We start from the raw sequence: 57,671 nt of genomic DNA on the forward strand, positions 1-57,671 counted from the left end.
GGTGTTCGCCTCGTTATGGGAATGGTTGGTCCTTATCATATGAAAACAACTTTTATCGGGGATGCCTCTCTTTCCAAACGCCCAATGGGACGTATTCTCGATCCCCTCCGTTTAATGGGTGTTGAAATTGAAGCAACTAAAGGCGATCATCTTCCTATAACGCTTTATGGACCCAAAACGGCTAACCCGATTCGCTATCCTATTCCAATGGCTTCTGCCCAAGTTAAATCAGCAATCCTTCTTGCTGGACTTAATACCGCTGGCACCACAACTGTTATTGAACAGATTCCCACACGTGATCATACGGAAAAAATGCTAAAAGCGTTTGGTGCTGAACTTGAGATAGAAACAAATGCTCAAGGGACACGCTTTATTCATCTCAATGGCCAAACACATCTTACTGGACAAGCGATTGATATTCCTGGGGATCCCTCTTCTGCCGCTTTTCCACTGATCGCTGCCCTTCTTGTAGAAAATTCTGATATCATCATTGAAAATGTTCTTATAAACCCTTCTCGAATAGGACTTATCGAAACATTATGGGAAATGGGCGCTCAAATTGAGCTTTTGAACCAACGCCAAACAGGAGGAGAAAATGTTGCTGATTTGCGAGTCATATCCTCAAGACTAAAAGGTATCACTGTACCCAAAGAACGAGTCCCTTCAATGATTGATGAATATCCAGCTTTAGCGGTAGCAGCAGCCTTTGCGGAAGGCAAAACAGTTATGCTAGGCATTGAAGAATTGCGTGTTAAAGAATCAGATCGTTTGTCCGCACTTGCTCAAGGGCTCAAAATTAATCATGTAGAATGTGAAGAAGGGAGAGATTTTCTCATTGTTCATGGAAAAGGCTCTGAAAAAGGACTGGGTGGTGGAAATGTTACCACATATCTTGATCATCGAATTGCCATGTGTTTTCTAATCTTTGGACTCGTATCAGAAAAATCTGTCACGATCGATGATAAGCGAATGATTGCTACGAGTTTTCCAGAATTTATCCCTTTTATAAAACAACTTGGGGGAAAAATCTCTTGAAACCTTTTGTTATTGCAATTGATGGACCAGCGGCCTCAGGAAAAGGGACATTAGCACGAAAAATTGCTGCTCATTATCACCTTCAACATCTCGATACTGGTCTCACTTATCGCGGTGTTGCTTTTGCACTTTTACAACGAAAACTGACTCTCGATAATGAAAAAAGTGCTCTTGCCTGTGCCATAGAACTTGATTTTAATACTTTAAATCCAACTCTCCTCTCTTCTCATGAACTTGGTGAAGCCGCTTCAAAAATAGCACTCATCCCTGCTGTACGGGAAATTCTCGTTGCCAAGCAACGTCATTTTGCTAAAATTATGCCCGGCAGTGTGCTTGATGGGCGTGATATTGGCACTGTCGTGTGTCCCGATGCTGATATTAAATTTTACGTTCTCGCTAATGTTCAAACACGTGCAAAACGCCGCTATCAGGAAATTTTAAAAAAAGGCGTGCACGCAGATTATCATGAAATCCTCGCTCAGCTTGAACAACGCGACAACCGTGATACAATGCGCAAACAAAGTCCGCTAAAACCGGCAAAAGACGCCCACTTGCTTGATACATCAGAATTGAGTATAGAAGCAACATTTGCAATTGCATGCGCTTTTATTGATCCAATCATAAAAGAGCGTATAATTGGATGAAATCGTCAAGGTGATTTTCAGCCTAGCGCTAATTTTTCTTCTTATATTTAAGAAATATTAAGAAAAAAGGCATGAAGTTACCCTATGTTAACACTAACCTAGCGCTTATACCTTTTAAATCCAAGGTATGTATCAGGAGTTCTTATGTCACAATACAATCCCACAACAGCGGATTTTGAAGCCCTTTTAACAGAATCCTTTCAAACCAATGATCTTACCGAAGGATCCGTTGTTAAAGGTCGTGTCATTGCAATCGAAAAAGACATGGCCATTATTGATGCTGGACTTAAAGTCGAAGGACGCATTCCACTCAAAGAATTTGGAGCTAAAGGAAAAGATGGTTCTTTAAAAGTTGGCGATGAAGTTGAAGTTTATATTGAACGCATTGAAAATGCGATGGGTGAAGCTGTTCTCTCACGTGAAAAAGCACGGCGCGAAGAAAGCTGGATTCGTTTAGAAGAAAAATTCAATGCTGGTACACGCGTTGATGGGATTATCTTCAGCCAAGTTAAAGGAGGGTTTACAGTCGATCTCGATGGCGCTGTTGCTTTCTTGCCTCGCAGCCAAGTCGATATTCGCCCCATTCGTGATGTTTCCCCTCTCATGCACAATTCACAGTCCTTTGAAATTTTAAAGATGGATCGTCGTCGTGGTAATATTGTCGTTTCACGTCGTACTGTCTTAGAGGAAAGCCGTGCTGAGCAACGTTCAGAAATTGTACAAAATCTTGAAGAAAACCAAATCGTTGAAGGTGTCGTTAAAAATATCACTGATTATGGTGCCTTTGTTGATCTTGGTGGAATTGATGGACTCTTACATGTTACAGATATGGCTTGGCGCCGTGTTAACCACCCCTCTGAAGTCCTCACAATTGGACAAACTATTAAAGTTCAAATTATTCGTATCAATCAAGATACACACCGTATCTCTCTTGGCATGAAACAGCTTGAAAGTGATCCTTGGGAAACTATTAGCGCTCGATATCCCGTTGGTACAAAAATTACTGGTGCTGTTACAAATATTACCGATTACGGTGGTTTTGTCGAAATAGAACCAGGAATCGAAGGGCTGATCCACGTTTCCGAGATGAGTTGGACAAAGAAAAATGTTCATCCAGGAAAACTTCTCTCTACATCACAAGAAGTAGAAGTCGTTGTTCTTGAAATCGATCCTTCTAAACGACGTATTTCTCTTGGCTTAAAGCAAACATTTGAAAATCCGTGGATCGCTTTTGCTAATAAATTTCCTGTCAATTCACAAATTGAAGGAGAGGTCAAAAACAAAACAGAATTTGGTCTCTTCATTGGACTTGAAGGCGATGTTGACGGCATGGTTCATCTTTCCGATCTTGATTGGAATCGTCCGGGTGAACAGGTCATTGATACTTACAATAAAGGTGATGTTGTTAAAGCCGTGGTTCTTGATGTTGACGTTGAAAAAGAGCGTATCTCTCTTGGAATTAAGCAACTTTCTAGCGATAAAGTTGGAGAAGCGGCTGCCGCTGGGGAACTACGCAAAGGGGCTGTCGTAACATGTGAAGTTATTGCAGTGAATGAGAACGATATTGATGTAAAATTGATTGACCATAATCTTGAAACAACTATTCGCCGTGCTGACTTGGCTCGTGATCGTGACGAGCAGCGTCCTGAACGTTTTTCAATTGGTCAAAGAATTGATGCTCGTATCACCGCATTTGATAAAAAAACACGTAAACTTTCAGTGTCTATAAAAGCTTTAGAAATTGCAGAAGAGAAAGAGGCTGTTGCACAGTATGGTTCTACAGACTCAGGCGCTTCTCTTGGTGATATTCTCGGTGCAGCTTTGAAAAAACAAGAACAAGATTAATGTTTAGTTATTAAAAAATTGTCAAAACTAAGGTCGCTTATCATTCTAGCGACCTTTTTTTTAAGAAATTGTTTGCTCACTTCTTCAATTATCTCATCAAAAATTATAAATAATCTTAGAAGAGAAATAGAAATTTTATTTTTTCTTATAAACTAATTATTATTAAGATAAAGTGCTCAAAGATTATTAAATGTAAAAAAACCACGTAATTGAATAGCAATAAAATATTATGGCACGTACAATATCTTTCATGAATTATTTCTTTTCTAAAAAAATTGAAACCGGTCATCTTATTAAAAGCAATTCTCCTCTTCGCTCAACTTATAAATCGCAAGATGAATTGTATAAATTAGGTCATGATATCGCCTCTAAAAAAGAAATATTACTTCCTGAATATAAAGGAGAAAATAATTTTTACAGAAGATTGAAAGAAAATGGCAAACTTATTTTCCATGCCTTTCAGACCAGCGATATTGCTGCTTGGAATGATGAAACCATTGCTCCATCTGCTCAATGGCTCATTGATAATCATTATACAATTGACAAAACTATACAAAAACTCCGTCGTAGCCTCTCTAAATCATTCATCAAACAACTCCCCGCTTATAAACAAAATATAAACATACCACGTATCTTTGCTTTAGCTTGGCTTTATATTGCTCATACAGATAGTGGATTTTCACAAAAAACACTCACAGCTATGATCAATGGGTTTCAAGAGATTTGTACCCTTAAAATCGGTGAATTATGGGCACTCCCTTCTGTCATACAAATGCTGTTAATTGAAAATGTTTGTCGTCTCTCACAGCGTATTGAACAAACTCGGTCGATGCGCCTTCTTGCTCATAAAGCAGCCGATAAAATTTCCCTCGCAGATAATATAACAAAATTACATGCTCTTTTAATGCAGTATGAACCATGCACTGTAGATTCAACCTTTTCAACGCATTTATTCTACCGTTTACGGAGCGCATCTGTCGATTCAACAAACGCATTAAATTGGCTTGAAAAGCAATTACAGAGTCGAAGTAGTAACTTAGAAACTGTAACAGCTGATGAACATACCCGCCAAGCAGCAGATGGTGTAACTATGGGCAATATTGTTCGTTCCCTTAAAGCCATTGATGATGTTGACTGGACAATATGGTTTGAGACTGTCAGTTCCGTGGACTCTATTTTGCGTGAAAATAGTGATTTTTCTGAAATTGATTCTCACTCACGCAATATCTATCGACAAGTCATCGAAAAAATTGCACGTCTTTCGCCTCTTAGTGAACTAGAAGTTGCACGCAAAGCTGTGGAAATGGCACACTCTTCTTCTAAAGAATCCTTTCATCATAGTCTTTCCTCTGTTGGTTGGTATCTTGTCGACGATGGACGTTATACTTTTGAAAAAGCTTGTGGTTACACGCCTCCTCTGCTCATAAAATGGGCACGAGTTTTTTCTTCTTTACAAATAAAAACTATTGCAATTCCTGTCTCTTTTTTAACCTTCACTTTTTTGTTTACAATTTATTTTCTGTTCCAGAAATCTGGCATAGCTCCATGGATGTCTATTTTCTTTACTGGATTAGCACTTTTTCCTGCTATGGATGCAGCTTTTGCCCTCTTTAACACTGTTGTTTCATGGGTTATTCCATCAAAACAACTCATTGGTTACGAATATAAAGCAGGTATTCCTGAACATGCGCGCACAATAGTCGTCGTACCTACCCTCATTACATCACGTGATGATATTGATGAACAAGTGCGTAATCTCGAAGTGCACTATCTTACTAACCCGAAAGGAGCCATTCATTTTGCCCTCGTAACGGATTGGGGTGACGCTTCCTTCGAACAAACGCAAGATGATCTTGACCTGCTGCATTATGCACAAAAAAAAATTGATAAACTCAATCGCCGTTATCATCGTGATGACATCCCCCTCTTTTTTCTTTTACACCGTCGGCGTCTTTATAATACCAGCGAAAAATGCTGGATGGGATGGGAACGAAAACGTGGCAAGCTTCATGAACTCAATCTGTTGTTAAGAGGCGATAAAAATACAAGCTTCTATCCCCCAAATCCCCTTCTTCCCATGGATTGCCGTTTTGTTATGACACTGGATTCAGACACACGTCTCACCCCTGAAAGTGTTACAAAACTCGTTGGAAAACTTAACCATCCACTCAACCAGCCAACTTTCGATCCACACAATGGAAACGTTGTGAAAGGTTATAGTGTTTTGCAACCTCGTATTACACCTTCCCTTACAACAGGAAAAGCAACATCAATTCTGCAACGTGTTTTTTCTACCAGCCGTGGACTTGACCCTTATGTCTTTGCTGTTTCTGATACTTATCAAGATCTTTTGGGAGAAGGAAGTTTCATTGGTAAAGGTCTTTATAATATTGATGCATTTCAACACGCGCTTGAAGGAAAAATTAAAGAAAATACCGTTCTTAGTCACGATCTCTTAGAGGGAGGATATGCACGAACAGCATTGATAAGTAATGTAGAAGTAATTGAAGATTATCCAACCTCCTACAATATTGATGTTATGCGTCATCACCGTTGGATTCGTGGTGATTGGCAACTCTTGCCTTATCTCATTTTCCCTCATAAAATCAGTTCTACGACACGTTGGAAAATGCAGGATAATTTGCGTCGTTCTCTCACACCACTTCTATGGATGATCGCAACCATTACAGGGTGGTCTCTTTTACCATTAAAAAGCGCAATCATCTGGCAAATATTCTTGCTCATTAGTCCCTTTATCTCACCAATTTTAAACATATTACAAACTCTTGTTCCATCCACTCTTGATCATTCTTTACGCGGATATTTTCAATTAATTTTGAAAAAAATTATCCTTACGGGTGCAAATATATTTCTTAAAATTACATTTCTTGCCCATTCAGCTTATTTTATGACTGATGCTATTCTTCGCACACTCTATCGCATAATGATTTCAAAACAACATCTGCTTGAATGGAAAACCTTCGCTGCAACAAAATCAATTCCCAACAGTCTAAGCTTTTATATCCTTACAATGTGGCCAGCATCACTTATTGGTATTCTTGCCGTTGCATTCCCTCTTTTTTTTAAGAGTTTTGCAAGCTTTATTGCTTTGCCTTTTGGACTTGCATGGTTTTTTTCGCCCTTAATTGCTTGGTTTGTCAGCCAACCTTCAACATTTCAAGATACCCTTGATATCTCTTCCGAAGATAAAAAAATACTACGCTCTATTGCACGACGTACATGGTTTTATTATGCAACCTTCGTCAATGCACAAAGCAATTATTTGCCACCTGATAATTTTCAAGAAGATCCAGAACCTCTTGTTGCTCAACGCACATCTCCTACCAATATTGGTGTTTATCTTCTTTCTGTTATTGCTGCACGTGATTTTGGTTGGATTAGCTTTGAAGAAACAATTACACGCATTGAAGCTACATTAAGCTCTCTTGCAAAAATGGAAAAATTCCGTGGACACCTCTACAATTGGTACGCAACGGATACACTCAAACCTCTCTTGCCAACTTATATATCAACCGTTGATTCAGGAAATCTCGCCGGCCATTTGGTAACACTTTCTTCAGCCTTAAGTGAATGGGCTGAAAAACCTCATGTTTTTTTTCAAGGCGATCGAGAAGGTCTATGGGATATTCATGCTCTTCTTGAAGAAACTATGAAAGAAATTCCGGATAATCAACCCAATTTATATCCCTTACGCCAACAAATCGAAGAGCACATCGCTAATCTTTATCACTCCATTAGTGCTTTCATAGAAAAATCAGAAGCAACCACTGCTCATATCACAAACCTTTCACTTAAAGCCCGTGCTCTTCAGTCCTTAATAGAAGACCTTGATCAAAAAATTCAAACTGTAGAATCTGCCCGCGCACACTGTTGGGCTAAATGCCTCCTAGAAAACTGCCAAGTTCATCATGATGATAATACTAGGGATTATGATATAGAAAAAATACGTCAAAAATTAAATACTTTAGCTATAAGTGCACGACAAATAGCCTTTAATATGGAATTTGGTTTTTTAGAACAACCTGAACGGCAACTTTTGTCCATTGGCTACAGTGTTCAGGAAAATAAACTTGATGAAGGATGTTATGATCTTTTGGCTTCAGAAGCTCGTCTCTCAAGCCTTTTCGCCATCGCAAAAGGTGATATCAAATTCAAACATTGGTTTCATCTTGGTCGATTACTCATCCCAATTGGTTGGAAAGGTGCGTTATTATCATGGTCTGGATCCATGTTCGAATATCTGATGCCATCTCTCATTATGCACGAACCCAAAGGTTCGATCCTAGATCAAACAAATAGATTAATTATTCGTCATCAAATACAATATGGTTATGAAAGAAGATTGCCATGGGGTATTTCAGAAGCCGCATTTAATGCTCGCGATCATTTAATGAATTACCAATATGCCAGTTTTGGGGACCCAACTCTTGGACTCAAACGTGGTTTATCACGCAATGCAGTTATTGCTCCTTACGCAAGCCTTTTAGCAGCACAATATATGCCAAAACATGCCATAAAAAATTTAAAGCGACTCCGTGATCTTGGAGCTTTAGGAACATATGGTTATTACGACTCCGTTGATTTTACGCCTTCACGTGTCCCGACAGGAGAAAAATACGCCATTGTACGTAATTATTATGCGCACCATCATGGCATGTCAATTCTTGCTATTAACAATGTCATTTTTGATGGGCGCATGCGCAATCGTTTTCATCATGATCCAGTCATTGAAGCAACACAATTTTTACTCCACGAAAGAGCCCCCTATCAAATTCCCGTCATTCACACAAAAGTTGCCAATCCCATCCGCAACAACTCTCAAGAATTTGATAACGCTCCTACCCGTACTATTACAAACCCACTTCTCAAACCTCGTGCAACTTTACTCTTATCCAATGGCTTTTATTCTACAATGTTGACAGCCAATGGTTCAGGTTACAGCCGTTGGCATGATTACGCGATTACGCGCTTTGTGCCTGATGCAACAGAAGATCAACAGGGACTCTTATTTTTTCTACGTGATATGCATAGTGGACGTTGGTGGTCTGTTACCGGTGAGCCAACACGCGTTGTTGAAGAAGAAGCAATCAGCATTTTTACAGACGAAAAAGCTGACTATATGAAAATGGTTGATGGCGTAAAATCAAGGCTTGAATGTCTCGTTACATCCGAGAATGATGGTGAAGGACGACGTCTCCAGCTGATAAATACGACCAACAAAGATCGTTTTATTGAAGTTACCTCCTATGGTGAACTAGCGCTCGCAACCATGGAAACAGACTGCGCTCATCCTGTTTTTTCACGTATGTTTATAGAAACAGAAATAGCTGAGGGAGGAAGAACAATTTTTGCCAAAAGGCGCAAACGCTCGCCTCATGATCCTGAAATTCATATCGCCCATTTTGTTAGCGATATCACGAAGAGTATCCAAGAAACAGAAGCTGAAACTGATCGTTCTCTGTTTATTGGTCGGGGCCGCTCCATTCATCGACCTGCTGCGTTTGATCAAAATGCTCGTTTTAGCAACAGTCAAGGCTGCGTCCTTGATCCAATCATCTCACTTCGCTGCCGTGTAAAAATTCCTGCCTATGAAAAAGTTGAACTCATTTTTTGGACTTTCGCTGCTCATACGAAAGAAAAACTGGATAATTATATTAAACATTATCAACAATCTAATGTATTTCAACGAGAGTTTTCAATGGCATGGACACACTCACAAGTCTCGCTATACCAGCGTGGCATCAGCCTTAAAGAAGCCATTACTTATCAAAAATACGCAACGCCTCTTATCTATCCAGACCACACATGGCGTCTTTCTCCTGAAATACTAGCAAAAACTCTCGGCAAACAGTCTGATCTTTGGCCAATGTCCATTTCAGGAGATATTCCCATCTGCCTTCTAAGATTAGATAATGAGACGGATATAACTGTCCTTCGCGAACTCCTTAAAGCCCATGAATATTGGCGTATACGTGGACTCATTGTTGATCTTGTTATTTTAAATGAGCAAGCCTTTTCCTATGTACAGGATACGCAACACGCTATTGAATGGGTATGCGAATCTTACCGACACAACACCATTGAAACCGATAAACGCCAACATATTTTTACCCTTCGGCGTGATCAAATGAATGAACAAAGTTTCAAAACACTTCTTGCATCAGCCCGTATTATCCTTCATGCGCAAAATGGATCTTTGTCTGAACAACTCAAACGTATAGAAAATATTGATTCTGATCTGGGTGTACGCAATAGCAATCAAGAATTCAATAATAAATTCAATGATAGCAAATGTGATAAAAGAAAGCAAATAACAACACCAACTGAACAAAATCTCTTTACTTCTCTTGGTCTTATTGGCCCCAAAAAAGTCTTGCCTCTTGCTACGAATGGCAAAGATCTAAAGTATTGGAATGGTTACGGTGGCTTTAATCATGACAATCATTATGTCATCCGTCTTCATGGGCATACAACGACACCGCATCCATGGATTAATGTCATTGCTAACCACAGCTTTGGCTTCCATGTCTCTTCTGAAGGCACACTCTTTACTTGGGCTCACAATAGTCGCGATTATCAATTAACTCCTTGGGCAAATGATCCTGTTTCTAACCGCCCAGGAGAGGCACTTTATCTTGTAGATCGCTCGTCCTTAAAACGTTTCTCACCAATTTCTGCCGTTGAATGCAATGAAGATGTTGTTTATGAAGCTTGTCATGGTTTTGGATTTTCAACATTTAAATCTACACATTCAGAGATTGCGTTAGAACTGACTCATACGCTCGATCAAGAAAAACCTGTTCGCCTTTCACGCCTCATTCTTAAAAATGAAGGAAAAAAATTGCGTAGTTTACGCCTCTATAACTATGTTGAATGGGTTTTAGGAAATGTTCGTACCAAATATGCACCTTTTATACTACCCTCTTATGATCCCAAACGTGGTGCACATTTTATTCAAAATCCCTATCACATTGAAAAATCTCAACAAACAGCATTTTTATCAGCATCAGAAATGCCAACCAGCACCACGACCGATCGCACTGAATTTATTGGTTCAACAGGAACTGTTACGCATCCTCATGCAATCCGCAAGGCTCATGCCCTTTCAAATAAAATTGAAGCAGGATGTGATCCTTGCTCAGCATTAGCCTACGATATTGATCTGTTACCAGGACAAACAAAAGAAATAATCTTTTATCTTGGCAGTGCTGAAAACAGGCAAGAGGCTGAAAAACTCCTAGATCAAGTGCGCACAAGTCATTTTGAAATTCTGCTCACACAACAAAAAAAGCAATGGAATGATTTCGTTTCTCCTCTTCAAGTAAAAACACCTGACCCATCCTTTGATATTATGGTCAATCATTGGCTCCCTTATCAGACCTATGCATGTCGCATGCTAGCGCGTACAGCTTTTTATCAAGCGAGTGGTGCATTTGGCTTTCGTGATCAATTGCAAGATAGCTTATCTTTATTATTGCTGAAACCACAACTGGCACGTGAACAATTGTTAAACGCCGCAGCGCATCAATTTCCCGAAGGTGATGTACAGCATTGGTGGTTACCAGACACCAATGCTGGTGTTCGCACACGCATTTCTGATGATATTGTTTGGCTTGCATATGGAACAGCTCTTTATGTCAATACGACTGGTGACTACGAGTTTCTTGATACCCCAATTGCTTTCATTGAAGGCCCTCCTTTAACTGCTGAACAACATGATGCTTATTTTCAGCCTTTACAATCCTCAAAGGTCGCAACACTTTATGAACATTGTGCTTTAGCTTTAGATCTTGCCATCAAACGTTGTGGACAACATGGGCTTCCACTTATTCTAGGAGGGGATTGGAATGATGGTCTGAATTTGGTTGGCATTAAAGGAAAAGGCGAAAGCACTTGGCTTGGCTGGTTTCTTGGCACTACATTACAAGCATTTATCCCCATTGCCAAAAACCGTGGTGACAGCAGTCATATGCAAACATGGAGTGCATCTCTTAAACATTTGAAAAAATCCCTAGAAAAAAATGGTTGGGATGGTGCTTGGTATCGACGCGGTTATTTTGATGATGGAACCCCTCTTGGTTCCAAGATAAATGATGAATGCCAAATTGATACCATTGCTCAATCTTGGGCTGTCATTTCTCAAATGGCATCACTTAAGCGTCAAAAAAAAGCAATGGCATCAATGCTTGAGCAGCTGTCTGATGAAAAAGGTGGTCTTATACGTCTTTTCTGGCCTCCTTTTGATAAAAGTATCCTTGAACCTGGCTATATAAAAGGTTATCCACCAGGAATTCGAGAAAATGGTGGTCAATATACGCACGGTGCCATTTGGAGCATCTTAGCGCTTGCTGAAATGGGGGAAAGTGATAAAGCTTATGCTTTATTTTCTATGATAAACCCTATTAACCACGGAAAAAATCCTGAAATTTACCGTGTTGAACCTTATGTTATAGCCGCAGATATTTACGCTATTGAACCACGTCGTGGACAAGGTGGTTGGACATGGTATACAGGCTCAGCAGGTTTGTTTTATCATGCTGCAATACAAGCCATTCTTGGAATTAAGCGTCAAGATCATCAATTGTTTTTACATCCAAATTTACCTTCCTCCTGGCCTGAATATGAAGCAAAAATGAAATTGTATGACGCTGTTTATACCATTAAAGTCAAATGGGGGGCTGAAAATATACTCAGTGTTGATGATAAAAAATATACTGATGTTTATGCAGGTATACCGTTACAAAAAACCGGAAAACACAAAATTATACGCACCGTTAAATTTTAAAAAAACGAAAAAGGTAAAACACTTTTTATTCTTGCCCAAAACCTTAGAGTTGTTATAGTCTCTTCATCCTCTATATTGATCGTGTTGGTAGACAGTAATTTTAGATTTTATGAGACTGAAAGAAACAGGATTATGAATCACCCAGATATTGCTAGACGCGTTTATGATCATACTTGGAAACTTGATCCCATTATTCGCTCGCTTCTGGATACGGATTTTTATAAACTTCTTATGGTACAGATGATTTGGGGGCTTTATCCTAATGTCAATGTTACCTTCTCTCTCATAAACCGTTCTAAAACAATCCATCTTGTCGATGATATTGATGAAGGTGAATTGCGCGCCCAACTTGATCATGCCCTTAGTTTGCGTTTTACAAAAAAAGAAATGATCTGGCTTGCTGGTAATACATTTTATGGACGTAGACAAATTTTCGAACCAGATTTTCTTCATTGGCTTGAAAACTTTCAACTACCAGAATATGAACTAACCCGTAAAGATGGTCAATATATTCTCCATTTTCATGGTTCTTGGGCCCATAGCTCTATGTGGGAAATTCCTGCTCTTGCTATTATCAGTGAATTACGTTCACGTGCTGCTATGAAAAACTTAGATCGTTTTGCTCTTGATGTGCTTTATGCACGTGCTAAAGCAAAAATGTGGGATAAAGTTGAACGTCTTAAAAAATTGCCTGATATTAAAATATCCGACTTTGGCACAAGGCGTCGTCATTCTTTCTTATGGCAACGCTGGTGTGTTGAGGCATTAAAAGAAGGAATTGGCGATTCTTTTACTGGAACTTCCAACGTTCTTCTTGCCATGGATACAGATTTAGAAGCTCTTGGTACCAATGCACATGAATTGCCCATGGTCATTGCCGCCCTCGCCAAGAATGATAATGAATTGTGCAAAGCACCTTATAAAGTTCTGCAAGATTGGAGCCGTTATTATGGTGGAAATCTTCTCATTGTTTTGCCTGATACCTTTGGTACAGAAGCGTTTTTACGCAATGCTCCAGATTGGGTAGCAGATTGGACAGGTTTTAGACCTGACAGTGCTCCACCTATTGAGGGTGGCAAACGCATTATACAATGGTGGAAAGAAAAAGGAAAAGATCCACGTGAAAAATTACTGATTTTTTCTGATGCACTTGATGTCGATACAATTGAAAAAACCTACCATCACTTCTATGGTAAGGTGCGTATGAGTTTTGGATGGGGAACAGACCTTACAAATGACTTCTCAGGATGTGCACCGCAAGAAATTGCAACTTTTGATTCTCTTTCCCTTGTCTGCAAAGTCATACATGCCAATGGCAAGCCAGCCATAAAACTCTCAGATAATCCTGAAAAAACTATCGGTGATCCTAAAGAAATACAACGGTATCTCAATTTCTTTGGGAACGAAAAACGTGTTGCTAGACCCGTAAAGACTTAATCATAAACCCATTTGTATGAAACAATAGCATAAAAATTTTATTATCCATAAAAATACCATGCTGCTCTAAATAGTTTGTACGATGGTAGATATTCTTTTTTCATCAAAAACTCCTTACAATGGTAAAGGTTAACATATTAATCTAATGGCTGAATCTGAGAAACAAAAAACTATAATTTATTTATTGACAATTATAACCAAAACGTGCATTTCATGTGGCCATAATGTGTATTTGCCTTAATTTCAGAGCAAACGCATTTGTAAATTTGTTTGTTATTAGGAAATTTATCTCATGAAACATATTATTTTAACTGCGGTAGTGTTTTCTATCTTTTCTTCAGTATTATCTCCAATGACAGCTAGTGCGCGAGGCTGTGGGATACTGATAGCGGAAAAACTTGTAAAACAAGCTAATAGTCAAGGTAAGAAGCATGGAGAGAACGAGAAACAACTTCTTGCAGAAATTATTACTCCTCAGGCGAGAGGATTCTTTAAAATTAGAGAAGACAGATATTCGGTTGATCTAATACATTATCCCGTTCTTCGTGCTTTGGGATTTGGGAAGGACTGTCATTTGATTGACCCGCATCTGAAAAAGAGGACATACTGGGCTCTTTCATGCTCTGTTGATTGAAAGTAGTAAAGAAAGATAAAGGCTCTTGATAAAGAAAGCATCTCGTGCAACACGAGATGCTTAGCTTCGTAGATTACCCATAGGTGTAGCAATGGTAACATGCAAAACAGTGAATTATCATCGTAAATCAATATGTTGTAGCTCCTCAAAGTAGCTTTATAAACATTGGGATGACAGTACACCATTTTCTCTACTCATAAAATTGTCTTCACAAACGCATCATTCTACCGAATAAATCATTTTTAAAAAGCTCATTGTTTTGTATATTCTTTATAGCGATACGTGATTTTTAAACTTTGAGAAAAAAATCTTTATCTCTGGTTCCCATAAATCAACTAAAGAGAAAGAAACGTTTGGTTCCTAAGTCCTGTTTCTGTCATTATGACGATGGACGTGTCACAATATAAACGGCAATAAACAGCAAAATAGCAGCAACGAGTAGAGCAAACCACAAAGCAGGATGCACCATCACTAAAAAAGATAAAAAACCACCAACCATACTCACCACTGCAAAAACTTTAACAAATGTCGAAATCGCGCCTTTTTCTTCCCATTGCTTAAGAGGAGGCCCGAATATACGGTGATTGTTCAACCAACAATGAAAACGTGGCGATGAACGAGCAAAACACCATGAAGCAACTAATAAAAAAGGTACGGTTGGCATAACAGGTAATAGGATACCAATGACACCTAATATAACCATAACCCACCCTAATATAAAAATGCAAATGCGCAAAGAGTTAGATATTTTAAAATTTTTCTTCATCTTTTAATACTTTGTTCCTTTGTGCAAAACTATTGTATATACTTTTTTGCTTCTCAATGCTCTAGGGCATAACTCCTATACATCTTTATTTGTAAGCATATTTGCTATGATAACCTCCGCTAAAGCATAAAATAGCTCATGCAATATGATGATCATTGCAAAATTTTCAAGAAATCAGAAAAAAATTCAGAAAAGATAAAAATAAAAAGGCTGCAGAATAAATCAATGCAGCCTTTTAATTATAAATGCAGTGTTTGGGGGAGAATACAGACTGCATTCATCTGCTAGACATTAGGAGGAAAACGTTCTAGCACCTCGCCTTCTAGTTAAAACTAGCATGACAGACAATATACAAAAATGCATGTCTACCATGCATAAATTTTGTCGTACTTAGATTTCCTGAATTGTAGTTCGACGAAAGAAAAGTGACATAAAAATAGTGATAAAAATAAGTGTTAAAATCAATACAATTGTGGAAGCAGAATCAGAGCCAATAAATAAGCTTAAATAAATTCCTAAAAAACCAGAGAAAGCTGCAACAAGTGTAGCGATTACCAACATAAAAGAAAATCGTTTTGTGATAAGATAAGCAATCGCTCCTGGTGCTATCAATAAAGAAATAACCAGAACAATTCCAACAGCTTTCAAAGCCGCAACAATAGTAAGAGAAATCATTGTTAAAAGAGTATAGTGGAGCAGCGATATTCGTAACCCCATTGCACGCCCTTGAACTGAATCAAAAATATACAACATAAAGTCACGCCACTTCGCTCCTAGAATACCGGTAACAATAGCAGAAATTATCGCCGTCTGTGTAATATCAAGCCAATTAACACCCAAGAGATTGCCAAAGAGAATATGATTCAGATCTAAGCTACTATAAATAGCCGTTGCCAAAACAAGCCCCAAACCAAACATAGAGGAAAAAACAACACCCATCACTGTATCCTGTTTGATGCGGCTATTGCTTCCCAAAAAACCCGTTAGAATAGAACAAATCATACCCGCGACAAAAGCACCGCAAGTAATTAAAGTCATTGTAACATTTTCTGGACGTACATGCTGAAACCAAGCAAATGGTAAAGAAGTCAAAAATGTTATCACCCACGGTGTTGCCATATAACCAACCACAACACCGGGAAAAACCGCATGGGAAATTGCATCACCCAAAAGCGCCCATCCTTTTAAAATAAGAAAACAAGAAAGCATCGCCATTGGGACAGAAAGAATCAAAACAATGAGCATACCCTTAAGCATAAAAGAAAACTGAAAAGGAAGGAGTAACTGATCAATCATGATAATATCATTCCTTTTTGTGCCGCTTTTATCCGTAAGCGCGCAGCAATAAACCCGTGTTTGGGAGCAAAAATAAAAGCTACCATAAATAAAAATGCTTGGAATAGAACAACAACACCACCCGTTTGCGCATTTAAAAAATAACTCACATAAACACCCAATATGCTTGTAAATGTCCCGATCATAACTGCAATAACCAAAACGTTCACAAAACGATCACTTAAAAGATAAGCTGTTGCTCCAGGCGTCACAACAAGACAGATGACCAAAAATGCTCCAACAGTTTGCATAGCAGCAACGGTACAAGCGGCAAGGAGCGTGAAAAAGAGAATCTTTAAAAACTTTACGTTTAACCCAATGGCACGTGCATGCGTTTCATCAAACAAAGAAACAAGGAGATCTTTCCATTTCAAAAGCAATATAAACAAAGAAAGAAAACCAATAAAAGCCAATTGTATAATATCTGATGAACTCACTGCTAAAATATTTCCCAAAACAATCGTATCAATATTAACAGCCATTGGTTTTAATGATTTGAGGAACAATCCAAAAGCAAAAAAGGAAGAAAAAATCAGACCAATAATGGTATCTTCTTTTAGCTTCGTACGGTGGTTAAAAAAGAGCATTGCTGCTGCGGCAAGCCCACCAGAAAAAAAAGCTCCAAGTGAAAAAGGTAATCCTAAAAGATAAGCTCCTGCTACACCAGGAACAATCGAATGGGAAAGGGCATCACCAATCAAGGACCACCCTTTCAACATCAAAAAAGCAGAAAGAAAGGCACAAACACACCCCACTAATCCCGAAACCCACATCGCATTAACCATATATTGATAGCTCAGTGGTTCAAGCAACCAAGAAATCATGCAACATGCTCCATATTTTGAGTATTCTCAAGAACGAGAGGCTGTTTACTCCCTGCAAAAACATCATTTTTTTTTGTACTTTGAAGATCAAAAATATGATGGTGCAAAGATCCACCAAAAGTTTTTTCAAGATTTTCTTTTGTAAAGACAGTTTCAGTTAACCCCGAAGCCAAAACCGTTCCCTTTATTAAAACTGTATGATCACAAAACTCACGAACAGAACCCAAATTATGGGTAGAAACCAATATCACAGCTCCTTCTTTACGGAGGTCTTGTAATAAAGCAATGATTTTATCTTCTGTTGTGACATCGACTCCTGTAAATGGCTCATCTAATAAAATAGCTTTTGCTTGCTGTGCAAGAGCACGTGCCAGAAAAACTCGCTTTTTCTGCCCACCAGAAAGTTCGCCAATTTGACGTTTGGCAAATGCCAACATATCAACGCGTTCTAATGCAACACGGACAGCTTCATAATCTCGTGCCCGTGCATAACGAAAAAAATTCATATGTCCATATCGTCCCATCAAAACAACATCTTCGACGAGAACAGGAAAATTCCAATCAACATCCTCACTCTGAGGAACATAAGCAATAAAATTTTGCTTTAAAGCCATGTCAACGGGCAAACCAAACATGCGAATTTTTCCTTTTGATGGTCGCACAAACCCCATAATAGCTTTAAATAACGTTGATTTGCCTGACCCATTAACGCCAACCAGTGCCGTAATGGAACCTGTTGGGCTGTCAAAGTTTACTTCGCGCAAAGCTGTGTGCCCATTACGATAAGTTACTGTTACCCCTTGAGCAAATATTCCAGATCCTGTCATTGGCCTTTTACTCCATCTAATAAGGCATTGCTAATCCGCCCACTCGTGACACGTAATAAATCAATATAGGTTGGGACCTCACCATTTTTTTCACTCAAAGAATCAACATAAAGAACACCACCATATTTAGCCCCTGTTTCTCTCGCAACCTGTTTAGCAGGCGCAGGAGAAATAGTGCTTTCAGAGAAAACTGCTTGAATATTGTATTTGCGAACCATATCAATAACGTGCTTAACTTGCTGCGGTGTTCCTTGCTGATCAGCATTAATTGGCCATAAATAAAGTTCTTTCAGATCAAAATCACGTGCCAAATAACTAAATGCTCCTTCACTCGTGACAAGCCAACGTTTGTCTTGTGGTACTGCTGCCAATTCAGCCCTAATTGGATCAATTGTGGCACGAATCTTTTGTTTATAAGTTTCGGCATTTTCTTTATAAATAGCAGCATGCTCAGGATCGTATTTTACAAAAGCATCACGAATATTATCAACGTAAATCAAAGCTGAAGTTGGCGACATCCATGCATGAGGATTCGGCTTACCACTGAAAGGTCCCTCACCAATTTTAATCGGCACAACACCTTCAGAAACAACAGCACTTGGAACATCTTTAATATTTTGAAAAAATTTCTCAAACCAAAGCTCCAATTCTAATCCATTCCATAAGATAAGATTTGCTCCTTGTGCGCGCATTAAGTCGCGAGGTGTCGGTTGATATTCATGAATTTCAGCACCTGGTTTGGTGATTGATTCAACATCAGCGGCATCACCTGCTACATTCCGTGCCATATCAGCAATAATAGTGAAGGTTGTCACTGCTTTAAATTTACCAGCACATAAAGCTAAATTAGGAGTGAGAAAAATAACACTCCCCCAAATTATGGTAAAAAACGTTCTTACGTTCATTAATCTTCTCTCTTTCATAACTTTTATTGCTAATGATTTGCATTATTATCTAGCAATAACAGTTATTTTTTACATTTGCAATGAAGGATTCTGCCAAAAAATAACTTTTAAAAATGTTTAGAAATATTCTTTCTTGTTAAAAAAGACTGATGATTGAAAGAGAAAATGGCTTTGATGTAGAAGCCCCTTTTTCAAGAATTCTTATAGATCTTTTAATGCAAAAAATAAGGGAGCACTCAAAAGTACTCCCACTTTATAAAATAATCCGATAAAAAAGAAAGATACTCAACAACGCAGAGATGCACCCGTTGCTTTGGTGACATTTTCTACTATTTTCAAAGTAAGCTCTTCTAAATCTTCATCAGTTAAAGTCCGTTCAATGGGTTGAATAGCAACTTCTATCGCCACAGATTTTTTATCCTCGCCAAGGTTTAAGTCTTCAAAAACATCAAAAATCTGCACTGAATGGATTAGTTTTTTATCTACTCCACCTACAGCGCGAACAATGAGAGAGGCCGCAACCGTTTTATCAACTACAAATGCAAAATCACGTCGCACCATTTGAAAAGGCGACAGTTTCAAAGGAGAACGACTTTTTATAGCCTTTTTCTTTGATTCTGGAATCCGATCAAGAAAAACCTCAAAACCACATAAAGGACCATTAACATCTAATTTTTCTAATGTAGCAGGATGAAAAATACCAAAAAAACCAAGAATAATCTTTGATCCAAGTTTCATAACCCCTGAACGACCAGGATGATACCAATCGGGTGCTCCAATCTCAATCTGTACCTTCTCAATATCCATACCGCATGCTTCCAAAACAGCCAATGCATCTGCTTTTGCATCAAAAACATTAACGGCTTTTGCATTACCACTCCAAAAGCGTCCCGCCCCTTCAAATCGCTCTGTTCCACGGCGAATCCCACCAGCAACGCGCTGTTGTTTATCAGGTGTATCGCCTTCATAAATGTTCGAAACTTCAAACAAAGCAAGATCTGAAAAACCACGATCAGCATTTCGCTGTGCTGCTACAAGCAAACCAGGTAAAAGCGAAGGACGCATGACAGACATATCAGGAGAAATAGGATTGACCAATTTAAGCTGTATTTGCCCCCCTCCAAAAGCAAGCGCCTGTTTTTCAGAAATAAAAGACCACGTCACAGCCTCCTTCATACCACGATGTGCCAAAGCCAAACGAGTAAGACGTGAACGAAGTTGCGAACATGTTAAACCTTGATTTTTTTCTTCTACGAAATCTTCTAACGGAATGGGCTCAATTTTATCTAACCCATAAATTCTCATTACCTCTTCAACTAAATCCGCTTTACCGACAATATCAGGGCGCCATGTTGGTACTTTAACCGTTACCACATCTCCTTCCCCTTCAATGCAAAACCCAAGCTTTGTTAAAATAGTAAGGACTTTTTCACGCTCTATTTGTAAATTTGTTAAACGTTTAATTTCAGAAAAGGGAAAAGCAATTTGTTTGACTTCTGGGGGCTGATAACCAATAATTCTCGCTTTTGAACCTTCACCACCACAAAGACGTAAGACCAATTCTGTTGCAACCTCAAGCCCTTTTTCCATAAAAGCTGGATCAACACCCCGTTCAAACCGATAGCGGGCATCACTAATCAGTCCTAATGTGCGACCTGTTTGCGCAATGCTTTGTGCATCCCAAAGAGCTGATTCAATAATAACGCGACGTGTCGTTTCATCACAGCTCGTTCTTTCACCACCCATAATACCAGCAATCGATACAACCCCCTCATCATCGGCAATCACACAATCTTTAACACTCAAATTATAGACTTTTCCGTTAAGTGCCTGAAGCTGTTCACCCTCACGACCAAGACGTATACGCAAATGGCCTTTAATCTTATCTGCATCAAAAACATGAAGTGGACGACCAAGATCAAAACTGATATAATTGGTCATATCAACCAGTGCATTAATCGGTCTTAAACCAATTGCATTCAAACGCTGTTGCATCCATTGTGGCGATGCACCATTTTGAACATTGCACACTTCACGCCAAGCAAAACCTAAACATAATGATGAATCTTCTGGAAAATCTAAAGAAACATCAAGGAGTGTTTCAAAAAAAGTATCAAACTGTGGCAAGGATAACTCTTTTAACTGTCCAATTCCGGTCGCCGCAAGGTCACGCGCAATACCATAAACACCTGTGCAATCAGAACGATTAGGTGTTAAACCAATATCAATGATTGGATCATCTAAACCTGCATAAGCCGCAAATGACATTCCAATAGGTGCATTTTCTGGAAGTTCGATAATGCCATCGTGTTCACTTGATAATTCAAGCTCTGCTTGTGAACACATCATCCCAAAACTCTCAATTCCGCGGATTTTTCCTACAGATAATGTTACAGCAAGTCCAGGGACATAAGTGCCTGGAAATGCAAGAACACTAACAAGTCCAGCACGTGCATTGGGTGCCCCACAAACAACTTGTACAGGCGTACCAGACCCCACATCAACAGACAAAATCTGGAGTTTATCTGCATCAGGATGTTTTATTGCCGTTAAAACTTTTGCAATGACAAAACCTTTCAAAGAAGAACGGTCATCAACACTATCAACCTCAAGGCCTATAGCCGTTAGTTTATCACAAATTTCATCTAAAGACGCCTTTGTCTCTAAGTGATCTTTTACCCACGACAATGTAAATTTCATTTTAAAACCTCATATCAAAGCTATGATAAGATCACACATTTCTTAAACCAGAGGAAAAAGCAGGCATATCAAAGCAGCGAAAGCCATAATGATCTATCCAGCGTAGATCAGCATCAAAAAAAGCCCGTAAATCCGGCATACCGTACTTCAACATGGCAATGCGATCAATGCCCATTCCCCAAGCAAAACCTTGGTACTCATCAGGATCAAAACCAACATTTTTCAATACATGAGGATGTACCATTCCACATCCTAAGATTTCTAACCAATCCTCTCCCTCCCCAAAACGTACTTCTGAACCAGAACGATTACATTGAATATCAACTTCCATAGACGGTTCAGTAAAAGGAAAAAAAGAAGGACGAAAGCGCATCTTTACAGAAGGAACTTCAAAAAATGCTTTACAAAAGGTCTCATGAAGCCACATCATATGTGCAATGGTGGAAGTTTTATCAATGACAAGACCTTCTACCTGATGAAACATTGGTGAATGCGTTGCATCCGAATCCATGCGGTACGTCTTTCCAGGAATAATGATACGGATCGGTGCTTTTTGCTTTTCCATCATACGAATTTGTACAGGTGATGTATGGGTACGTAATAATTTCCGCTCTCCCGTTTTATCAACATCAAAAAAGAAGGTATCATGCATTTCGCGGGCTGGATGACCTTCAGGAAAATTCAATGCTGTAAAATTATAATAATCTGTTTCAATATCTGGCCCCTCTGCAACAGAAAAGCCCATCTTCATATAAATGGCTATAAGTTCTTCAATCACTTGTGAAATAGGATGAATGCGCCCTCGTTCTATAGGTGAAGAACGCACAGGCAAAGTAATATCAACTGTTTCACTAGAAAGACGTGCATCCATTACTTGGCGTTTAAGAAGCTCACGCTTTTGTGCCCATAATTCTAAAACGCGATTTTTTAATCCATTAAGAACGGGGCCAACTTTATGGCGTTCTCTAGCATCCATTGTTCCTAATGCTTTTAATCTTTCAGAAATACTGCCTTTTTTGCCTAACGCCGCAATACGCACTGCTTCAAGAGCTTGTTCATCACCAGCTGCTTCTAAAGCTGAACAAATCTCTTGTTCCAAACGCTCAATGTCGCTCATATTTTCTGCCTATTTTTTTAATAGAAAAAAACCCGCACTCGTAATAACCAGTACGGGATCCCGAATAAATGAATGCTTTAAGAGAACACGACTGGCTTATTTGACAGCGCCTTCAAAAGCATTAGGTGTTGTATTTTTCAAATATTCCAAAGCCTTCTTTGCGGAAGCGACTAAAGCAGAAAATGCTGCTTGCTCATGAATTGCTATATCCGAAAGAACCTTACGATCAACCTCAATACCCGCTTTTGATAAACCATCAATAAAGCGTCCATATGTTAAACCTTCTGCTCGAACAGCTGCATTAATTCTCTGAATCCACAAAGCGCGGAAAGTCCGTTTTCTATTTTTGCGATCACGATACGCGTATTGTTTTGAACGATCAACGGCTGCCTTTGCTGCACGAATAGTATTTTTACGCCGACCGTAAAAACCTTCAGCCTGTTTAAGAACTTTTTTATGTTTAGCGTGTGCTGTCACACCTCTTTTTACACGTGCCATGTAATATTCTCCTAAAAATCAAAAGCGTAAGGTCTATAAACCATTTGGCAAATAATACTGAACAACTTTCTGAGCATCTTGTTCGCATAAAACCATCGTTCCACGTGCATCACGAATAAATTTATTCGAACGCTTAATCATGCCATGGCGCTTCCCTGCAGCTGCTACTTTAACTTTGCCTGACGCAGTGATTTTAAACCGCTTCTTAGCGGATGACTTGGTCTTCATCTTGGGCATTTTGCTACTCCATACATTTTATTCATTCAAGTGAATTTATTTCTTCAAGCGGACCAACGCCTGAAAAAGCATTTAAACAGCCACGGCATGCCCTGCCGGGCGGTTTCAACAGCATTTTCATAAGCTAGTATAGACAAAATAGCAAGAGTATATCAAAAAAAAATCGGAGCACCGTTTCCTTGAACTTCAACCAAAGGTGCTGGAATGGCATTTGTTTTGATTACGGCTTTACACAGATCAGCAATAATGCATTGCCTACAGTGTGCTTTACGCGCTTGGCAAATATAACGTCCATGTAAAATGAGCCAATGATGCGCATGACGAAGATAATACACTGGTATAATTTTTAACAACCTTTCTTCAACAATATCTGGTGTTTTGCCAGGCGCTAAACCGAGGCGGTTTCCAAGGCGAAAAATATGCGTATCTACTGCTAGCGTAGGATAACCAAAAACGACATTTAAAACAACATTGGCCGTTTTACGCCCCACTCCAGGAAGAGTCATAAGTGCTTCACGACTATTAGGCACTTGGCCATCATATTGATCAATTAAAAAACGGCACAGTGCATAAACATTACGCGCTTTTGCACGCCAAAGACCAATGGTACGAATATGACGTGCAATCTCCTCTTCTCCCAATGCAATCATTTTTTCTGGTTGATCAGCAAGATGAAATAATTCTTTTGTTGCTTTATTAACGCTCTTATCTGTAGCTTGAGCCGAAAGAATAACTGCAACCAAAAGCGTAAAAGCATTGGTGTAGATAAGATCACTCTTAGGTATTGGGCGTTGAACAGAAAAACGGCGAAAAATTTCTTCAATTTCTTCTTCCTCGTACAATATTTCAGAAATTTCAGAAGATTTTTGCACCCTTGACAATTTACTTGTTCTTTGAATCATTGAACTCTCTCATCTTCTTCTCTTGAAGTTATCACCCACACTCGCCATATGAGAGGGATGCAGCAAACACTTTTTATAGAGTTTGGTCAAGTAAAGCCGCTTTGAAGAGGAAATTCACAATGACACATGTGACGCCTTTCTCCAATCCCTTTCTTTTAGGATTTGAAACGATAGAAAAAACGTTGCGACGTATTGGTAAAGCTGATGAAACTTATCCAGCCTATAATATTGAACGTTTAAACAAAAATGATGACGCAAATCATATACGTATAACTCTGGCTGTTGCTGGATTTAAAGCTGATAATCTTAATATCTTGCTCGACGACAATCAATTAATCATTCACGGTAAGCAAACAGATAATCAAAACCATCAATATTTATATCACGGTATAGCGGCACGGCAATTCCAACGTACTTTTGTTCTCGCAGAGGGAATGCATGTTACAAATGCCGAGTTGAAAAATGGTCTCTTATCAATTAACCTACACCAACCAAAATTAAAAAAACAAACAAAGCAGATTCCAATCGGAGTCAGTGAGAATGAGTAGTACAAATTAAAGCGTAAAGGAAGAATGAAATGGGAGAACACAAACAGAACTTGTTGTTGCAAGATACTACCCATTTTGATGCGGGGCAGATTGCTTATTTAAAAAGGGTTTGTACAGATGATCTGGCAAAAAAATTTCCAGATCTTCCACCAATGACCCCAGGTATTACAATATGGGCTCTCTTTGCTGAAACGGGTTATCCGATCATTTTATCTGATGAGCGTTCCCTTGCTCTTGCGGGTGCGAATGAGCATGAATTGCAACTTGTAACTCTACATTAACCTGTTTTATGAAAAGCAGCTGAAGTCTCTTCATAAACTCTCTTAGTCGGTCATGCTCAATAGAGTACAGTAATGAGTTTTTTATACATAAATTGAAAGAAAATTTTTTCAATTTCAACAGCATCACTCTTTTCAAAAAGTACCGTTGTGCTTAACTTTGCACTCTTCCACTTACCATAGCATCAATTTTTTAAGCAAACGGTATCTGTATCTTCTTTTTCATACAAGGTATAATTTTGCTGAGAAAAATCTTTACTGAGCGGTGCTCTTTGCGATATTTTAATTTAGCTTTTATACTGAACTTTTTACTTCTTAATATTGCTCCTTTCTTTAACAAAGATCTTAAAAAAAATCCTCTCCAGAATATTCTCAAATATATTCAAAGGCTCAAGATCCTTCAATATCTCCAATGTAACCCCAAAAACCATATTTCCTTATAGGCACCCCTGTATGCGTATTCATTTTAAAACGATGCCAATCTTTAACTTAGAATATTCTTTTCTAACGCCATCCACATGTCCTTAATTGCTGTTCATAACTTCGAGAGAGATTTGCCATACGCTGTGCCGCTTGTGCAAGTGCTGTAGAAACATAACCTCCACTGCGCGCATAAGCACCATGACCCATATGATAATTTAAATAAAGACTATAGGCATCATTAAATCTCACACCATTGCGTTGAATAGTTTGACGATGATACCAGGCAACAAAATCAGCAGCATCTGCAAAATTGGTCCGTCGCGCAAAAGATCTCCCTCCAGAACGCTGATACATCGCCCAAGTGCTATCAAGTGCTTGTGAATAGCCATACGCTGTCGACCGGCGCTTCCATGGAATAAAACCAAAAAGCTTTGTGCGTGGCGGGCGTGCATTGTGACGAAAATTTGATTCCATCTTAATGGTTGCAAGAATAGTAGACATAGGAATTCCGTAGCGCATTTCTGCACGTTTAGCAGCTTTCCCCCAATTATCAAAAAAACCATTTTTCTGTGCCAAAATAGCACATGCATTGTTTGTATACAGGGGGCGGCTTGTTGCACATCCCCCCAGCAAAAACACCAATGCTCCTAAAAACAAAAGGTGTCGCATATTTTCTATTCCTCTCATTGGGAAATAAAACGAGCTATAGGTACAAAAAAATTATTACCAATCAATGAAGAAGTCTTATGACATTGAAAAGATTAATTCATTCCTCATCAACCAAACACAATTTTTGCGACTGAACAGGAGCAGTCATTTGTATTGGCTTTGAATCTTTTTCTTTTAATTCAAAAGTTTCAATACGATTAGCCCGTTTCATAATTTTGGAAGATGATATTAAAATTGAGTCTATATCTTCACCTGCTTTGGAAAAATGTTTCTGTAAAGCACGAACACGTGTATCCATTCGTCCAAAATCTTCCATTAATTTTATCACTTCCGATTGAATCAAATGCGCTTGTTCACGCATTCGCGCATCTTTCATTATGGTTTGTACAACCTGAACAGATAACATCAACAAAGATGGCGATACAATAATCACATGTGAACGATTGGCTTTTTGTACCAATGGCTCAAAATCTTCATAAATTGTTGCAAAAATCGACTCTGATGGCACAAAGAGAAAAGCAGTATCATGTGTTTCTCCAGGAATTAAATATTTCTGCGCAATGTCGCGAATATGTACTTCCATATCAGTGCGAAATTGGCGTTCGGCCTCCTGACGCTCTTGAGCTGAGGCTGCTTTACGCATCGCATTCCAAGCTTCCAAAGGAAATTTAGCATCAACAACAAGAGAAGGTGCCTTATTAGGCATATGAATGAGACAATCTGGGCGTTTTCCATTGGAAAGAACGGCTTGAAAGACATAGGCATTCGCTGGTAGAGCATCAGCAATAATTGCTTCCATCCTCCCCTGACCAAAAGTACCACGCGTTTGCTTATTGTTTAAAATAGCCTGTAACTGAACAACTTGTCCTGTAAGCGATTGAATATTATTTTGTGCCGCATCAATCACTGCTAAGCGCTCTTGTAAACGATTTAAATTTTCATAGGTAGATTTGGTCTGGACCTGAAGAGTTTGACCCAAATTGGTGGTCATTCCATTGAGTTGCTCACTGATAGATTTATTTAATTCGGCTTGTCTTTGACCAAAAATTTCTGCCATCGTCTGCATTCGACCTTGCATTTCAGCCTGTGTTTTCAACAATGTATCCATCTGCATTTGTGCCTCACGAGCACGTTCAGCAAGTTCACTTTCCAAAAGTGCCTTTTTTCGAGAAGAATGTATCAACAGACAAAAAGCTAAGCAAACAATTACAAATAAAAGTAAAATCAGCCATTGGGCAAAAGAAGCACCAAAGAACATAAAAGAAGAAAACGAATCAGCCATAAAAGGTAATATAACGTTCTTACTGTAAAAAAGTACAAGAATCTGTTATTCTATATTGACCCAAAACAAACCATTGATTAATTTACACTTATGCCAATTAAATCTTTAGTTACTTTACCGGATCCGATTTTACGGGAAATGTCCAAGCCCGTCGAGCATATCGATTCAGCTCTCCAAAAGCTTGCTGATGATATGTTGGAAACTATGTATCATGCTAAAGGCGTTGGTCTTGCCGCTATTCAGATTGGCATACCGCTCCGTATGTTGGTTATAGATATCTCTGGAAATGAAACCTCAAAAAATCCACTTGTTATTATAAATCCTGAAATTTTATGGCTTTCAGATGAACGCAATGTTTATAAAGAGGGTTGCCTTTCCATTCCTGAATATTATGCAGAAGTTGAACGTCCCAAACGCTTGTGTGTCCGCTATCAAGATCGCGAAGGAAAGCAGACGGGAATTGAAGCAGATGACCTCCTCGCTACTTGTTTACAGCATGAAATTGATCACTTAAATGGATGTCTTTTTATTGACCATATTTCGAAGCTTAAACGTGATATGGTAATACGGAAATTTAAAAAACGCGCAAAAGAAAACAATACAGAGGAAGCACTTTTGTAATGGCATTACGATTAAGTTTTATGGGAACACCTGATTTTTCCGTTCCCATTTTACAGGCTTTGTTGGATGCCGGTCATGATGTTGTCGCTGTTTATAGCCAACCCCCTCGTCCTGCAGGGCGTCGCGGTCTTAAACTTGTTCCCTCACCTGTTCAAAATGCAGCACAAGAGAGATCCATTCCTGTATTCACACCTCAAACACTTAAAACAGCCGAACAACAAGCCCAATTTGCAGCACTTTCTGTTGACGCTGCTGTTGTTGTTGCCTATGGACTCCTCCTACCGAAAGCTATTCTTGAAACCCCCCGTTTTGGTTGTTTTAATGCCCATGCTTCACTGTTACCACGTTGGCGTGGCGCTGCACCTATTCAGCGAGCAATTATGGCTGGTGATAAGGAAACGGGGATGATGATTATGAAAATGGATGAAGGACTTGACACTGGGCCTATCGCTCTTTCTCACTCCATCCTTATCACCGATAATATGACAAGCTTTGAACTTTCAAATAAACTTTCACGCATAGGCGCAAAACTTATGGTAGAGACTCTATCAGTTCTTGAAAAAGGACAGCTTATACTCACCCCACAATCAGGGGAAAATATAACCTATGCCTCTAAAATCAAAAAAGAAGAAACTCGCATTGATTGGACAAAGCCTGCAGAACTTATTCATAGACAGATCCGCGCACTCTCTCCCTTTCCTGGTTGTTGGTGCAACATGAAGATTGGGGACAAAGAAGAACGCGTAAAAATTCTTGGGAGTCGTTTAACAACAGGAACTTCTCTTGAAATTGGTCGGGTAGAACTAGATTCTTTGATTATCCATTGTGGACACGGGCGTCTTGAAATAACCCATCTGCAAAAATCTGGTGGTAAAATTCTTGATAGCGCAACATTTTTGCGAGGCGCTCATATTTCTGCTGTTTTTTAAGATGCCCCGTTTTAAACTCACCCTTGAATATGATGGCTCAAATTATGCTGGTTGGCAACGCCAAGCAGAGCTTCGTACCATACAAAGTGCCCTCGAGCAGGCTATTTTTTACTTCTCTGGACAACAAGTAACCATTACGACAGCGGGTCGAACTGATGCAGGTGTCCACGCTACCGGACAAGTCGCACATGTTGATTTTGAAAAAAACTGGCACACGCATACTGTACGCGATGCACTCAATGCCCATTTACAAAAACAGAAGGAAAATATTTCTGTCTTGAATGTACAAAACGTTCCTGATAGCTTTGATGCGCGATTTTCTGCTATCAGACGCCATTATCTTTTTAAAATTCTCAATCGCCGCTCTCCACCAGCTCTAAACGCCAAACGCGTGTGGTGGCTGCCAAAACCCCTCGATGCTGAAGTAATGCATGAAGCTGCACAGAAACTTGTAGGACGACATGATTTTACCACTTTCCGCTCAGCACATTGTCAAGCCAAAAGCCCTATTCGCACACTTGAACGTCTTGATGTTCAAAGGGAAGGGGAAGAAATTCTTCTCTATGCACAGGCGCGCTCTTTTCTTCAGCATCAAATTCGTTCATTTGCAGGAAGTCTTATGGAAGTTGGTGTTGGACGTTGGACAGTAAGCGACCTTGAAGCTGCCCTTAATGCTAAAGATCGTACACGGTGTGGTGTGGTCGCGCCACCTTCAGGTCTCTATTTGATACAAGTCGACTACTAACTCCCCTGTAAAAGGCTTTTCCCTAAAAGTGGTTAAGAAAGCTTATAAAAAGAACGGATTTGTTCAAAAGCTTCCGCTGCTGTATTTACGAATGTTATAAGTGTGAGATCTGAAGGAGAAATTGTACCTTGCGCAGATAAATAATCAAAATTAATCACATTGTCCCAAAATTCTTTTCCAAATAGCAAAATCGGAACCTTTTTCATCCGTCCCGTTTGTATTAAAGTTAGTGTTTCAAATAACTCATCTAAAGTTCCAAATCCGCCAGGGAAAACAGCTAATGCCTTTGCACGCATTAAAAAATGCATTTTGCGCATCCCTAAATAATGAAAATTAAAACATAAATGCGGAGTCACATAAGAATTAGGTGATTGTTCATGGGGTAACACAACATTCAAACCAATTGTTGGTGCACCAACATCAAAAGCGCCGCGATTTCCTGCTTCCATTACTCCTGGACCTCCCCCTGTGACAACCACAAATTCACGATACTCGGTCGTAGCAGAATAGCATGAGCACAAACGTGCAAATTCCCTTGCCTCATTGTAATAATGTGCCATAGCATGCAAATTCTCCTTTTGCGTTTCATTTTTTGCTGCCCATGCTTCTTGCCCAGGTTCAGGAATACGTGCACCACCAAATAAAACAACGGTTGATTGAATATCACATTCTTGGAGTATTATTTCTGGCTTTAAAAATTCAAGACCAATACGTTGTGAACGTAGTTCAGGACGCATCATAAACTCTTGGTCAAGATAAGCCAAACGATAAGTCGGTGAACACATTTGCGTTGAATTAAAGACTTTATTGACCTGTTGTAGAGCATCCTTCACATGAAGAAATGAACACCAACTGTTTTTTTCTTCTTTTCGTTTTTCTTTATAGCCTTTTTTCATGCATCTTTCCTATTTCTTCATCGTTTTATTGACTGAAAACATTTCTTGGCGTAGGTCATAGACAATAAATCTTGAAGCTTTCAACTTATTTAATGGAACCGCGATCATGACTCATCTTACACAACTTGAAATGGTTATTGAAAAAGCATTTGAAGAGCGCAATTCTATTAATACCATGACAAAAGGTGAAATCCGCGAGAGTGTCGATTATGCATTAAACCTTCTCGATAAAGGGGAGATCCGTGTTGCTCAGCGTCAAGAAAATGGGCAATGGTATGTACACCAGTGGTTAAAAAAAGCTGTTCTTCTCTCTTTTCGGCTTAATCCTATGCACCTTATTGCCGGTGGAATAAATGAAACATATTGGTGGGATAAAGTCCCTTCAAAATTTTCTGGTTGGCAAGAAGCCGACTTTAAAAAAGCTGATTTTCGTTGTGTTCCTGGAGCAATTGTCCGTCATTCTGCCTATATTGCTTCCAATGTCATCTTGATGCCATCCTTTGTCAATCTTGGTGCCTTTGTCGATGAAGGGACAATGGTGGACACGTGGACAACTGTTGGATCTTGCGCACAAATTGGCAAACATGTTCACCTTTCTGGTGGCGTTGGTATTGGAGGTGTTTTGGAACCACTGCAAGCAAACCCAACGATTATTGAAGATCATTGTTTTATCGGTGCACGATCTGAAATCGTTGAAGGCTGTATTATCCGTGAAGGTGCTGTTTTAGGAATGGGAGTCTTTATTGGAAAATCGACGAAAATTATTGATCGTACAACAGGTGAAATTTTTATCGGTGAAGTACCAGCTTACTCTGTCGTTGTTCCAGGTTCTCTTCCGGGAAAACCACTCCCAAACGGTGAAGCAGGTCCGAATCTTTATTGCGCTGTCATAGTAAAACGTGTTGATCAAAAAACACGAGAAAAAACGTCTATTAATGATCTTTTACGTGATTAAAAAATATTCCTCAAAACTTTAACAAAACAGCGAAATACAAAAGCGTAATCAATGAAGAAGAACGCTCTTTTTCATTATTTACTCATTTTGAGCGCTTGAATAAAAGCTGATTGGGGGATTTCTACTTTTCCGAATTGGCGCATCCGCTTTTTCCCCTCTTTTTGCTTTTCTAAAAGTTTGCGCTTACGAGTCACATCTCCACCATAACATTTAGCCGTTACATCTTTACGCAACGCACGAATTGTCTCACGGGCAATAATTTTACCACCTATCGCTGCTTGAATCGGAATCTGAAACATGTGCTGAGGAATAAGGTCTTTCAGTTTTTCGCACAACGAACGCCCACGCTTTTCTGCAATAGTGCGATGCACAAGCATCGACAATGCATCTATAGGCTCTCCATTTACCAAAATAGACATTTTAACCAAATCGCCCTCTGCATAATCCTTCATTTGATAATCAAAAGAAGCATATCCCTTCGAGATTGATTTTAAACGATCGTAAAAATCAAACACCACTTCGTTCAACGGCAAATCGTATGTAACCATAGCACGTGTTCCAACATAGGACAAACTAACCTGTACCCCACGCCGTTCTTGGCAAAGTTCTAAAATTGAACCAAGATAGTTATCAGGAGTCATGATTGTAGCCCGAATCCACGGTTCTTCGATGGAAGAAATTTTAACAATATCAGGCATATCGGCTGGATTATGCAATTCTTTAACAGAACCATCATTCATATTCATGCGATAAACAACAGAAGGTGCTGTCGCAATTAAATTTAAATTAAACTCACGCTCTAATCGCTCTTGAATAATCTCGAGATGAAGAAGCCCTAAAAAGCCACAACGGAAGCCAAATCCTAAAGCCGCTGATGTTTCCATTTCAAAGGAAAAACTCGCATCATTTAAACGCAATTTACCCATCGCTGCACGTAAATCATCAAAATCGGCGGCATCAATGGGAAAAAGTCCACAAAAGACAACCGGTTGCGCCGGCTTAAAACCCGGCAAAGCCTCTTCACAAGGACGGCGCTCTTCTGTAATGGTGTCACCAACCCGTGTATCCGCAACCTCTTTAATAGAGGCCGTTATAAAGCCAATTTCTCCAGGACCTAATTCATCCATCTGAATCATTTTGGGAGTAAAGACTCCCACCCGTTCAACTGGATATTTCGCTCCCGTCCCCATCATACGAATGGTTTGTCCTTTTTTCAAAACACCATCAATAACTCGCACCAAAACGATAACGCCAAGGTAACTATCATACCAACTGTCAACCAACATTGCCTTTAAAGGCTTGTGAACATCACCAGTCCGCGGAGAGGGCAATTGTGTAACAATTGCTTCCAAAACATCAGGAACACCCAAACCTGTTTTCGCAGATATTTCTACGGCTTGAGAAGTATCGATGCCAATTACATCCTCAATTTGTTCTTTAACCCGCTCGGGTTCTGCTGCTGGAAGATCAACTTTATTGAGTACAACGACCAATTCATGAGAATTATCAATAGCTTGATAAACATTCGCTAATGTTTGTGCTTCTACCCCTTGGCTCGCATCTACGACCAGTAACGAACCTTCACAAGCTGCGAGTGACCGCGAAACTTCATAAGCAAAATCCACATGTCCCGGCGTATCAATAAGGTTTAAAATATAGGTTTCACCATCCTTTGCTTTATAGTGCAAACGAACCGTCTGGGCCTTAATGGTAATCCCACGTTCGCGTTCAATATCCATGGAATCGAGCACTTGCTCTTTCATCTCACGAATCTCAAGTCCTCCTGTCATTTGAATCAAACGATCAGCCAAGGTCGACTTTCCGTGATCAATATGCGCCACGATGGAAAAATTACGGATATAATTACGATCTACTGTCATAAGGGCGATTTAGCAAAGAATAGCACAAAAGGCAAAAACCAATTGCACCTCTTCGAAAACATTTTAAAAGAATATAAATAAAAAAAACTTCTCAAAACACAACACTTCATAATCTAAAAAATAAAGCTTTCGTTTGCTAAACTTTCTATAAATAGCTGAAAGCATTTAAATACTCTTACCTTTTTCATATTTGTTGGTTCTAATCACTCATATACCTCTATAATGTGAGAAATGCATAGAGAGTTAGACTTGTGATTACAATTCTCACAAAGTGCTCTTTCAATTCGTAAACAATAAGAAAATATATTTCTAAAAGATTCTTTTTCTCTTCTTTCTTAAAAGTAAAAAAGAGAATCTCCCTTATTTTGATAAAAAAATAAAAATAAAAACATCATAAAATAAAATCATAACAAGAGAGAGGAAAAATTAATCAATTTTTTTAATCACTTTATCTTTTTTACGCCATTGTGAAGGTTGTAATTCAGCCACGACGATTCCAATCAGGATGAGCGCTCCTCCTAATAAAGCTAAAGGGGATAAAAGCTCACCAGCTAAACGCCCAACAATACCAGCCCATACCGGTTCACCTGCATAAATAAGTGTTGCACGCGTAGGCGAAATAGATTTTTGTGCCCAATTCATTGCCAATTGAATGATAGCACTCATCAATGCCAATCCAGCACCGATACTCAGCCATATCCATGAAAATTCAGGAACACTTTCCCCCATTAAAGGCATACAAAAAAATGAAAACAGACCACTAAAAAATAACTGTATAATCGTTACGCGTCGACTATCAACTTTGTTGGCAAAAATTCCAATGAGTATAATTTCTCCAGCAATTGCTAAAGCACCTAACAAAGTTAAAATTTCACCTTTTGAAAAATCAAAACTTCCTGGATTTTGTCCAGAAATAAGGACAAGACCAATAAAAGCAAAAATAATACCAACCCAACAGGCTAAACGGGGCGGCTTTTTAAAAGCAATCCATTGCAATATTGGAACCATCGGAACATAAAGCGCCGTGATAAAAGCCGACTGACTACTCATAATCGTTTGGAGCCCTGTAGCTTGTAAAGCGTAACCCAAAAACATCCCTAAACCAATAGCCATTCCCGCAAAAACTTCATAAACAGTTATATCCTTCATAGAGCGCCCAAAAATTGCCCCACAGATCAATGATGCAATAATAAAGCGAAATCCAACAAAGAAGAGAGGACCGCTATAGCGTACGGCAATTTGAGTCACTAAAAATGTAATACCCCACAATATTGTCGCAGCAAATAAGGCTAATTCTGGCTTGCTCAATAAAGAATTTTTCAACTGTTTTATATTAATCATAAAAGGTCTTTCCCTTCAATTCTTCCCTCTACCTTATGAAACAATAAGTGTTCCAACCCCTTGTTTAGTAAATAGTTCTAGCAAGACAGAATGGGGGGTTTTGCCGTTTAAAATGACAACACCTTCTACTCCATTTTGGAGAGCCTTTATACAAGTTTCTACTTTTGGAATCATCCCCCCTGAAATCGTTCCATCTCTGATGAACTTTTCAGCTTCAGAAATTGTCAATTCTTTTAAAAGATTACCGTGTTTATCCAAGACACCAGGAACATCGGTGAGAAATAAAAGGCGCTTGGCTTCTAATGCACCGGCAATAGCTCCAGCAAAAATATCAGCATTGATATTATAGGTTTTGCCATCACGACCTGGAGCTACAGGAGCAAGAACTGGTATCATTTCAGAACATGCTAAAAGATCCAACAATGTGCGATCAACTTCAACAGGTTCACCAACAAATCCCAAGTCTAAAACACGCTCAATATGTGAATCGGGATCAATGACAGTTTTATACGCCTTTTCGGCAAAAACCATATTGCCATCCTTGCCACATAATCCTATTGCCCATTCACCTTCAGCATTAATAAGAGCAACAATTTCCTTGTTTATGGAACCTGCCAAAACCATTTCAACCACTTCAACGATACGCTCATCGGTTACGCGTAAACCGTTTTCAAACCGTGATTCAATCCCCATTTTCATCAAAATTTCAGCAATTTGAGGTCCCCCACCATGAACAACAACGGGGTTAATTCCTGATTGCTTTAATAAAGCAATATCACGCGCGAACGCCTGACCCAAAGTAGCATCACCCATAGCGTGACCGCCATATTTTACAACCACTGTTTCATTTTCATATTTTTGCATATAAGGTAGAGCAGACGATAAAAATGCTGCTTTTTTTTCAAAAATATCCGCAACATCGCTTTCAACATCATCCATCAAAAAGCCTCCTCATCACTTTTTACTTACTCTTAATGGAATTTAGAAAAGTGAAAAAATTTAAAACAAGTTTTATTCTATCCATCCCCCCCTGAAAAACGTTCATTTTCCTTTCAATTACCACAGAATTCATAATGAAATGGGACAAAACAGCTTTCTTAAAAAGAATTATCCTCTAAAAAACAAAATAGGCATGCAAAATGTTATTGCTTGATGACCTTATATATAAAATTTGGAAACAGAATTCAGAATAATTTCAAAACCACGCCGTACAATCAACTCACTGATTTTACCCCATGAATCTTTAACAATGAATATAAATATATACAATCACTGATTTTATGAAACGAAAATAAAGAATTTTTATAGTAGAGAAATTAATATAGCTAAATAAGAAATAATCCGGTCGTAGATATATCCTATTTCAGTCAATTATTTAGATCTAAAAGTGCATCTTTTTCTAGGAATTGAAAGCAAGAAATATCAACTCTATGATCCATCACTATAGATGTTATGGAAAAAATAATACCTTGATTTATAATGATAATTCACCATTTTCAACAGAAATAAAAACTTCTCATACAAGAATATCCCCTCCATTTCTAACTCCTTTTTATGATGAATCAATAACAACTATTCATTTACAGATTACAAATGGTATAGGTATGTAGATAAAACAGTTTAAAAAGCACTAAAAAGTTTCTTATGATACATCTCAATGTAAGAGCAATAGTGGAAGCTAACAAGCAAATGATAATATCAGCTTATTCCAAACATTACACCAGAAAATCTGTAGCATAATATAGTTTTTAACCCTAAAATCATAAGAAATTCCCTGAAGAGAGCTGTAAAATCATTCAATTGTCTCTTCTGTTCATCATGGTTCTAGTAGCAGAAGCCATATGCAGATAACAACAGGAAAGCATCTTAAAAATATCCAAACCTACTTTCTTCAAGAAAGAAAAAATGCTCATCTTTCCCAAAACTATCATGCATATTTATTAGTTTTGCCCCGAGATATTTTCAAAAAATTCTTTCATGCGTGAAAAAAAACCGTGCGATTGTGGTGAATTTTCATGATTTGAAAGCTTCTCAAATTTTTGCAATAATTCGCGTTGCTCTTGTGTTAATTTTTGCGGTGTTTCAATAGTGATATGAATATAAAGATCTCCCCTTACTTGTTGACGACGCAACATGGGCATTCCTTTTCCTTTAAGGCGGAACTGACGCCCATTTTGTGTCCCTTCTGGAACTTTAACACGCGTTTTAACACCATCAAGGTCGGAAACCTCAAATTGACCCCCTAAAGCAGCTGTTACCATCGAAATAGGAACACGACAATGAAGATCCGCCCCTTCTCGCTGAAAAAACTCATGCGGTTTAATAGAAAGAAAAATATAAAGATCACCGCTAGGACCACCACGAATACCAGCATCTCCTTCACCAGAAAGACGAATACGTGTACCATCTTCAATGCCAGCGGGAACATTCACACTCAATGAACGTTTTTTCTCTACCCGTCTCGTCCCCTGACATTTTGGACATGGATCCGTAATAGTTTCACCACGCCCATGACATGAAGGACATGTTCGTTCTACAGAAAAAAAACCTTGTGCGGCACGCACACGACCTGCTCCATGACATGTTCCACAAACTTGTGGCTTAGAGCCCTTTTTCGCGCCTGTTCCTTCACAAACATCACAAGTAACCGAACTAGGGATATTAATTTGTGCGGTTTTTCCTGAAAAGGCCTCTTCCAAGGTCACTTCCATATTATAACTCAGATCTGCACCACGCTCGCGGCCATCATTGCGTTTACGGTGCATGCCCCCCATAATTTCACCAAAAAAATCTTCAAAAATATCCGAGAACCCACCACCCGCAGCAAAACCACTAAAGGGATTTGCTCCCTCTCGGCCACTGTTTTCAAAAGCTGCATGACCAAATCGATCATAAGCAGCACGCTTTTGAGGATCTTTCAGAACTTCATAAGCTTCACCAATTTCTTTAAATTTCCGCTCTGCTTCTTTATCCCCTGCGTTGCGATCAGGATGATATTGCATTGCCAACTTACGAAAAGCAGATTTTAATTTTTTATCATCACATTCGCGAGTTACGCCAAGAATTTCATAATAATCTACTTTCATCATGTATTCCTGATAATTTCCTGTCATCCATCTTCGTGGATAATATTTGCTTTTAATTTATATTTTTAGCAAAAAAGTTGCAACTCATCCCAAATGATAAAGCCCAACCTTATATTTCAAAGGCCGGGTTTATCAAGAGGTCACCACATTTGCCTACATTACTTCTTCTTATCATTAATTTCTTCAAAATCAGCATCAACAACATCATCATCTTTTGTATCAGTTTCAGTTTTATCTGTTGCTGCTTGCGAAGCTTCATACATAGCCTGCCCAAGCTTCATACTCACTTCTGCTAGTTTTTGCATTTTTGCTGTCACTTCTTCAGTGTCAGTGCTCTCAAGCACAGATTTTAAATCAGATATTGCAGTTTCAATCTGTTCTTTATCTTCAGCTGATACCTTATCACCATATTCCTTCAGCGATTTCTCAGTTGAATGGATAAGAGCTTCAGCTTGATTTTTAGCTTCTACACCTTCACGGCGCTTTTTATCCTCAGCGGCGTGTTCTTCTGCATCTTTTACCATTTTTTCGATGTCAGCGTCACTTAAACCACCTGATGCTTGAATACGAATTTGATGTTCTTTACCAGTTCCTTTATCTTTAGCCGAAACATTGACAATACCATTTGCATCAATATCAAAAGTAACTTCAATCTGAGGTATACCACGTGGTGCTGGTGGAATACCAACAAGATCAAATTGAGCTAATAATTTATTATCATTAGCCATTTCCCGTTCACCTTGGAAAACACGTATAGTCACTGCATTTTGATTATCATCAGCTGTCGAAAAAACCTGTGACTTTTTAGTTGGGATAGTGGTATTGCGTTCAATAAGTCGTGTAAAGACCCCACCCAACGTTTCAATCCCCAAGGATAAAGGCGTTACATCCAAGAGCAAAACATCTTTCACATCACCCTGCAATACCCCACCTTGGATAGCCGCTCCCATTGCTACAACTTCATCGGGATTAACACCTTTATGTGGATCCTTGCCGAAAAATTTTTGCACAACTTCTTGTATCTTTGGCATACGTGTCATGCCGCCGACTAAAACAACTTCGTCAATTTCACCCGCTTTTAATCCGGCATCTTTTAATGCAGCTTTACAAGGCTCGATAGTCCGCTGAACCAGATCATCAACTAGGGATTCAAATTTTGCCCTCGTCAATTTCATCGTTAAATGTTTTGGACCAGATTGATCTGCGGTGATAAATGGCAAATTAATTTCTGTTTGTTGTGAAGAAGAAAGCTCAATTTTTGCTTTTTCTGCTGCTTCTTTTAAACGCTGCAACGCTAATTTATCATTTTTTAGATCAATCCCTTGTTCTTTCTTGAATTCATCGGCAAAATAACCAACGAGGCGCATATCAAAATCTTCACCACCTAAAAAAGTGTCTCCATTGGTCGACTTAACTTCAAAAACACCGTCTCCGATTTCAAGCACAGAAATATCAAATGTACCGCCACCAAGATCGTAAACAGCAATAGTTTTGCCGTCTTTTTTATCCAAACCATAGGCTAAAGCAGCAGCTGTTGGCTCATTGATGATCCGCAAAACTTCAAGCCCTGCAATTTTACCTGCATCTTTGGTAGCTTGACGTTGTGCATCATTGAAATACGCAGGAACAGTAATAACCGCTTGCTCAACTTTTTCACCAAGATAAGACTCTGCGGTTTCTTTCATCTTTTGTAAAATCATCGCTGAAATTTGTGATGGAGAATATTTTTTACCCCCTTCTTCCACCCAAGCATCACCATTATCGCCTTTAACAATTTTATAAGGCACAAGTGCTTTATCTTTTTCAACCATGGGGTCATCAAAACGACGGCCAATTAAGCGTTTAACTGCAAAAACCGTCCCTTCAGGATTCGTAACCGCTTGCCGTTTAGCAGGTTGCCCAACAAGTCGCTCTCCACCATCTGTAAAGGCAACAACAGAAGGTGTTGTACGGGCTCCTTCTGAATTCTCAATAACCTTTGCATTTTTACCATCCATAACAGCGACACAAGAGTTTGTCGTCCCCAAATCAATACCAATTACTTTTGCCATATTATAATCTCCATTCAGCAAGCTACCTCAACCTTCATCAAGCATCTTTCTAAGACAGCTCCTCATAAAACTTAAAAGCTCGCACCTCACTTTAAAGTTACACAAACAATAAACTGCAAGTCGCAACAGCCTTTCTGCTCCGTATATAAGAACAGGCTCTTATCGCTACAAGGGAATAATGAGAGAAACATTCTTAAAATAAAATTTTTCTCTAAAAATAAGCATTTTAATGACGTGCAAATACCTTTATTTAAGTAAGACAGACTTTTTAGTATGTCTTACTTAAACTAATGCTCATAAATATATCACTTTAATAGCACTTGAAAAAATAAAAGATAATAATAGATCTTTCCCTTTTATTTCTCATAGAGAAAATTTTTTAAATATTGCTCAGACGCAAATGATTTATACGACAATCATGGCCTTCCATAGCCAAACCTCTATAATAACCGCTCTCTCTTTATGAGACCAAAGATGCAATGTTTCTTTATAGAATGAAACCTTATCGTACTAAATGCATAATTTGTAAGGAGTTCTGCTAATCTACCCTCAACCAACAACTTTACTTCTAGCCGTTCAGTGAGTGATTCAATATTCTTTTTAGGATACCATACTTTTAATACATCTAACATAACCTTCTTTTTATCTACATATTAAATCTGCAAATATATTAAGGATTCCACTTTGCTTTTAAGCGCACTATTACCTTAAATTCATCGCCTTCCTTTAAAGCCACGAATCTTATCCCTTCTTTCTTACATTCAAATTCGTATAACTCGAGCAATTCTCTTTTATTTTGAATAAAAACTCTCTAAAAATAGATAAAAGTAAATCTCATTAAGGAGGGTAAATCAATGGTAATATCTATTGTCGGAAGAATAAGGGATCTCACGTGTAAGAATTCAACTCTTGCACAATACCCACTCAAAAATGTCATGTGGGCTTTTTTCTTTGCTTTTGTAGCCCTACCTGCAACTGCCCAACAATATAAGATTGGAGAGATAGAAATCCTTCATCCTTGGGCGCGGGCAACACCTAAAGGTATAAAAATAAGCAGCGGTTATCTCTATATCATTAATCACAGCGATACTCCTGATCGTTTGGTTTCTGTTTCGACAAATGGAGTACAGACAACAGAAATCCACTCCATGGCTGTTGTTAATGATATTATGCACATGGAAAAAATGCACAATGGTGTTGAAATTCCGGGCGATGGTGAGGTCTCCCTTAAACCCGGTGGTGATCATATTATGTTCATGGGGCTTTCACAACCATTCAAGCCAGGAGATAAAATTGGCGCAAAATTGACCTTTGAAAAAGCCGGAACTATTGACATTGAATTTTCCGTAAATGCTCTGAATGATAAGTCACCTTCCAAAAGAGATTCTACGCGCTAAGCTCTTTCATTAGCGTTTAACGCATAATGAAACACAAGATAATTAGAAGCGTGAAAGCTCTCTTCACGCTCCTTAATTTTTTACGCGACGTCGTAAAAAATACTCTCGTTAAAATACTGTAAAGGAGTAAAATAACTTAATCCTCTCTTTGAATTAAGTTCTGTCAATTTCAGGAATGCGTAAAACTTGCCCAGGATAAATTTTATCAGGAGATTTTAGCATTGGCTTATTTGCTTCAAAAATAAATGTATTTTTATCCCCTTGCCCTTTTCCATAAACTTCTTCCGCAATTTTCCAAAGATTATCACCAGACTTCACCTCATAAAAGCGAGAAGCTTTCACTGATGCGGTATTCGCAATCTTTAATTGGTCAAGATCAACAGAAGAGATACCCTGTGAATTACCAACAACCAAAAGTGCTTTCTCAAATGTTTCCCTATCTGGAACCTCACCGCTTAAAATAGCTTTACCGTTTTCAACCTGAATATTTACTTTATCTGTATTAAGTTGAAAATTATCAAAGGCAGCTTTAAAATCTTTTTCTTCTGGTTCATGATCCCCAATACCTAACTTTTCACCAACTGTTTTTATAAAATTAAAAAATCCCATTATGTCCTCCTTATCCTGTCAAGAAAATTTTTGTATATACAGCTTCACACCTCTTTGCTTTTAAAACAAATAGGTGGATTTTCTAAACTTCAACAATTAAAAACAAATCTGTTTAATTATGGGACATAAGACAATAACAAATTTGATAAAAAACATTTGTATAAAAATTTTCTTTCAAAAAAATGGATCCTAACACACACAAAAACATTATAAAATTATGAAAGCAAAACAAGCTTTTATCATAATGATGAAAGGTTCTTTACCCTGCTACAATTTGTATCATATTTGTTTTGCAAAAAAAATGTGAACTCCCATATAAATAGCGTGGGTAGTTTGCTACTGCAGCAATAGAAAGGTCTAAGAAGCCATGAAAGATACACCAACAATCACACAAACGATTGTACTTGTTGATGATGACCGCAATATTTTGACATCTTTATCTTTTGCGCTTGAGACAGAAGGCTATCGAGTTGAAAGCTATACAGATGGAGCATCTGCACTCAAAGGTTTAACACTCCATCCACCACATTTAGCGATTTTTGATATTAAAATGCCTCGTATGGATGGAATGGAGCTTTTGCGTCGATTGCGTCAAAAATCTGACATTCCAGTTATTTTTCTTACCTCTAAAGACGATGAAATTGATGAGCTGTTTGGTCTTAAAATGGGTGCGGACGATTTTATTACCAAACCCTTCTCTCAACGTCTTCTCATTGAGCGCGTAAAAGCTATTTTGCGTCGTTCCAGTGCACGTAACCAACCGCTTGCAACAGGAGCTTCTTCTACCTCTTCTCTTAAACGCGGAGATCTGGTGATGGATCAAGAGCGTCATACCTGTACATGGAAGGATAAACCTGTTACCTTGACAGTTACAGAATTTTTGATTCTACAGACTTTAGCACAAAGACCAGGAGTTGTAAAAAGTCGTGATGCTTTGATGGATGCTGCTTATAGTGATCAAGTCTATGTAGATGATCGCACCATCGATAGTCACATTAAACGTCTGCGTAAAAAGTTTAAACAAGTGGATGATGATTTTGCAATGATTGAAACACTTTATGGTGTAGGCTATCGTTTCCACGAAGTATAAAACTCTTTTGTCGCATAAGTCTAAACGGCGATCAAATCGATGACAAAAAATACTCAACTGGAAAGTTTGCAAAAAACAACACCAAACACTAGAGCAACACTGTCTTCTCTGTTTGTTTATTTGTACCTTCGGGGACGACGTCTTCTAAAACAGTTGCTTTTTTCCAGTCTTACACGTCGCATTGTTATATTAAATATTGCTGCCCTTGCCGTTCTGGTGACAGGAATTTTATACCTTAATCAATTTCGTGATGGTTTGATTGAAGCACAAATCAAAAGTTTATGTACCCAAGGAAAACTCATCGCTGGAGCCATTGCTGCTTCTGCAACGGTAGATACGGATTCTATTTTTATTGAACCTAAAAAGCTTTTAGAATTACAGGCTGGAGAAAGTATTACACCCGCACCTCAATCAACAGACTCTTGGGACTTTCCTATTAATTCTGAACGTGTTGCCCTTCTGTTACGATATCTCATCACACCCAAAACGACAAGGGCACGTATTTATGATCGTGATGCTACTTTACTTCTTGATTCGCGTGTTCTTTATTCTAGTGGTGAAGTTTTTAGCTATGATTTACCCCCACTCAAAACTGAACAAAACATGTGGGAACGCTTCTCTTCATGGTTTTTAAATATCTTTTATGGAAAAGGATTTGCGATTGATCAAGAGCAAGAAAAAAATAGTGATATCACTCACCCTGAATTATACCGAGCATTAAATGGAACTCTTACTACCGCCAAACGGCGCAACAGACAAGGTAAATTAATTGTTTCTGTTGCTGTGCCTGTTCACCGCTATCGTACAGTGGTAGGTGCGCTTCTTCTTTCAACTGTCAATTCAGATATTGATGATATTGTAAAGGGTGAAAGACTGGTTATCGTTAAAGTCTTTGCCGTTGTAAGTAGCGTGCTTTTTGTACTTTCCCTCTTTTTAGCCCACACCATTGCACATCCCTTAAGCAAATTATCTGCGTCTGCCAACCGTGTGCGTAATGGAAATAACAAGCGTGTAGAAATCCCTGATTTTTCAATGCGTGAAGATGAAATTGGTCATCTTTCAGCCTCTATTCGTAATATGACCAATGCCCTTTATATGCGTATTGAAGCCATCGAACGTTTTGCAGCCGATGTAAGTCACGAATTAAAAAATCCGCTTACCTCACTGCGGAGTGCTGTTGAAACGCTCCCTCTCGCTAAAAATGAAGAAACACAGGAACAATTACTTGAAATTATTCAACATGATGTACGCCGTCTTGACCGTTTAATTACTGATATTTCTGACGCCTCTCGGTTAGATGCAGAGCTTGCTCGAGAAACTGCACAGATCGTTGATATGACATTGCTTTTGGAAAGTCTTGTTCATGCTGTTCAGGAAGTATATCGTAATACGCAAGTCATTAATATAAGCCTTAAAATCATCCCACGTCCTTATGGAAAAGCCTATCTTGTGTGGGGACATGAACTCCGTTTAGGACAAGTTATTTCCAATCTCATTGAAAACGCGCGTTCCTTTATACCTCACGATAGTGGTAAAATTTCTATAATTATGAAAAGTCATGCTTCAACCCTTCTTTTAACTATTGAAGACAATGGCCCTGGTATTCGTTCAGAGAAGATTGAACGTATTTTTGAACGTTTCTATACGGATCGACCAAACGAAGACACTTTTGGGCAAAACTCAGGACTCGGACTTTCTATTAGTCGGCAAATTATCGAAGCTCACAATGGAACAATTACAGCTGAAAATATTAATGATTCTAACCCCGAAAAGAATAAAACTGGTGCACGTTTTATTATTATGCTTCCCTTAGCTAAATAAATATTTTATCCAAATCAAAAGGTATGAAAACAAAAAATGAAATATTACACGCCAATTGCCTTCAACTGGGAGGAAAGGGGTTATTAATTATAGGTCCATCGGGCTCAGGAAAATCAACCCTCACTCTTTCTTTGCTCGACCGCGCTGAGTGGTCAAAGCGTGAAGCAAAACTTATCAGTGATGATTATACAATACTCGGCGTGGAAAATGGAAAACTTTATGGACACACTCCTGAAGGTTTGCAGGGAGGGATTGAAATACGCGGCGCTGGTCTTTATGCGATAGAATTTCAAAAACAAACAGCTATTGATTGCGTTATTCTTCTAGGACCTGAATATGAACGCTTTTCCACAAAGCAGACTTTTCAATTTGCCAATCTACATATTCCTCTTCTAAAACTTCCAAGTCTTCACGAAGCCGATTGCACAGCTATTTGTCAGGCTATTGAAGCATTCTTTTTTAGAAAAATATGGTGTAAATCTGTCTAATTTTTTTAAAATAAGAAAAAATTATTATTTTTGCCTTTTTTTTGCAAATTTTTCTTGGCAGCAGGACAAAGCCTTGTAAAATGCATTTCATGCCAATATGGTTGGATCTTTAGTCGTTAATAGGAGTTTGTGTAAATGATTGGACTCGTGCTTATAACGCACGGTGAGCTAGCTGTCGAATTTCTACATGCTGTAGAACATGTTGTTGGAACGCAAGAAAAATTTGCAACAATATGTGTCTATCCCGATGATGACCTAGATCAGCGCCGAAGTGATATTATAGCCGCAATTTCCTCTACAGATACAAACCATGGCGTGATTATATTAACAGATGTGTTCGGTGCAACACCCTCAAATATGGCTATTCCTGCTATTGAAAAGGGACGTGTTGAAATGATTGCAGGAGTTAATTTGCCTATGCTCATTAAACTTATTTCGATTCGACAATGTCCTGATATTTCATTATCAGAAGCTTTAAGAATAGCACAAGAAGCGGGGCGTAAATATATTAATGTACCAGTATAATTTTATAGCGGATAATTAAACACTGATGCTTTCCAAAAACCCTCTCCCCTCTCAACTAAGTCGTCATCTCAATATTTGTAATAAACGTGGGTTACATGCGCGTGCTTCGGCAAAATTTGTCCAAACTGTTGACAATTTTAATGCCGTTGTTGAAGTTGAAAAAGATGGCAAAATCGTTGGCGGTTCATCAATTATGGGACTGATGATGTTAGCTGCTTCATCCGGTTGCAACCTCACCATTCGCGTTTCAGGACCAGAAGCAACGGATGCTCTCAATGCTCTTGAAAAGCTGGTAAACAATAAATTTGGCGAAGAAAACTAAAATTTCTTACCCCAAAAAGTATGATGATTATCCCCGAGATAAGAAACTCTTTTCCATCATTTTATTGCTTGGCTTACTTATTTTTCTCTTCAAAATACTAAAGTTCACATTTATTATAGATCAATATTATGGTCATCATAAGTGTAGCTTGTAACAATTTTGTTGTACACAATATTTGTATTCGTATTCTTTTCCAACAATATTTAACTACTTTGAATGATTATTATCATATGTAAAATGTATCATTAAATTACAAAAAAGAGAAACATTCACCCTTTACTCAATATGCTAAATTTTAAACCTTTTAAGCTAGTGGAAAAATGTTCTTAACAATTAGGCTTCTCTTAATTTTCTTCTTTTTAAACTGTTTGATAATGAAAACACAACGCTCTTTCATTGAATCCTTTATGAAAAAAGGCATGCAAATATGGATTTTGTTGACTTCTTAATCATTTTCTTCAGGCTAATATGGATCTACGAATCCGATTTATTATTATTGTAAACATTTTTTAGACATTCTTTCCCACCATCATAGCCTTATTTTCTCAATCCAACGTTATGCTTGCGGTGGGTAACATTTTTTATTGTAAGGAGATACACCATGCAACGTCTTTTTAGTGCTCTTCAGATTCCTCAACAAACAACAGAAGCGCTCATATCACTGCAAAATGGCTTACCGAATGCACAGTGGATTAACCCACAAAATTTTCATATCACTTTATCTTTTTTTGGCGAAGTTGAGAGCTCCGTAGCAGATGCGCTGATTCGTGCCTTTAACACAATAAAACTCCCTCCTTTTGTGCTACAACCAAGAGGTTTTGAAATTTTTGGTTCAGAAAATGCTCCCCATTCTCTCGTTGTTCGTATTGAGCCTTGTGTAACTCTCAACCTTTTACACGAAAAAATGCAATCCATTCGAAGCAGCTTGAAGTTAACACCTGATGAAAAACAATTTACTCCACATATTACTCTTGCGCGATTGCTCGATATTAAACCTGAAGACCTCCCTCCCTATCTTTCCTCTCGAGGTGATTTTTCAGTTCCTTCTTTTGAGGTTGATCACTTTGCTTTATTGTTATCGCCATCCCCTTCAAGCGATACCCCGTATATTGTGAAAAAAAGCTGGTCACTTCAAAAATAAAAGGGTGTTTTAAACACCCTTTACCGCCCTCTCCTATACAATGCTTCACGAGTTCGGGTTGTGTGTAACACTAATATTTCTGCGTCGGTAGTACTATTATTGATATGTTTTAAGCTGAATCAGACTCGACAGAAATTTCTTTCGCTCCTCCTTTGGCCACACCCACTATAGCCGGACGCAAAACACGTTCACCAATAACGTAACCTGCCTGAACAACTTGCTGAACGGTATTATCTGGAACATCAGAGTTAGAGATCTCAAACATTGCTTGATGAAAGTGAGGGTCAAACTTTTGCCCTTCTGGATGAATCTTCTTCACACCATGACGCTCTAACGCTGCTATCATTGCACGCTCAGTCATTTCCACGCCCTCAGCTAACGTTTTCAAACCAGCATCATTCTCCTTTGCCCCTTCTGGTATAGCCTCCAAAGCCCGATTAAGATTATCAGAAACAGATAACATATCACGTGCGAAACTAGCAATCGAATAAGCCTTTGCATCCGCTACATCACGCGCAGTACGACGTCGAAGATTTTCCATATCTGCAGCAAGACGCAAAAGCTGATCTTTCAACTCTTTGTTTTCATCCTGCAAAGCAACCAAAGGATCGATAAACTCCTCTTTTTCCTCTTCAACCTCTGCGTGAGCTTCTGTATCATGCGTTTTTAAAAATGCATCAGCTGCTTGTTTGAGCACATCACGATCAGCAGGGTTCTTCAAATCGCAATTTTCAAATGAAGCGTCAGTAAATTTGTTTTTTTCATCAGACATAGAAATTCCATTCCTTCATAAGATTTATTATTCCCGATATCGAAATTTTACAGACAAAAATCAAGAGGTATTTACGCATCTTAAAGAGAATAAGCGTTTAGAGTACAAATATTCCACCTAGTCATTTTAACGCAACAGTTGTGATATAAGTTGAGCCGTATAATCAACCATGGGTACAATCCTCGCATAATTAAGCCTTGTGGGCCCAATAACTCCTAAAGCACCAATGACTCTTTGTTTTGAGTCGCGATAAGGTGCAACCACTAAAGAAGAACCAGAAAGCGAAAACAACTTATTTTCTGAACCAATAAAAATGCGAACCCCAGAACCTTCATCCGTTAAATCGAGAAGCTGCGCCATACTCTCACGCGTTTCAAGATCATCAAACAGATGTCTTAACCGCTCTAAATCTTCTTCTGCTTTCACATCTTCAAGCAAATTACTACGCCCGCGAACAATAAGATGTATTTTATGATCGGCGTCTTCTCCTCCCCAAAGAGCTAACCCCGTTTCAACAAGATGATGAGATAAATGGTCGAGCGCAGCTCGTGTTTCTGAGCACAAACGTGCGATCTCTCCCTTAGCTTCACTCAATGTGAGTCCCTGAATATGAGCATTAAGGAAGTTCGTTGCTTCTGTCAATTGTGCATGAGTAACCCCTTCTGGTAAATGCACAATACGATTTTCAACCTCACCTTGTTGAGTCACTAAAACAGCAAGAGCGTGTTCTCTATCAAGGCGTACAAATTCAATATGCTTCAATGTTCCTTCATATTTTGTTGCGAGAACAAGCCCTGCTCCACGTGAAAGATCTGAAAGAACTCGGCTTGCTTGGATGAGAAAATGTTCAACTGATTGTGCATGACCAGCCTCCTTGACTTGCGTTTCAATACTTTCCCGCTCTTCGTTTGGCAAATCACCTGCTTCCATAAACGCATCAACAAAAAATCGTAATCCTGATTGTGTTGGCATTCGTCCCGCAGAGACATGAGGTGCATAAATCAAACCAAGATGCTCAAGATCACTCATCACATTGCGAATCGTCGCAGGAGATAAAGTTTGTTGTAAAAGACGCGAAAGATTTCGTGATCCTACAGGCTCTCCATCATTAAGATAAGCTTCAACAATATGACGAAAAATATCACGCGAACGCTCATCAAGATATTTTAGTTCATCGTCAATAGGTTTATATTTCATCACAATTGTTTCACTACTTCAAAAACACTTCTCTCTTATATAAGTTTTGCCAAGGTTTGGTCAAATAGTCCAAAGTAGTACAAAAGCCTAGTGTATCTTTTATCATAAAAAATGCTATCATCAAACAAAGAGCCATACTATAAGTCTTTTTCAATTAATGTTTCCGTACAATACGAAAGATTTTCATCTAAATGAAATATCAATGAATAAACAAAAAACGTATCGCATAAAATCCAGCAAAATGTATATATACTGAGTATTTAAGCTGATTTTTAGGTTTTTAGCACAAAATGAGCTCCCCTTTTATTTCTGGAGAAAAATGTCTATGAGAAGCATAGTAGCAGCCAAAAAACTTGTCATTGCGACACATAACCCTGGAAAATTGCATGAAATTGCCACTTTGGTTACCCCCTTCGGACTAACGATACAATCAGCACAAGAGCTCGGATTGCCAGAACCAAAAGAAACAGGAACAACCTTTGAAGAAAATGCCTATATCAAAGCCTTTGCAGCAGCAAAAAAGACAGGTCTTCCTGCTCTCTCTGATGATTCAGGCTTGGAAGTAGATGCATTGGGTGGCGCACCAGGTGTTTATACAGCTGACCTCGCTCTTCAACCCGATGGTGTACGTAATTTTTCAAAAGCTATGCAAAAAATAGAAGATGAACTCCAAAAAATTGGAGCGCTTGAAAAAAGCCAACGAAAATGTCGATTTATATCGGTCGTTTGCATTGCATGGCCTGATGGCTATGCGGACTATTTCCAAGGCAATGTTGAAGGCACATTTCTTTGGCCACCACGTGGAGATAAAGGTTTTGGTTTTGATCCTATTTTTTTACCAGATGGGTATGAAAATACCTTTGGAGAAATGTCAACGGAGCAAAAACATGGCTGGAAACTCAATGATAAAGCCCCTCTCTCGCATCGTGCACGTGCTTTTAAACTATTAGCAGAAAACCTTTTGTCACTCTCATGAATGAATTTTTTGGCATTTATATTCATTGGCCCTTTTGCGCAACTAAATGTCCTTATTGTGATTTTAATTCACATGTGCGTGTCCATGGTGTTGATCAACCACGTTTTGTAACCGCCTTTGAACGCGAAATAGAAACGCAATATCATAAAATAGGTCCACGGCATGTTACCAGTATTTTTATTGGTGGCGGCACACCTTCTCTTATGACACCTCAAACCGTGGATGCCTTATTGCAAGCACTTGCAAGAAAATGGACGATCGATGATAAAGTTGAAATCACACTGGAAGCCAATCCATCAAGTGTGGAAGCAGAACGTTTTCGTGGATATCGTGCAGCAGGTGTTAACCGCTTATCTCTAGGGGTACAAGCACTCAATGACAAAGCATTGCGACAACTTGGTCGTCTTCATGATGTGAAGCAGGCTCTTCACGCTATTGCTTTAGCGCGAGAAATCTTTCCACGTTTATCCTTTGATCTCATTTATGCCCGCCCTGAACAAACATTAGAACAATGGAAATGTGAACTGTTTCAAGCGCTTGATTTGGCAGCGGATCATCTTTCTCTTTACCAACTCACTATCGAGGATGGAACCGCTTTTAAACGGCTTCATGCCGCAGGAAGACTTATTCTCCCCGCTTCAGAACTTGCAGCAGACCTGTATCATCTTACCCAAGAAATCACTGCTACACATGGACTTCCAGCCTATGAGATCTCAAATCATGCAATTCCCGGTGCCGAATCAGCACACAATCTTCTCTATTGGCGTTATCATGAATATGCAGGCTTTGGTCCAGGAGCCCATGGACGCTTTATTGAACAGGCACCGGATCACTCCTCTGCCTCTTCAAAAGTGCCTCCCTCTGAAATTGTAAATTGTAAACGTTATGTCACAATAAATGAGAAATATCCCGAACATTGGCTTGAATTGGTAGAAACTACTGGACATGGCTGTATTGAGACAGAACAATTGACCCCTTTACAACAAGCAAATGAAATGCTCCTCATGGGCTTGCGTCTTTGCGAAGGTTTAGATCTTTCGCGTTATGAAACCTTAAACCCCAAGAGCTTACCAATGGAAAAGCTTATCGATTTACAACAACAAGGACTTATAGAAATGTCAGGAAACCAGCGCTTAAAAGTGACAAGCAAAGGACACATCCTTCTTGACCATATTATTAGCCAATTGGCAAACTAGAATTCCTATGATTTTAACCTGCTGTTATATCACTTATTGAATAGTATTTACGAGTTTCAATTTAAAAGGCAGATTCTTTAAAAGACAATCACTTTATCTGCGCAAAAAAATCAACAATGAACTGTTCATAAATAGAAGTGAGAGTTTCCAACGCTTCAAGAGTTACACACTCATCCACCATATGCATGGTTTGCCCCGGCAAACCGAATTCAACCACAGGGCAATAATCTTTAATAAATCGCGCGTCTGAAGTTCCCCCCGAAGTTGAACATTCTGGTAGACTCCCTGTTATACTTTTAATAGCATTTGATAAAGTTTTAACGAGTTTATCATTTTGGGTCAAAAAAACATCTCCCAAACTTGGAATCCATTCAAGCTGATAGGAGGGGTATTGATTACAATTGTTGTTTGATTGTACTGAAGTAAGGCGCTTTTCAATTTCTGTCATAAGTGTTTCTTTTGTCCAGAGATCATTATAGCGTATATTAAAACGAACTGTTGCTTGTGCTGGAATAACATTCGCTACACAATTACCTGTATCAATCGTTGTCAATTCCAAATTACTTGGTTGAAAATTTTTTGTCCCCTTATCTAAAGCAGTTTGTGTCAATGCTTGAATAAGCTTACCAACTAAAGGTAATGGATTGGCTGCTCGCTCGGGAAATGCAACATGCCCTTGGCGCCCTTTAACGGTAATGATACCAGAAATTGATCCTCGGCGGCCAATCTTTATCACATCACCAACAGTTTTTACGCTTGTCGGTTCTCCCACAAGCGCTGCAGTCCATTTTTCACCTTTTTGTTCTGCCCACTTGAGAAGTTTAACCGTACCGTTAATTGCTGGACCTTCTTCATCACCAGTAATCAGAAGACTTACTGTTCCTTTAAGAGACTGTTTCTCAAGGACTCGAGCCAATGCCGCCACAAAACAAGCAATCCCGCCTTTCATATCAACAGCGCCTCGCCCGTATAGTTTTCCCTGATCTATGACAGCTTCAAAAGGAGGGTGCGTCCAATTTTCCAACGCGCCTGGTGGTACAACATCAGTATGACCAGCAAACATAAGATGCGGCCCGCTTCTTCCGATCTTTGCATAAAGATTTTCAACATCTTCTGTATTTTTATCTGCAAAAACAGGGCGTTCAACACGAAGCCCCATCTTCTGTAAAAATTGCTCCAAAGTTGATAAGATGCCCGCTTCATGAGGTGTAACAGAAGGACAACGAATAAGTGCTTGTAAGAGCTGAAGCGGATCTGTAAGGACAGGCATAAGCGCTTTCCCAATCTGAACTTAAAAATTATCCAAGAGTATTAAACTGAATTATACAAAAGATAAAGCAAAAACATTGAAGGCACTCAGCAAACGAAGCAGGGGAAGACAATCGTGCTGAGGCCTCAATGAATCCCTCATCATACGATGAAGCACTTCCATAATGGAAAGCTCAATAAAAGGTTCCATCAACCGGATTCTCTTCAAAATTTTTTATATTTCCAAACTCATCCAATTTATGTGAATGAAAATTAATCGCTTGAAGCGTACGACCATTTTCTTTCAACCAAGTGCGATATTTTTGACTTTCTGGACAAAGTTTTTCACAAAGAGCCCAAAATTTTGGTCCATGATTCATCTCAATAAGGTGAGCAACTTCATGTGCAACGACATATTCAACAATTTCTTTTGGTGCCATAATAAGACGCCAAGAGAAAGAAAGGCGCCTGTCTATCGAACAAGATCCCCAACGACTTTTAGTATCTTTATAACAAACTGACTTCACTTTACGCTCTACTTTGTGCGCATAATCTGTAACCAATGGCGTTATCGTGAGAGCAGCCTGTTTTTTTAAAATATCAGCAATACGCCTTGGCAAATATTCTAATTGACCATAAACAATAATTTGAGGTTCTTGTCTCGCATCCCCTGCAATGATTTCCGTTACCCCACGCCCTGCCTTATGCCTTATGGTATGCGCAACACCTAATAAAGGAACCGTTGCCCCCTCTTTGAGATAAGAATTTTCATGAGAAATTTTTACACGCGTAAGACGTGCTTCAATCCAAGAACGGTGCTTTTCAATAAAACTTTGAACTGAACAAAGGCTTATCGCTGGTGGTGTTGTTACACAAATTCTCTGCCCGCTCGCATCGACACGCAATGTGAGACGGCGTGCACCCCTATGTTCACGTACCTGTAAAGGCACAACGCGATCAGAAAAAATAAAATGCTGTTCATAAACGATCATACATTATATCTTTATCATCAATGAATTTTACCCTTCTTCCCTATTAATTCGGTCAATCAATGACTTCAGTACCGATTCAAGGCAATCCAAATCTTGTGAACGCGAAAAGCGATGATCTGCATCACGAACAAGTGTCAATGTTACATCATGGAAAGGCAAATGATTCAGTAAAGTCAAAGTATGCTGATAGGGTATTTCAACATCTTCCATCCCTTGTAAAATATGGATTGGACATCCAACATCAATGCATCCCTTCATGACACAGTTGTCTCTGCCATCTTCAATAAATACTTTTGTAAAGGGAACTGGTTCTGTATAACTAATTGCAGATCGTTCAATATGCTCTGTTTCTTCTAAAATTTTCCACTCCTTTCGCCCCAACCCTGATTCTATCAGTGTTTGTGTAAAATCAGGAGCTGGTGCAATCAAGACCATACCAGCAAGCCTTTTATTTTTTTGTGCTAACATCATAGCAAGCTTTAGAGCGATCCATCCCCCCATAGAGTTGCCAATCAGAATTTGTGGCCCCTCACAATAAGTTTCAAAAACCGCTAAACTCTCTTTAACCCAACGTGATATGGTTCCTTGAAAAAAATCACCCCCCGATTCTCCATGGCCAGAGTAATCAAAACGTAAACATGACAGATTGTTCTTCTGAGCAAAACTATCAACAAACATCGGTTTATCTCCTGACATGTCGGATAGATAGCCATGAAGCCAAACCAAACCAAGAGGCCCATCGCCTTTACGATACCGTACTGCAAGAGCAGTGTCTTCAAATGAAAAAAATTGGTAAGGAATATCACCATTCATCATTTTTTTCCTCTATAAAACACTTTTACTCATAAAAGAAAAATTTCTACTTCCAAATTAAACCTTAAAATCATAAATTAGATATGAAAGAGGCACAACGTGACTAGAGAAAATAAAATGCTGTTCATAAACGGTTATACATTATATATCCATCATCAATGAATTTTATCCTTCTTTCCCATTAATTCGGTCAATCAATGACGTCAGTACCGATTCCAGAAAATCCAAATCTTGTGAACGCGAAAAGCGATGATCTGCATCACGAACGAGGGTCAATGTTACATCATGTAATGGCAAATGATTTAGTAAAGTCAAAGTATGTTGATAAGGTATATCCTCATCTTCCATCCCTTGTAGAATATGGACTGGACACCCAACATCAATGCATCCCTTCATGACACAATTGTCTCGTCCATCTTCAATTAACGCTTTTGTAAAAGGCATCGGCTCCGCATCTCCAACGGCAGGTCGCTCAATATACCCCTTTTCTTCCAAAATTTTCCATTCTTCTGGGCCTAACGCTGGTTCTACCAATGTTTGCGTAAAATCAGGAGCTGGAGCAATTAACACCATACTAGCAAGCCTTTTATTTTTTCGTGCTAGCATCATAGCAAGCTTTAGAGCTATCCACCCTCCCATAGAGGAACCAATCAAAATTTGCGGTCCCTCACAATAGGTTTCAAAAATGGCTAAACTCTCTTTAACCCAACGTGAAATCGTTCCTTGAAAAAAATCACCTCCCGACTCTCCATGGCCAGAGTAATCAAAACGTAAACATGACAGATTGTTCTTCTGAGCAAAACTATCAACAAACACCGCTTTGCTTCCTAACATATCAGACTGATAACCAGGAAGCCAAACCAAACCAAGAGAGCCACGCCCTTTGCGATACCGTACTGCAAGAGCAGTGTCTTCAAATGAAAAAAATTGACAAGGAATATTACTTTCCATCATCCTTTTCCTCTATAAAACACTTTTACCAATAAAAGAAGAATTTTCACTTCCAAATTAAACCTTAAAGTCATAAATCAAATATGAAAAAAACACGAATTCTTGTTGTCTTTCTGTGTGTAATTGTATATTAAATTACGTTGTAGATAAATCAAAATTAAGGAGCATAAACCATTCGTAGACCATTTAAAATGACACCTACCCAGAAAGATGGGCCGCGTTCAAATCAGGATATTAGGGTGCCTCGCGTCCAACTTATCAATGATGAAGGACAACACCAGGGAATCGTTACAATACAAGAAGCACTTGCTATGGCTGCAGAAGCAGGGCTTGATTTAGTTGAAATCGTACCAAATGCGGAACCGCCCGTGTGTAAAATTATTGATTTGGGCAAATTGAAATATCAGACCCAAAAAAAAGCGGCTGAAACACGTAAAAAACAAAAAGTTATCGAAATCAAAGAGATTAAGATGCGCCCAAATGTTGATGTTCATGATTATGTCGTAAAACTTAAAGCTATTCATCGCTTTATTGGTAATGGCGATAAAGTGAAGATTACTTTGCGTTTTCGTGGTCGTGAAATGGCGCACCAAGATCTTGGATTAAAGCTTCTTCAACGTGTTAAAGAAGATACAAGTGAAATTGCCAAAATCGAATCTGAGCCAAAACTCGAAGGACGTCAAATGATGATGGTAATAGCTGCTAAATAATTTTCATTGGAATTATGTCTAGAATGAAAATCATCTAAAGTTGAATGCATCGGATATGATTTAAAAGCATCGCAGAGCAGTGTGGTGATGCTTTTAAATGAGTGTCTAATATGTGTTAAAATTTTTATTTAACAGACTAGTTTTTATATTAAAGATTAAATATCTTTAATAAGAGTGCTTCAATCTTGCATAAAATAACAATAAAATATAGAAGCGCTTCATGATCAAAAAAAAGATTTCTACTTCTGATAAACATCTTATTATTCGTCTTTTGCGAGAAAATTTCCATAAGCATGCGCGTTGGTATAGCGCAGCTATTTTTTCTATGATCATTATTGCCTTTACAACTGCAGCTAGCGCATGGATTATGCGTGACGTTGTCAACTCCATTATTGATGCGCAAAATTTTAGTATGATTGTTTTGATTTCTAGTATCATTGCTTTCATTTTTATTGTCAAAGGAGTGGCGACTTTTTCCCAAACTTACTTTTTGAGTAAAGCAGGTAACAGCATCGTTGCTGAACAGCGGCGCAAAATTTACGCACGCCTTATGGAACAGGGAATCTCTTTTTATCACAAGAACACTTCATCTACTCTTCTTGTCCACGTAACCCATAACGCGATAGCTATACGTAATATCACTGATATAATTATCACAACTTTTGTACGTGATTTGCTTTCGGTTATTGGCCTGTTACTTGTCATGTTGATTCAAAATTTTATTTTGATCGCCATTACTTTAATAGTGGGACCACTAGCTTTTTTAGGAGTCCGCATGGCTTTAAAACATGTTCGTAGCCTTGTGGAAAAAGAACTCATTTCAATTGGTGAAATTATCAAATTTGTGCAAGAAAGTTCTATTGGTATTCGAGTTATCAAGGCTTTCTCATTAGAAGAACTCATGAAAAAACGGATGGAAAAAGCCATTTGTAATGTTGAAAAACAAGCAAACACTATTGCAACGCTTCAAGCTATTACAAATCCGATTATGGAAACACTTGCTGGTGTTGCTATTGCGGGTATTATTTGCTTTTCTGGCTATCTTGCCACCCAACGAGCAGGTGTTCAAGGTGAATTCATGTCCTTTATTGTCGCTCTGCTTCTTGCTTACGAACCAGCAAAAAGATTGGCAAATATACGTGTCAAAATCGAAGGTGGCTTGGTTAATATCCGTACAATGTACGAATTACTCGATCATCCTCTCACG

48 protein-coding genes (2 of these 48 cut by a window edge) are annotated in these 57,671 nt (G+C 38.7%); 23 read left to right on the forward strand and 25 right to left on the reverse strand.

Going from position 1 to position 57,671, the window contains the following annotated elements:
- The 6 genes from aroA to AC0QT1_RS00260 form a co-directional block, all read left to right on the forward strand.
- Positions 1-1,035: the 3' portion of a 3-phosphoshikimate 1-carboxyvinyltransferase gene (gene aroA / locus AC0QT1_RS00235; RefSeq protein ID WP_473201387.1), read on the forward strand. The gene continues 294 nt to the left of window position 1, outside the view; 1,035 of the gene's 1,329 nt are visible here — the last part of the coding sequence; its start codon lies beyond the left edge, outside the window; it ends in the stop codon at positions 1,033-1,035.
- Positions 1,032-1,679 (forward strand): (d)CMP kinase, encoded by a 648-nt coding sequence (gene cmk / locus AC0QT1_RS00240; protein ID WP_473201388.1) that lies wholly within the window; start codon positions 1,032-1,034, stop codon positions 1,677-1,679. Before aroA ends, cmk begins: the two co-directional genes overlap by 4 nt.
- 144 nt (positions 1,680-1,823) lie before the next feature.
- A complete protein-coding gene (gene rpsA, locus AC0QT1_RS00245; RefSeq protein ID WP_473201389.1) occupies positions 1,824-3,524 on the forward strand; it encodes a 30S ribosomal protein S1 in 1,701 nt (566 codons plus the stop codon).
- Between the two features lie 229 nt (positions 3,525-3,753).
- Entirely contained in the window at positions 3,754-12,330 is an 8,577-nt protein-coding gene (locus tag AC0QT1_RS00250; RefSeq protein ID WP_473201390.1) for a GH36-type glycosyl hydrolase domain-containing protein, read from the forward strand.
- Positions 12,331-12,462: 132 nt separating this feature from the next.
- Positions 12,463-13,767, forward strand: a complete 1,305-nt coding sequence (pncB, locus tag AC0QT1_RS00255) for a nicotinate phosphoribosyltransferase (RefSeq protein WP_473201391.1) — start codon at positions 12,463-12,465, stop codon at positions 13,765-13,767.
- Between the two features lie 292 nt (positions 13,768-14,059).
- Positions 14,060-14,401, forward strand: coding sequence for a hypothetical protein (locus AC0QT1_RS00260; protein WP_473199954.1), 342 nt, complete (start codon positions 14,060-14,062; stop codon positions 14,399-14,401).
- 379 nt (positions 14,402-14,780) lie between these two features.
- On the opposite strand, the gene AC0QT1_RS00265 is transcribed toward AC0QT1_RS00260, so the two are convergent.
- From AC0QT1_RS00265 to nth, 10 genes are all read right to left on the reverse strand, one after another.
- Positions 14,781-15,167: a YbaN family protein gene (locus AC0QT1_RS00265; protein ID WP_473199953.1), complete on the reverse strand. Its 387-nt coding sequence runs from the start codon at positions 15,165-15,167 to the stop codon at positions 14,781-14,783.
- A 390-nt stretch (positions 15,168-15,557) separates the two neighbouring features.
- The gene (locus AC0QT1_RS00270) at positions 15,558-16,463 is read right to left on the reverse strand and encodes a metal ABC transporter permease (protein WP_473199952.1); all 906 of its coding nucleotides are present in this window, start codon (positions 16,461-16,463) and stop codon (positions 15,558-15,560) included.
- Complete coding sequence (locus AC0QT1_RS00275; RefSeq protein WP_473199951.1) at positions 16,460-17,326, reverse strand: metal ABC transporter permease; 867 nt, start codon at positions 17,324-17,326, stop codon at positions 16,460-16,462. The genes AC0QT1_RS00270 and AC0QT1_RS00275 overlap by 4 nt, the downstream gene beginning before the upstream one ends.
- On the reverse strand, positions 17,323-18,153 hold the full coding sequence (locus AC0QT1_RS00280; RefSeq protein WP_473199950.1) for a manganese/iron ABC transporter ATP-binding protein: 831 nt from the start codon (positions 18,151-18,153) through the stop codon (positions 17,323-17,325). Before AC0QT1_RS00280 ends, AC0QT1_RS00275 begins: the two co-directional genes overlap by 4 nt.
- Complete coding sequence (locus AC0QT1_RS00285) at positions 18,150-19,058, reverse strand: metal ABC transporter substrate-binding protein (RefSeq protein WP_473199949.1); 909 nt, start codon at positions 19,056-19,058, stop codon at positions 18,150-18,152. The genes AC0QT1_RS00280 and AC0QT1_RS00285 overlap by 4 nt, the downstream gene beginning before the upstream one ends.
- Before the next feature lie 285 nt (positions 19,059-19,343).
- Complete coding sequence (gene pheT, locus AC0QT1_RS00290; RefSeq protein ID WP_473201392.1) at positions 19,344-21,758, reverse strand: phenylalanine--tRNA ligase subunit beta; 2,415 nt, start codon at positions 21,756-21,758, stop codon at positions 19,344-19,346.
- A 31-nt stretch (positions 21,759-21,789) separates the two neighbouring features.
- Positions 21,790-22,875, reverse strand: a complete 1,086-nt coding sequence (pheS, locus tag AC0QT1_RS00295; RefSeq protein ID WP_473201393.1) for a phenylalanine--tRNA ligase subunit alpha — start codon at positions 22,873-22,875, stop codon at positions 21,790-21,792.
- Between the two features lie 96 nt (positions 22,876-22,971).
- A complete protein-coding gene (gene rplT, locus AC0QT1_RS00300) occupies positions 22,972-23,373 on the reverse strand; it encodes a 50S ribosomal protein L20 (RefSeq protein WP_473199946.1) in 402 nt (133 codons plus the stop codon).
- A gap of 33 nt (positions 23,374-23,406) precedes the next feature.
- Positions 23,407-23,610, reverse strand: a complete 204-nt coding sequence (gene rpmI, locus AC0QT1_RS00305) for a 50S ribosomal protein L35 (protein WP_004856146.1) — start codon at positions 23,608-23,610, stop codon at positions 23,407-23,409.
- A 152-nt stretch (positions 23,611-23,762) separates the two neighbouring features.
- Complete coding sequence (gene nth / locus AC0QT1_RS00310) at positions 23,763-24,512, reverse strand: endonuclease III (RefSeq protein ID WP_473201394.1); 750 nt, start codon at positions 24,510-24,512, stop codon at positions 23,763-23,765.
- 119 nt (positions 24,513-24,631) lie between these two features.
- Here nth and AC0QT1_RS00315 point away from each other — a divergent pair, with 119 nt between their 5' ends.
- Complete coding sequence (locus tag AC0QT1_RS00315) at positions 24,632-25,060, forward strand: Hsp20 family protein (RefSeq protein WP_473201395.1); 429 nt, start codon at positions 24,632-24,634, stop codon at positions 25,058-25,060.
- A gap of 29 nt (positions 25,061-25,089) precedes the next feature.
- Positions 25,090-25,341, forward strand: coding sequence for a BQ00720 family protein (locus AC0QT1_RS00320; protein WP_473199943.1), 252 nt, complete (start codon positions 25,090-25,092; stop codon positions 25,339-25,341).
- A gap of 501 nt (positions 25,342-25,842) precedes the next feature.
- On the opposite strand, the gene AC0QT1_RS00325 is transcribed toward AC0QT1_RS00320, so the two are convergent.
- Together AC0QT1_RS00325 and AC0QT1_RS00330 are read right to left on the reverse strand one after the other, a co-directional pair.
- Positions 25,843-26,430 (reverse strand): transglycosylase SLT domain-containing protein, encoded by a 588-nt coding sequence (locus AC0QT1_RS00325; RefSeq protein WP_473201396.1) that lies wholly within the window; start codon positions 26,428-26,430, stop codon positions 25,843-25,845.
- 97 nt (positions 26,431-26,527) lie between these two features.
- The gene (locus AC0QT1_RS00330; RefSeq protein ID WP_473201397.1) at positions 26,528-27,712 is read right to left on the reverse strand and encodes a DNA recombination protein RmuC; all 1,185 of its coding nucleotides are present in this window, start codon (positions 27,710-27,712) and stop codon (positions 26,528-26,530) included.
- Between the two features lie 90 nt (positions 27,713-27,802).
- Here AC0QT1_RS00330 and def point away from each other — a divergent pair, with 90 nt between their 5' ends.
- From def to truA, 3 genes are read left to right on the forward strand one after another with little or no spacing between them, the layout of a single operon-like run.
- Positions 27,803-28,333 carry a peptide deformylase gene (gene def / locus AC0QT1_RS00335; protein WP_473201398.1) on the forward strand — a complete coding sequence of 177 codons (531 nt, stop codon included), beginning with the start codon at positions 27,803-27,805 and terminating at the stop codon, positions 28,331-28,333.
- Positions 28,333-29,262, forward strand: coding sequence for a methionyl-tRNA formyltransferase (gene fmt / locus AC0QT1_RS00340; protein WP_473201399.1), 930 nt, complete (start codon positions 28,333-28,335; stop codon positions 29,260-29,262). The genes def and fmt overlap by 1 nt, the downstream gene beginning before the upstream one ends.
- 1 nt (position 29,263) lies before the next feature.
- Positions 29,264-30,007 carry a tRNA pseudouridine(38-40) synthase TruA gene (gene truA, locus AC0QT1_RS00345; protein WP_473201400.1) on the forward strand — a complete coding sequence of 248 codons (744 nt, stop codon included), beginning with the start codon at positions 29,264-29,266 and terminating at the stop codon, positions 30,005-30,007.
- A 32-nt stretch (positions 30,008-30,039) separates the two neighbouring features.
- Here truA and AC0QT1_RS00350 read toward each other — a convergent pair whose 3' ends face one another.
- Positions 30,040-30,903, reverse strand: coding sequence for an LOG family protein (locus AC0QT1_RS00350; protein WP_473201401.1), 864 nt, complete (start codon positions 30,901-30,903; stop codon positions 30,040-30,042).
- Between the two features lie 106 nt (positions 30,904-31,009).
- On the opposite strand from AC0QT1_RS00350, the gene dapD reads away from it, so the two are divergent.
- The gene (gene dapD, locus AC0QT1_RS00355) at positions 31,010-31,858 is read left to right on the forward strand and encodes a 2,3,4,5-tetrahydropyridine-2,6-dicarboxylate N-succinyltransferase (protein WP_473199936.1); all 849 of its coding nucleotides are present in this window, start codon (positions 31,010-31,012) and stop codon (positions 31,856-31,858) included.
- A 74-nt stretch (positions 31,859-31,932) separates the two neighbouring features.
- Here dapD and lepA read toward each other — a convergent pair whose 3' ends face one another.
- The 5 genes from lepA to dnaK form a co-directional block, all read right to left on the reverse strand.
- Positions 31,933-33,738, reverse strand: coding sequence for a translation elongation factor 4 (lepA, locus tag AC0QT1_RS00360; protein WP_473199935.1), 1,806 nt, complete (start codon positions 33,736-33,738; stop codon positions 31,933-31,935).
- A 426-nt stretch (positions 33,739-34,164) separates the two neighbouring features.
- On the reverse strand, positions 34,165-35,079 hold the full coding sequence (locus tag AC0QT1_RS00365) for a DMT family transporter (RefSeq protein WP_473199934.1): 915 nt from the start codon (positions 35,077-35,079) through the stop codon (positions 34,165-34,167).
- A 33-nt stretch (positions 35,080-35,112) separates the two neighbouring features.
- Complete coding sequence (gene argB / locus AC0QT1_RS00370; RefSeq protein ID WP_473199933.1) at positions 35,113-36,018, reverse strand: acetylglutamate kinase; 906 nt, start codon at positions 36,016-36,018, stop codon at positions 35,113-35,115.
- A gap of 1,001 nt (positions 36,019-37,019) precedes the next feature.
- Positions 37,020-38,165 (reverse strand): molecular chaperone DnaJ, encoded by a 1,146-nt coding sequence (dnaJ, locus tag AC0QT1_RS00375; protein ID WP_473200029.1) that lies wholly within the window; start codon positions 38,163-38,165, stop codon positions 37,020-37,022.
- A 158-nt stretch (positions 38,166-38,323) separates the two neighbouring features.
- Positions 38,324-40,216, reverse strand: coding sequence for a molecular chaperone DnaK (gene dnaK, locus AC0QT1_RS00380; protein ID WP_473199932.1), 1,893 nt, complete (start codon positions 40,214-40,216; stop codon positions 38,324-38,326).
- Positions 40,217-41,070: 854 nt separating this feature from the next.
- Here dnaK and AC0QT1_RS00385 point away from each other — a divergent pair.
- A complete protein-coding gene (locus AC0QT1_RS00385) occupies positions 41,071-41,613 on the forward strand; it encodes a copper chaperone PCu(A)C (protein ID WP_473199931.1) in 543 nt (180 codons plus the stop codon).
- A 153-nt stretch (positions 41,614-41,766) separates the two neighbouring features.
- Here the strand turns inward: AC0QT1_RS00385 and lysM are convergent, their stop codons facing one another.
- Positions 41,767-42,222: a peptidoglycan-binding protein LysM gene (lysM, locus tag AC0QT1_RS00390; RefSeq protein ID WP_473199930.1), complete on the reverse strand. Its 456-nt coding sequence runs from the start codon at positions 42,220-42,222 to the stop codon at positions 41,767-41,769.
- Positions 42,223-42,589: 367 nt separating this feature from the next.
- Between lysM and AC0QT1_RS00395 the strand changes: the two genes are divergently transcribed.
- The 6 genes from AC0QT1_RS00395 to thpR all read left to right on the forward strand — a co-directional run bounded on the left by AC0QT1_RS00395 (position 42,590) and on the right by thpR (position 47,609).
- Positions 42,590-43,312: a response regulator transcription factor gene (locus AC0QT1_RS00395; protein ID WP_473199929.1), complete on the forward strand. Its 723-nt coding sequence runs from the start codon at positions 42,590-42,592 to the stop codon at positions 43,310-43,312.
- Positions 43,313-43,351: 39 nt separating this feature from the next.
- On the forward strand, positions 43,352-45,133 hold the full coding sequence (locus tag AC0QT1_RS00400) for a stimulus-sensing domain-containing protein (RefSeq protein ID WP_473199928.1): 1,782 nt from the start codon (positions 43,352-43,354) through the stop codon (positions 45,131-45,133).
- 23 nt (positions 45,134-45,156) lie between these two features.
- Positions 45,157-45,621 carry an HPr kinase/phosphatase C-terminal domain-containing protein gene (locus AC0QT1_RS00405; protein ID WP_473199927.1) on the forward strand — a complete coding sequence of 155 codons (465 nt, stop codon included), beginning with the start codon at positions 45,157-45,159 and terminating at the stop codon, positions 45,619-45,621.
- A gap of 135 nt (positions 45,622-45,756) precedes the next feature.
- Complete coding sequence (locus AC0QT1_RS00410) at positions 45,757-46,146, forward strand: PTS sugar transporter subunit IIA (RefSeq protein ID WP_473199926.1); 390 nt, start codon at positions 45,757-45,759, stop codon at positions 46,144-46,146.
- Between the two features lie 25 nt (positions 46,147-46,171).
- Positions 46,172-46,468: an HPr family phosphocarrier protein gene (locus tag AC0QT1_RS00415; protein ID WP_473199925.1), complete on the forward strand. Its 297-nt coding sequence runs from the start codon at positions 46,172-46,174 to the stop codon at positions 46,466-46,468.
- Positions 46,469-47,069: 601 nt separating this feature from the next.
- On the forward strand, positions 47,070-47,609 hold the full coding sequence (thpR, locus tag AC0QT1_RS00420) for an RNA 2',3'-cyclic phosphodiesterase (RefSeq protein ID WP_473201402.1): 540 nt from the start codon (positions 47,070-47,072) through the stop codon (positions 47,607-47,609).
- 109 nt (positions 47,610-47,718) lie between these two features.
- On the opposite strand, the gene grpE is transcribed toward thpR, so the two are convergent.
- Together grpE and hrcA are read right to left on the reverse strand one after the other, a co-directional pair.
- The gene (gene grpE / locus AC0QT1_RS00425) at positions 47,719-48,381 is read right to left on the reverse strand and encodes a nucleotide exchange factor GrpE (protein ID WP_473199923.1); all 663 of its coding nucleotides are present in this window, start codon (positions 48,379-48,381) and stop codon (positions 47,719-47,721) included.
- Between the two features lie 126 nt (positions 48,382-48,507).
- Positions 48,508-49,578 carry a heat-inducible transcriptional repressor HrcA gene (hrcA, locus tag AC0QT1_RS00430; RefSeq protein ID WP_473199922.1) on the reverse strand — a complete coding sequence of 357 codons (1,071 nt, stop codon included), beginning with the start codon at positions 49,576-49,578 and terminating at the stop codon, positions 48,508-48,510.
- Between the two features lie 325 nt (positions 49,579-49,903).
- On the opposite strand from hrcA, the gene rdgB reads away from it, so the two are divergent.
- Both rdgB and hemW read left to right on the forward strand, forming a co-directional pair.
- A complete protein-coding gene (gene rdgB, locus AC0QT1_RS00435; RefSeq protein WP_473200028.1) occupies positions 49,904-50,554 on the forward strand; it encodes an RdgB/HAM1 family non-canonical purine NTP pyrophosphatase in 651 nt (216 codons plus the stop codon).
- Complete coding sequence (hemW, locus tag AC0QT1_RS00440; RefSeq protein WP_473199921.1) at positions 50,551-51,750, forward strand: radical SAM family heme chaperone HemW; 1,200 nt, start codon at positions 50,551-50,553, stop codon at positions 51,748-51,750. Before rdgB ends, hemW begins: the two co-directional genes overlap by 4 nt.
- A gap of 88 nt (positions 51,751-51,838) precedes the next feature.
- Here hemW and dapE read toward each other — a convergent pair whose 3' ends face one another.
- The 4 genes from dapE to AC0QT1_RS00460 all read right to left on the reverse strand — a co-directional run bounded on the left by dapE (position 51,839) and on the right by AC0QT1_RS00460 (position 55,754).
- Positions 51,839-53,020 carry a succinyl-diaminopimelate desuccinylase gene (gene dapE, locus AC0QT1_RS00445; RefSeq protein ID WP_473201403.1) on the reverse strand — a complete coding sequence of 394 codons (1,182 nt, stop codon included), beginning with the start codon at positions 53,018-53,020 and terminating at the stop codon, positions 51,839-51,841.
- Positions 53,021-53,192: 172 nt separating this feature from the next.
- Positions 53,193-53,990, reverse strand: coding sequence for a M48 family metallopeptidase (locus AC0QT1_RS00450; protein WP_473199919.1), 798 nt, complete (start codon positions 53,988-53,990; stop codon positions 53,193-53,195).
- 27 nt (positions 53,991-54,017) lie between these two features.
- A complete protein-coding gene (locus tag AC0QT1_RS00455) occupies positions 54,018-54,803 on the reverse strand; it encodes an alpha/beta hydrolase (RefSeq protein ID WP_473200027.1) in 786 nt (261 codons plus the stop codon).
- 165 nt (positions 54,804-54,968) lie between these two features.
- The gene (locus AC0QT1_RS00460) at positions 54,969-55,754 is read right to left on the reverse strand and encodes an alpha/beta hydrolase (RefSeq protein WP_473200026.1); all 786 of its coding nucleotides are present in this window, start codon (positions 55,752-55,754) and stop codon (positions 54,969-54,971) included.
- A 191-nt stretch (positions 55,755-55,945) separates the two neighbouring features.
- On the opposite strand from AC0QT1_RS00460, the gene infC reads away from it, so the two are divergent.
- Both infC and AC0QT1_RS00470 read left to right on the forward strand, forming a co-directional pair.
- Complete coding sequence (gene infC / locus AC0QT1_RS00465; RefSeq protein WP_473199918.1) at positions 55,946-56,464, forward strand: translation initiation factor IF-3; 519 nt, start codon at positions 55,946-55,948, stop codon at positions 56,462-56,464.
- A gap of 220 nt (positions 56,465-56,684) precedes the next feature.
- A protein-coding gene (locus AC0QT1_RS00470) for an ABC transporter ATP-binding protein (RefSeq protein ID WP_473199917.1) crosses the window boundary here: on the forward strand, positions 56,685-57,671 show its 5' portion. Its footprint extends 780 nt past the window's final position; 987 of the gene's 1,767 nt are visible here — the first part of the coding sequence; the start codon lies at positions 56,685-56,687; the stop codon falls past the right edge of the window.

Source organism: Bartonella sp. P12B (assembly GCF_055796185.1).

Excerpts from the sequence above, each read along its gene's own strand:
- rdgB (WP_473200028.1), top strand. The coding sequence starts at position 49,904 with ATGAGAAGCATAGTAGCAGCCAAAAAACTTGTCATTGCGACACATAAC.
- AC0QT1_RS00315 (WP_473201395.1), top strand. The coding sequence starts at position 24,632 with ATGACACATGTGACGCCTTTCTCCAATCCCTTTCTTTTAGGATTTGAA.
- AC0QT1_RS00330 (WP_473201397.1), bottom strand. The coding sequence starts at position 27,712 with ATGGCTGATTCGTTTTCTTCTTTTATGTTCTTTGGTGCTTCTTTTGCC.
- argB (WP_473199933.1), bottom strand. The coding sequence starts at position 36,018 with ATGGATGATGTTGAAAGCGATGTTGCGGATATTTTTGAAAAAAAAGCA.
- AC0QT1_RS00285 (WP_473199949.1), bottom strand. The coding sequence starts at position 19,058 with ATGAACGTAAGAACGTTTTTTACCATAATTTGGGGGAGTGTTATTTTT.
- AC0QT1_RS00395 (WP_473199929.1), top strand. The coding sequence starts at position 42,590 with ATGAAAGATACACCAACAATCACACAAACGATTGTACTTGTTGATGAT.
- truA (WP_473201400.1), top strand. The coding sequence starts at position 29,264 with ATGCCCCGTTTTAAACTCACCCTTGAATATGATGGCTCAAATTATGCT.
- def (WP_473201398.1), top strand. The coding sequence starts at position 27,803 with ATGCCAATTAAATCTTTAGTTACTTTACCGGATCCGATTTTACGGGAA.
- rpsA (WP_473201389.1), top strand. The coding sequence starts at position 1,824 with ATGTCACAATACAATCCCACAACAGCGGATTTTGAAGCCCTTTTAACA.
- pheT (WP_473201392.1), bottom strand. The coding sequence starts at position 21,758 with ATGAAATTTACATTGTCGTGGGTAAAAGATCACTTAGAGACAAAGGCG.
- dapE (WP_473201403.1), bottom strand. The coding sequence starts at position 53,020 with ATGCCTGTCCTTACAGATCCGCTTCAGCTCTTACAAGCACTTATTCGT.
- AC0QT1_RS00385 (WP_473199931.1), top strand. The coding sequence starts at position 41,071 with ATGGTAATATCTATTGTCGGAAGAATAAGGGATCTCACGTGTAAGAAT.
- rplT (WP_473199946.1), bottom strand. The coding sequence starts at position 23,373 with ATGGCACGTGTAAAAAGAGGTGTGACAGCACACGCTAAACATAAAAAA.
- dnaK (WP_473199932.1), bottom strand. The coding sequence starts at position 40,216 with ATGGCAAAAGTAATTGGTATTGATTTGGGGACGACAAACTCTTGTGTC.
- pncB (WP_473201391.1), top strand. The coding sequence starts at position 12,463 with ATGAATCACCCAGATATTGCTAGACGCGTTTATGATCATACTTGGAAA.
- dnaJ (WP_473200029.1), bottom strand. The coding sequence starts at position 38,165 with ATGAAAGTAGATTATTATGAAATTCTTGGCGTAACTCGCGAATGTGAT.
- AC0QT1_RS00250 (WP_473201390.1), top strand. The coding sequence starts at position 3,754 with ATGGCACGTACAATATCTTTCATGAATTATTTCTTTTCTAAAAAAATT.
- AC0QT1_RS00325 (WP_473201396.1), bottom strand. The coding sequence starts at position 26,430 with ATGCGACACCTTTTGTTTTTAGGAGCATTGGTGTTTTTGCTGGGGGGA.
- AC0QT1_RS00450 (WP_473199919.1), bottom strand. The coding sequence starts at position 53,990 with ATGATCGTTTATGAACAGCATTTTATTTTTTCTGATCGCGTTGTGCCT.
- infC (WP_473199918.1), top strand. The coding sequence starts at position 55,946 with ATGACACCTACCCAGAAAGATGGGCCGCGTTCAAATCAGGATATTAGG.
- pheS (WP_473201393.1), bottom strand. The coding sequence starts at position 22,875 with ATGAGCGACATTGAGCGTTTGGAACAAGAGATTTGTTCAGCTTTAGAA.
- AC0QT1_RS00280 (WP_473199950.1), bottom strand. The coding sequence starts at position 18,153 with ATGACAGGATCTGGAATATTTGCTCAAGGGGTAACAGTAACTTATCGT.
- grpE (WP_473199923.1), bottom strand. The coding sequence starts at position 48,381 with ATGTCTGATGAAAAAAACAAATTTACTGACGCTTCATTTGAAAATTGC.
- AC0QT1_RS00455 (WP_473200027.1), bottom strand. The coding sequence starts at position 54,803 with ATGAATGGTGATATTCCTTACCAATTTTTTTCATTTGAAGACACTGCT.
- thpR (WP_473201402.1), top strand. The coding sequence starts at position 47,070 with ATGCAACGTCTTTTTAGTGCTCTTCAGATTCCTCAACAAACAACAGAA.
- AC0QT1_RS00365 (WP_473199934.1), bottom strand. The coding sequence starts at position 35,079 with ATGATTAATATAAAACAGTTGAAAAATTCTTTATTGAGCAAGCCAGAA.
- AC0QT1_RS00275 (WP_473199951.1), bottom strand. The coding sequence starts at position 17,326 with ATGATTTCTTGGTTGCTTGAACCACTGAGCTATCAATATATGGTTAAT.
- AC0QT1_RS00410 (WP_473199926.1), top strand. The coding sequence starts at position 45,757 with ATGATTGGACTCGTGCTTATAACGCACGGTGAGCTAGCTGTCGAATTT.
- hrcA (WP_473199922.1), bottom strand. The coding sequence starts at position 49,578 with ATGAAATATAAACCTATTGACGATGAACTAAAATATCTTGATGAGCGT.
- dapD (WP_473199936.1), top strand. The coding sequence starts at position 31,010 with ATGACTCATCTTACACAACTTGAAATGGTTATTGAAAAAGCATTTGAA.
- AC0QT1_RS00270 (WP_473199952.1), bottom strand. The coding sequence starts at position 16,463 with ATGATTGATCAGTTACTCCTTCCTTTTCAGTTTTCTTTTATGCTTAAG.
- AC0QT1_RS00265 (WP_473199953.1), bottom strand. The coding sequence starts at position 15,167 with ATGAAGAAAAATTTTAAAATATCTAACTCTTTGCGCATTTGCATTTTT.
- fmt (WP_473201399.1), top strand. The coding sequence starts at position 28,333 with ATGGCATTACGATTAAGTTTTATGGGAACACCTGATTTTTCCGTTCCC.
- AC0QT1_RS00415 (WP_473199925.1), top strand. The coding sequence starts at position 46,172 with ATGCTTTCCAAAAACCCTCTCCCCTCTCAACTAAGTCGTCATCTCAAT.
- lysM (WP_473199930.1), bottom strand. The coding sequence starts at position 42,222 with ATGGGATTTTTTAATTTTATAAAAACAGTTGGTGAAAAGTTAGGTATT.
- AC0QT1_RS00260 (WP_473199954.1), top strand. The coding sequence starts at position 14,060 with ATGAAACATATTATTTTAACTGCGGTAGTGTTTTCTATCTTTTCTTCA.
- rpmI (WP_004856146.1), bottom strand. The coding sequence starts at position 23,610 with ATGCCCAAGATGAAGACCAAGTCATCCGCTAAGAAGCGGTTTAAAATC.
- AC0QT1_RS00405 (WP_473199927.1), top strand. The coding sequence starts at position 45,157 with ATGAAAACAAAAAATGAAATATTACACGCCAATTGCCTTCAACTGGGA.
- hemW (WP_473199921.1), top strand. The coding sequence starts at position 50,551 with ATGAATGAATTTTTTGGCATTTATATTCATTGGCCCTTTTGCGCAACT.
- nth (WP_473201394.1), bottom strand. The coding sequence starts at position 24,512 with ATGATTCAAAGAACAAGTAAATTGTCAAGGGTGCAAAAATCTTCTGAA.
- lepA (WP_473199935.1), bottom strand. The coding sequence starts at position 33,738 with ATGACAGTAGATCGTAATTATATCCGTAATTTTTCCATCGTGGCGCAT.
- AC0QT1_RS00350 (WP_473201401.1), bottom strand. The coding sequence starts at position 30,903 with ATGAAAAAAGGCTATAAAGAAAAACGAAAAGAAGAAAAAAACAGTTGG.
- AC0QT1_RS00460 (WP_473200026.1), bottom strand. The coding sequence starts at position 55,754 with ATGGAAAGTAATATTCCTTGTCAATTTTTTTCATTTGAAGACACTGCT.
- AC0QT1_RS00400 (WP_473199928.1), top strand. The coding sequence starts at position 43,352 with ATGACAAAAAATACTCAACTGGAAAGTTTGCAAAAAACAACACCAAAC.
- AC0QT1_RS00320 (WP_473199943.1), top strand. The coding sequence starts at position 25,090 with ATGGGAGAACACAAACAGAACTTGTTGTTGCAAGATACTACCCATTTT.